The sequence below is a fragment of the Consotaella aegiceratis genome, assembly GCF_036541425.1.
Taxonomy (GTDB): Bacteria; Pseudomonadota; Alphaproteobacteria; order Rhizobiales; family Rhizobiaceae; genus Consotaella; species Consotaella aegiceratis.
On record NZ_JAZHFT010000005.1, the window covers coordinates 1 to 57671 of the forward strand.

A 57671-nucleotide genomic window follows, 5' to 3' on the forward strand; every position below is an offset into this window, starting at 1 on the left:
AGTGCAGCATCACCGACGAATCCTTGCCGATCGAATACAGCATCACCGGGTTGCGGAACTCCGCCGCAACCTCCCGCATGATGTGGATCGCCTCCGCCTCCAATCGATCAAGGTGCGTCGTCGAACCCGAAGCGCTCCCCAAATCCATAACCCGATCAATCAAAACGCAGCCCTTCAATTCCTGTCGCGTCCGGCGCGGCCCATGACGTGCCGGCCCAGCGGCCGAAGATCGCGATCGTCGGCCGAGCGACTCTGCAAATCCGCAGCCGATCGAGTCATCCAGCGGAAGCACGCGACGCCGCTCTCAAGTTGTCGGCCATCGTAATGGCGAGAGCGGTTGCCTGCCGAGACCCGCGCCTGCTGCGGGAAAGAGATGGCTGAAATATCTTTCTCTTTCGCCCGGCGGCAGCGGCACAAAAATCTGCATGCCGCTACCCGCGGATTTGAAGCCGGCAGCGAAGCGTATGGCAATGGCGGGACCGGAAGCATCACGAGCATGAGGGGAGGCGCGCCTCCCCTCATGGCAAGCGCGAACGCTACGCCCGGTAGATCTCCGGTCCGCCCTGCCCGCCGGCGCCGCCGTTGGCGACGTCGAGATAGGTCAGGCTGGGTGGCTGCAGGAAGTGGAGGTCGCGATTTTCGGGGGCAGCGATCGTTTGCAGCAGAATCTCGCCGAGCTTCTGCCCGGCCTCGGTCAGATCCTCGTAGATCGTGTCGACGCGCGGCCGGACCTCGTCGAAGACAACCGACGTTTGTTTGACGACCAGATGGACGTCGGTCCCGACATCGCGTCCCGCATCCGTCACGCCCGCCATCACCGCGAGACCGGACACTTCGCCGCCGCAGACGAAGCCGTCCACGGGATCGGGCTGGCGGGAGGCCGCATAGGCATAGGCGTGAATCTTTTCGACCGGACTGTCGAGGTCGAGGTCGTCGGGAATCTCGTAGGCGACCCCCGACTCGCGGATGGCGGTCATGAAGCCGTGCCGCATGTGCTGGCAGAACGAGAACTGACGCGACGGCGCGATCATCGCGACATGACGGCACCCCTTGGCGATCAACCGGCGCGCGGCCTCCAGCGCGAAGGCGTTGTTGTCGAAATCGACGTAGGCATGCGGAAACGAGAACTCGCTGCGGCCGTGGCTGACGAAGGGCACGCCATGCTCCGTCAGGATCCGGATCCTCTCGTCGAACGGCTCGGTGTGGGTGAAGATGATGCCGTCGGCCATCTTGTTGCGGATCAGATGACGAACCGGATCGAGCGGCGGCTCTCCCTGGAAATGCGGCGTCACGATCAGATGGTAGGGCGTGCCGCGCAGCGCCCAGGTCAGGCCGCGGATCAAAGAATTGCCGAAACTCAGGATCTCGTCGTGAGGATCGAGCACGACGCTGACCACATAGGTCCGCCCGGTGCGCAGATGAAGCGCCGCCCGGTCCGGCAGATAGCCGACCTCGGCCGCCAGTTCCTTGACGCGCACGCGCGTCTTCATCGCGATGCCCGGATCGTCGTGCAGGGCACGCGAGACCGTCGTCACCGCCAAGCCCGCGAGATTGGCTATGGTGCGTAGCGTCGGCCTTTCCGACGATCCCTCCCTGCCCGTTATCCGCCCTTCCGGCGGCCGGCTTCGTTGAGCCACGGCAGTCCTCCCCCATTCGTTGGGTCAGCCTGTTCGAAAACGTTGCATTAATCAAGCAGAGTCTGGCGCTCGAATCGATTGATGAGCGTTGAGGGCAAGAACATCAGCGTGGGCACCGAATTGGTCGCAGAAAGAAACCACCGATCCTGGGTTGACAGAAACCAAATTTGTATCGTTGTAATAGTGAGCGATGGCCTGGAGGGGCCGTCGAAAACTGGGAGGAATTCATGTTTCGTCGCATTGGAACGGCGCTCGCCGCGAGCGCCGCTGTCGCTACGCTTATCCTCGGGCCGGCCCATGCCCAGAGCTCCGACGGTGAGAGCGTGGAAGTGCTGCACTGGTGGACGGCCGGCAGCGAGGCGGCCGCGCTCAACGTGCTCAAGGAAAATCTCGAGACGGAAGGCGTGACGTGGAAGGACATGCCGGTCGCCGGCGGCGCCGGAACCGAAGCCATGACCGTGTTGAGGGCCCGCGTCACCTCGGGCAATGCGCCCACGGCGGTGCAGCTTCTCGGCTTCGACGTAACGGACTGGGCCGAGCAGGACGTTCTCGCCAATCTGGACCCGGTGGCCGAGGAAGAGGGCTGGGGGGACGTTATTCCCGCCGCGCTCCAGGATTTCGCCAAATATGACGACCACTGGGTGGCTGCGCCGGTCAACATCCACTCGACCAACTGGATCTGGCTGAACAAGGCGGCCTTCGACAAGGCCGGCGGCCAGGAGCCGACGACGTGGGACGAATTCATCGCCCTTCTCGACAAGTTCAAGGAGCAGGGCATCACGCCGCTCGCCTATGGCGGCCAGGCCTGGCAGGACACCACGGTGTTCGAGAACGTGGTGCTGTCCACCGGGGGTCCCGACTTCTACAAGAAGGCGATCCTCGACCTCGACTCGGAAGCGCTCGGATCAGATACCATGAAGACGGTGTTCGACCGCATGACGCAGCTTCACGACTATGTCGACGAGAATTTCTCGGGCCGCGACTGGAACCTCGCCACCGCAATGGTCATCGACGGCTCGGCCGGCGTGCAGGTGATGGGCGACTGGGCCAAGGGCGAATTCAAGAACGCCGGCCAGGAGGCCGACAAGGACTTCGTCTGCTTCCGCTTCCCCGGCACGCAGGGCAACGTGACCTTCAACTCCGACATGTTCGCCATGTTCGAGCAGGAGGGGAACCAGGACGCCCAGTTCAAGCTGGCCTCGGCCATCGAAGACCCCTCGTTCCAGGTGGCCTTCAATACGGTCAAGGGGTCGGTCCCGGCCCGCACCGACGTCTCGGACGAGGAATTCGGTCCGTGCGGCAAGAAGGGCATCAAGGACGTCAAGGAAGCCAGCACCAACGGCACGCTGATGGGCTCGCTGGCCCACGGGTACGCAGCGCCGGCGGGCGTCAAGAACGCCTTCTTCGACGTCGTGACGGCGCAGTTCAACGGCCAGTACGATTCCGAGGAAGCCGTCGAGCAGCTCGTCAACGCGGTGGCCGGCGCCCAGTGAGCGGCCTCCGCTGAAGAACTCAGCGCAAACGGGTCTCCGGCCGCCAGTGCCGCCGGAGACCGGATTCCGGCCAGCGCCGCCAAGCGACCGCCAGCGAACCGACGGGCCAGACAATGACCACCATCGCGGAAGCAAGCATCAGACCGAGCCGCGCACGCGACGTCAGGACGCGACTGCAGGGCTGGCTGCCCCGCCTCGTGCTGGCGCCGAGCTTTGCGGCCGTGCTGCTCTTCGTCTACGGCTTCATCCTGTTCACGGCTTTTCTGTCGTTCACCAATTCGACGATCCTGCCGCGCTACGGGTGGGTCGGCCTGGCGAATTACGAGCGGCTGTGGGGCCTGCCGAACTGGTGGATCGCGGTCAAGAACCTGGTGATCTTCGGTGGCCTCTATATCGTGATCTGCGTGGTGATCGGCCTGTTTCTGGCGATTCTGCTCGACCAGAAGATCCGCGGCGAAGGCGTGCTGCGGCCGATCTATCTCTATCCGATGGCGCTGTCCTTCATCGTCACCGGCACCGCCTGGAAATGGTTCCTCGATCCGGGCATCGGCCTGGAACAGGTGGTCCACCACTGGGGCTGGGCGTCGTTCAGCTTCGACTGGATCAAGGACACCGACATGGCGATCTACTGCGTCGTCATCGCCGCGGTCTGGCAATCGTCCGGCTTCGTCATGGCAATGTTCCTGGCGGGCCTGCGCGGCATCGATGCCGAGATCCTGCGCGCCGCCCAGATCGACGGGGCATCGAGCGTCCAGATCTATCGCCGGATCATCATCCCGCAGCTTCGGCCCGCCTTCCTGTCGGCCTTCGTGGTGCTGGCGCATCTGGCGATCAAGTCCTACGACCTGGTCATCGCGCTGACCAACGCTGGGCCCGGACGGGCGACGGAGTTGCCTGCGACCTTCATGTATTCCTACACCTTCGCGCGCAATTCCATGGGCGTCGGCGCGGCCTCGGCGGTGATCATGCTGATCATGATCGCCTCGGTGATCGTGCCCTACGTCTATGCCGAGATCGGGGGCTCCGATGAGCGCTGACACAGCCACCACCGCGGCGCGGCCGAACCGCATGGGGCGGGCGCTGCTTTATGCGCTGCTCCTGTTCTTCGCCGTCTACTATCTGCTGCCGCTGTTCGTCATGGTGGTGAACTCGGTGAAGCCGCTCAGCGAAATTCGCGGCGGCAACATGCTCGCCCTGCCTCAGAACACGACGTTCGCGCCCTGGAAAAGCGCCTGGAACGAGGCGCAAATCGGCGTTTCGGCCACGGGGCTCGCGCCCTATTTCATCAATTCGATCCTGATGGTGGTGCCGGCCGTGGCGATCTCGCTGATCCTCGGCGCGATCAATGGCTACGTGCTGACGAAATGGCGCTTTCCCGGCGCCAACGTCGTCTTCTCGCTGATGCTGCTCTCGTGCTTCATCCCGTTCCAGATCGTGTTGATCCCGATGGCGCGCATCCTCGGCATGATCGGCCTTGCCGGGACGATCAGCGGGCTGGTGCTCGTCCACGTGGTCTATGGCCTGGGCTTCACCACCCTGTTCTTCCGCAACTATTACGAGGCGTTTCCGACCGAACTGATCCGGTCGGCGCAGATCGACGGGGCGGGGTTCTGGCGGATCTTCAGCCGCATCCTCCTGCCGAGTTCGGGGCCGATTATCGTCGTCACCATCATCTGGCAATTCACCAATGTGTGGAACGACTTCCTGTTCGGCGCCTCGTTCTCCGGCTTCGATTCCATGCCGATGACGGTGGCGCTCAACAACCTGGTCCAGTCGTCGACCGGCGTGAAGGAATACAACGTCCACTTCGCAGGCGCGATTATCGCGGCGCTGCCGACGCTCATCGTCTACATCGTCTCCGGCCGATATTTCGTCCGCGGCCTGATGGCCGGCGCGGTCAAGGGATAGAGCCCCATGCCATTTCTCGAAATCTCCCATCTCGACAAGGCGTTCGGTGCCACCAAGGTTCTGAAGGACATCAACCTGGCTGTCGAAGAAGGCGACTTCCTGGTGCTGGTCGGCCCGTCAGGCTGCGGCAAGTCCACGCTGCTCAACACGATCGCCGGCCTGGAGCCGATCACCGGCGGCGAAATCAGGATCGGCGGACGCGTGGTCAACGACCTGGCGCCCGCCAAGCGCGACATCGCCATGGTGTTCCAGTCCTACGCGCTCTATCCCAACATGACAGTGGCGGGAAACATTGCCTTCGGCATGGAAATGCGCGGCATCCCCAAGGCGGAGCGCGATCAGAAGGTCGACGAGGTCGCCAGGATGCTGCAGATCGACCATCTGCTGAAACGCCGCCCGTCCCACCTGTCGGGCGGCCAGCGCCAGCGCGTCGCCATGGGCCGGGCGCTGGTGCGCGAGCCGCAGGTGTTCCTGTTCGACGAGCCGCTGTCCAACCTCGACGCCAAGTTGCGCGTCGAGATGCGCACCGAGATCAAGCGCCTGCACTCCTCGATGGGCACCACCATCGTCTACGTCACGCACGACCAGGTCGAGGCGATGACGCTGGCGAGCCAGATCGCCGTCTTGAAGGACGGCGTTCTGCAGCAGTTCGGCACGCCCGAAGAGGTCTACAACGATCCGGCCAATCTCTTCGTGGCCGACTTCATGGGCTCGCCGGCGATGAACCTGATCCCGGCGAAGGTCGAGGCCGGGGGCAACGGCACCGTCCTGGTGCTCGACCGGCATGAGGGCGAGCCCTTGCGCATGCCGCTCAACGGGGTGAGCGGGCGCCTGTCGGCTTCGGCCGGGAAGGATATCATCTTCGGCATCCGGCCCGAGGCGCTGACCGATCCGGACAGCGCCGACCGCAACGCCCAGCATGTCGCCCAGGGCGACTGCCTGATCGAAGTGGTGGAGCCGACCGGCTCGGATACGTTCGCGGTCACCAAACTGGGCGGCAAGGAGGTGGTGGCCCGGCTGCGCGCCGACGCCCGGGTCAAGCCCGGCGCCGCCATGCGGCTCGCCTTCAACCTCGACAAGACGGTGTTCTTCGACGCCCAGAGCCAGCAGCGCATCGGGTAACGGCCGGAAGGCCTCTGTCGTGGCTGGCGGACCGCTCGGCGACGACGCGGTCCATGGCGCAGGACTAAGGCGTCAGGCGTTCGCCAGTTCGGCGTCGATGGCAGCGGTCACGCGGGGATCGTCGGCGGTGACGTCGGGCGCGAAGCGGGCCACGACCTCACCCTGGCGACTCACCAGGAATTTTTCGAAGTTCCAGAGGACCTCCGGCGCGCTCGATATCGCGTTGCCCTTGCTTTCCAGGCGCTCGCGGAACGGCCCCTCTCCGGTCGCCGCCGGCTGCGCCGCCGTCAGTGCCTGATAAAGCGGGTGCTTGTCCTCGCCGACCACCGAGATCTTGGAGAACATCGGAAAGCGAACGCCGTAAACGGAGGTGCAGAACTCGCTGATCTCGGCCTCGCTGCCCGGCTCCTGGCCCTTGAAGTTGTTGGCCGGAAAGCCGAGCACCTCAAGTCCTTCGCCCTTCCTGGCCTCGTAGAGCTTTTCCAGCGCCTCGTATTGCGGCGTCAGCCCGCACTTGGAGGCGACGTTGACGACAAGCAGCACCTTGCCGCGATAGTCGGCCAGGCTGGCTGGCGTGCCGTCGATCCGCGTCAAGGCAATGTCGTAGAGCGTGTCCATGGTCTTCATCCGTCCTTCTGGTTCGGCGGGTCATTTAGGCCGAAGCAGCGTAGATAGGCACGCAGTCACCGGTTGAAACCGTACGTCGTACGGCCATGTCTGGCGTTTTTGCGCTGGCCGGGACCGTGATCGATCCGCCCCGTCAGCGTGGCACCGGCACCGGCGCCGCGATCCGGCCCTCGCCAGCCTCCACCAGCCCGACGCCCGGGCCGGGCGCGCAGGGGAAGAGCGTCGGCAGGATGCCGGTCGCCTGATGATAGCCGCTGCTGATCGTATCGAAGAAGGTGGCGAGCGTGCTCGCCTCGACCAGATTGACGGTGCAGCCGCCGAAACCACCACCCGTCAGTCGCGCCCCGTAGACGCCGGGGATCTTGAGCGCGAGATCGACCATCGTGTCGAGCTCGGGGCAACTGATGCCGAAATCGTCGCGGCTGCTTCGGTGCGATTCGACCATCAGCCGGCCGCAGAGGAGAAAATCGCCCCGCTTCAGGGCGTCGGCCGCGGCCCGCACCCGGGCGTTTTCCGTCACCACATGCCGGCACAGGCGAAAAGTCTGTTCCGGCATGATCGTGCGATGGCGCTCGAGATCCTCCATCCGCACGTCCCGCAGGCTCGATACGCCCGGAATGGCCGCCGACAGGAGGACGACGCCGCGCTCGCATTCGCGGCGCAATTCGTTGTAGGCGCTGCGTGGCAATTCGTGGCGCACCATGGTGTTGCAGACAACGAGGCGCAGATGGTCCGGGATCGGCACCGGCTCGGCGCTCAGATCGCGGCAGTCGAGCAGCAGCGCCTGGCCTTCGACCCCAAGGCACGAGGCATACTGGTCCATGATGCCGCAACGCATGCCGACGAAATCGTTCTCCGCCCGCTGGCAGCATTGGGCGAGACGCAGCGGGTCGACGGCGATCTGCGAATTGGCAAGCAGCGCATAGCCGACGGCAACCTCCAGCGCCGCCGACGAGCCGAGACCGCCGCCCATGGGCACGTTGCCGCGCAGCATGAGATTGGCGCCGGTCAGCCAGTAACCGGAGCGCTCCAGCGTCAGCGCAACCCCGCGCACATAGTCGGTCCAGTCCTGGCGCGGCTGCGGATCGTGTTCGTCGAGGGTGAACTCGACCGCCATCGCGTCGAGGTCGGTGCGAACGACAACGCGGCGGTCGCTGCGCGGCGCCACCGCAGCCCACACGCCCTGTTCCAGGGCGAAGGGAAGCGCCAGCCCGTCATTGTAGTCGGTGTGCTCGCCGATCAGGTTCACTCGGCCGGGAGCCCGCACGATGCAGGGGCTCGCATCGTAGAGCGTGCGGAAGTCGCGGCGCAGGGCGGCGACGTCGACCGTCGTGCCGCCGGCCGCCAAAGGCGAGACCAAGCCGGTGATCCGGCCGGGCCAACGCCGCGATTTGGGATCGGCCGCCTCTTCTTCGCGCAGAATTTCGAGAAGCGAGCGCATGGCGGCGCGCGCCGTTTCGGGCTGGCGCATGCGCACGGCTTCCGCAATGCGCCGGTAGCCGTCGATCAGCCGGTTATGAGACAGGCTGAGGCTGGCGGATCGCGTCGCGCTCTCATCGAGCGCGGCCCGCACCGAATTGAGCATATGGCCCAGAAACGCGTTGTGGGTCGCGCTCACCAAGGACAGATGGAATCGGACTTGCGCTTCGCCGAAGGCCGCGAAGTCGTCCGGCAGGGCTTCGGCCATCGCATCGACTGCGGTTTCCAGTTCGGCCACTTCCCGCGCCGTCGCCTTGCCGGCCGCGGCTTCCGCGATCGGCGGCTCGACGGCGAGCCGCGCATCGATCAGCGCGCGGGAGAGTGCCGCCCCGCCCTGCGACCGGCTGAGACGCGTCAGCACCGTGGGGTCGAGGAAATTCCACCGGCTACGGTCGAGCACAACCGTTCCGACGCGTCGACGCGGCTGCACGAGACCGCGTGCCGTCAGCATGTGCAGCGCCTCGCGGACCGTCGTGCGGCTGACGCCGAACTCGCTGCACAGGTCGGCCTCGCTCGGCAGCGTTTCGCCGGCCGCCACGTCGCCGCCGATGATCCTGTCGGCCAGGGTGACGACGATCTCCTCGGAGGCACGCGGCCGGGCCGAGCGGACCGAGGCTTGAGCGGCGACGTTGGCATCCATGGATCCGGCTACCCTTTCCGCCTCGCGGCGGTGTATCGGCCGGGATCCCATGCGGACCCCGGCCGAACGAAAGCTCAGCGCGACAGGATTTCCGCCACGCCCTTGTTCATCTCCTCGATCCCTTCGTCGACCGTTTCGTTGTCGGTCATGATGGAATCGTGAGCGCGGTTCAGAACCACTTCGATATCGGCGCTCTTCGGGTGGATCGGCATTTCGAGATAGGTCTGCTCGGTCTGCAGCGCCTCGCGGCTGTTCTTATCCTGCGGAAAGCCGTCGAGCGAGGTGATCGTGTCGAGCACGGCCTCGTCGCGGATCGCCGGCAGCGTCCCCGTCTGTGCGATCACCTTGGCGCCCTCCGGCCCCGTCACGAACTTCAGGAAGTCCAGTGCGGCCTCCTGATGCTGAGATGCCGCGTTGACGCCCAGGGTCGCCAGGGTCGCCAGCGTGGTTCCGGCGGGGATGCCCTCGGGATGGGGATATTTGACGATACCCCAGTTGGTGGCCTTGGATTCACCCGACTTCACCTTGGCGATCTGCGTGCCGATGAACCAGGAGCCCATGGGCAGCATGGCGACCGTGCTGTTGTAGAAGGGCGCCGAATAGTGGGTGCTCGAGGTCTTGAGCTGAGCATAGCTCGGCACGACACCCTCTTCCTGCAGGGCGAGGATCTTCTCGTACCAGGGTTTGAGGAACCCGTAGTCGCCGTCGACCATCGTGTGCTGGCCGTCGAGGATGCCATAGAGCTGGACCGGGCTGCGCCAGATGTGGAACAGCGTGCCGTAGATCTTGTTCGGACCGAAGCCGGTGGTCAGCTTGCGGGCGAGATCGGCGAACTGGTCGAAGGTCATGTCGTTCGTCGGATAGTCGACGCCGGCATTATCGAACAGGTCCTTATTGTAGTAGACGATCCAGAAGTCCGAGCGGAACGGCAGGGCGTAGGGCTTGCCATCGATCTGGAGCTGCTCGACGATGCCGCTGTACTGGGCGGTATCGATGTTCTGGCCCTGGATGAAGGACGACAGATCGAGGAGCTGTCCGGCGTTGACCAGCGTGGCATAGCCCGGAGTGTCCTTGACGGTGATGACGTCGAGGTCCGAAGCGCCGCCGGTGAGCTGGGTGCTCAGCATCATGTTGTAGTCGGTCGAGCCGAGGTCGACATGGTCCACCGTCACATTCGGATGTTCAGCTTCATAGGCCTCGATCAGCGGCTGGTAGTAGGCGGTGGCGTCCCAGTCCCACAGGGCCCAGTGGATGGTGACCGGGGCGTCCTGTGCGGCGGCCGGCCCCGCTCCCAATCCGGCCATCAAGGCCACGGCGGCGACCGCCGCCAGAGAATGCGTCTTTTTCATTGTCACGGTCTCCCAATTGCGCGCCCCATCGGCGCTGGCTTGATCATTCCTTGGATCGCGATGGCGCGGTGCCGACGCCGTCGCGGACATGACGGCTGGACGGCCAGCCTCCTCCCGCCGAAGCGGAACCCGTTTCCCGAAACCCGATCATCCGATCCCTCCTTCGAGACCATAGCGCTTGAGCGGCGCGACGGCGCAGAAGGTCGCGACCAGCGACGAGAACGCGAAATTGAAGACCAGCGGCAGCAGCACGCTGAGCGGATAGAACAGGACATAGACGACCCAGGTCACCCCGGTGACCAGCAGCGCCAGCAGGCCGAGCGGGAAATTGGCGAAGGCCGCGATCGACGCGACGCGCAGCAGCCTGCCGACCGGCAAATCCTCGTTGAAGACGAGCAGCGGGAAGAGGTGAAAGCCGATAACGGCCAGGGCGCAGAAGGCCACACCGGCGATCGCGCAGGGAAACGCGAACACCCCGTTGAGCGGCACCAGCTGGGCATAGATGTAGGCCGCGTAGGCCGCCAGACACAGCAGCGCGACGAGCGGCCATCCGAGCGCGCTGGCGCGCCAGCCATGCCTGACGAAAGCGCTCCAGAAATCGCGCCAGAGATAGTGGTTCCTGTCCTCCACCATGGTGAGCGTCAACCGCGTCATGGCCGCATGGGCCGCCGGGATCGTCGCGATCGGCAGGCAGGCCAGCACGAACAGAAGGTTGAGCTTCAGCACCTCCCACCACTCGCGGGCAAAGATCTCGGCGAACAGCGCCAGTCCGGTCCTGGCCGGCAATCCCTTCGGAATGCCCGGCCCCGGCCGGTTGAAGCGTCGTCCCCAAAATCCCAATCCTGCCATCCCGACTCTCGACACCATCGATCTTCGTCTCGCCCCCTCCGACCGTTTCAGGCGAACAGGTTGCGCTCGGTCTCCTTGTCGAACAGATGGATCGTCTCGCAGTCGAGGCCGAGCCTCACGGTATCGCCGTCCCTCGCCTTGCAGCGCGGCGGCACCTTGGCGATCATTGGAAGGCCGTTGACGGACAGGTTGAGATGCACCTCCGAGCCCATCGGTTCGGCGAGATCGACATAGGCGTCGAACGGCTTGGTGCCTGGCGCCTGCATGTAGGACGACTGCTCGTCGTGCAGGTTTTCCGGCCGGACGCCGAGGATCACTTCGCGCCCGACATAGGGGCCGATGATCTCGGCCGTGGCCCGTTCGGGCAGCGGCAGCTCCAGATCGCCGAAGACGGCGACGAAGGCCTCGCCCCGGCGCTCGATCGTCACCGGCAGCATGTTCATCTGCGGCGAGCCGATGAAGCCGGCGACGAACATGTTGCAGGGATGGTCATAGAGCACCTGCGGCGTGTCGACCTGCTGGATGTAGCCGTCCTTCATCACGACGATACGGTCGGCCATGGTCATCGCCTCGACCTGGTCGTGGGTGACGTAGATGAAGGTGGTCTCCAGCCGTTTGTGCAGCTTGGTGATCTCGGAGCGCATGGTGTTGCGCAGCTTGGCGTCGAGGTTGGACAGGGGCTCGTCGAGCAGAAACACCGAGGGCGAGCGAACCATGGCGCGCCCAAGCGCCACACGCTGGCGCTGGCCGCCCGACAGCGCCTTGGGCTTGCGGTTCAAAAGGTGCTCGATGTCGAGGATCCTCGCCGCCTCGTGTACCTTGCGCTCGACCTCCTCGCGCGGCGCCTTCCTGAGCTCCAGGCCGAAGGCCATGTTCTTGAACACCGTCATGTGCGGGTAGAGCGCATAGTTCTGGAAGACCATGGCGATGTCGCGGTCCTTCGACTCGATGTCGTTGACCAGCGTGTCGCCGATATAGAGCTCACCGGCGGTGATCTCCTCCAGTCCCGCCAGCATGCGCAGCGTCGTCGATTTGCCGCAGCCGGACGGCCCGACGAGGATGATGAACTCCTTGTCGGCGATGTCCAGATTGATATCGTGCACGACGGTGATGTTCTCGCCGTAGGTCTTGCGAATGTCTTTGAACGTGATGCTGGCCATCGCTCAATCCCGAACTCGAACCCTGGTGTCTGCCGTCGTCGCCGGCTGTGTCTTTGCGGCTGTCATGGCACCGGTCACCGAACGAGCGCCGTGCCGATGGAGGTCTCGCCCGCCGCCCGGTCGAAGACCACGACCTCGCCGAACCCCGTGCAGCCGTCGGCCCGGAAGGTGTCGGTGGGGCTGGCATATTCCTCGTGAGCGACCACCAAAGTGTAGTGCCGCCCGCCCTTTCGGATCCCGAGCGCCTCGATCTGGCGATCCTCGAAGATGATGTCCTTGAAGTTCGACGCGACGGCGTGCTTTTCAACGACAAGCTCCTCCGCCGAGCCTGCCTTGTCGAGGCCGATCACCGTAAAGACGCTGGCAAAGCCAGTGCCCTGAAGCTCTGTCTTCAGCGCGACCGCGTCCTCGGCCTGGTTGTAGTGACGCGAGATGCGCGCCGGGATCAATGCCGAGCCGGCCAGCTCGCCCCCGACCAGCTCGAGCGTCACGTCGTTCCTGTCCGAGCGGTAGCGGAAGGCTCTCCCCTCGCCCGTCACGGCTCCGGCGTTGTTGAAGTGGAAATACTGCTGATAGGTGTGGGCGGCGTGCGCATAGAACTCGTCGCAGAGGACGACGATGTCCGGCTTGATCACCAGCACCCGGCGATTGACGAAGACGGAGCCCGTTTCGAGATCGGCATAGCCGAGATGTCCGCCTTCGGCATAGCCGTAGCCGCCTTTCGAGACGAAGCGGCGGTTGACCGCGCGGGCGAGCTTCGAACAGCCCCAGCTATCGGTGCAGACATAGAAATTGCGACCGTCCACCGTGGTCGTGTTGTGGGCGTCCGAATCCTTGAACTCGTAGCGCTCCGGCTTGTCCACATAGGTGTAGCGGCCCGGATCGATCAGGATGTCCTCGCCATGGGCGAAGAGATCGACATGGAGTTGGTCGGAATGGCCGTGGCCGGCGCCGAGCGTGCCGCAATGGAAGTGGAGGAACGTATCGGCCTCGCCCCAGCCGCTGCGGATGTAGAAATTGCCGCTGTCGCCAAGCGCGAAATCGGTCTCGGCGGGTCTGCGAAACGCCAGGGCGTCGTATTCGCCCACGGCATCGAATCCCAGGTCCCAGACGCTGTCGAAATCGAGCCGCGCATAACCGGCTGCCTTCATCTCCGGATCGGCGAACAGATAGGCGCCGCGGGTGACGATGTCGCGCAGGTCGATGTCGTCGCTGTCGCCCATGGCGACCTCGTGGCCGTCGGGCTTGGCCCAGATCGCGTCGACGCGGCACATGGCGCGGGTCTTCTCCTCGATCGGCTCAGGCAGCGCGATGCCGTTGCGCTTGGCCAGAAGCACCACGTCGAGGTAATCGTGCGCGACCTCGTTGTGGTACATCGGGCTCTGTTCCCAATGCGTGCCGTCGTCATAGACCTGGATGCGAATTTCCTGGGCGAGCCGATCGAGCGCGGTGGCGACATACTCCTGCGTGCGCGGGTTCGTCGGCAGCATGAGGCCGGCGATGAACAGGCCGTGATTGGCGAGCACGCCCCAATTGCTCATCAAATTGTAGCTGTTCCACACGCCCATGATGAACTCGGCGTGCTCGGTGACGCTGGCGATGAATTTTTCCATCACCTCCGGCGTGATCGCGGCGCTGCCCTCGAAATAGGCCATGGCCTTCAGCCAGTATTCCAGGCGCAGGCCGGCCTCGATCGAGCGCCAGGCCTTTTCGCAGCGCGGATCGTCGCGCTTGACGGTGTCGATCCAGGAGACGAGCTGCTCGGCGAAGGCGCGCGCGTATTTTTCGTCCTTCGTCACCGCATAGGCCTGGCCCAGGCAGATCCAGAAGCGCATCCGGTTGAAGGCGAAGATCCACTCCGGATCGTCGCCCGGCTGGTGCAGCCAGTCGATGGCGCCGTCGAAGACCACCGGCGTGTAGGTGCGCTCCATGTCCCAGCGCAGATTGAACAGGAAGCTCTTGTTCGCCACGTCGTCGGCGACGACGAAGATCTTCTCCAGATCCTCGGCGCAGTGCTCGCGCACATAGGCCGCGATCCGGTCGCGATCCTCGGCGCCGGCCATGAAGAAGCGCTTGTCCTGATGGAAGAAGACGTTCGGGTCCATGGCGGCTACCAGTACGGCTCCCAGCTCTTCGACAGCCGGGTCAGCGCCTCCATGTAGAAGTAGTCGCCCCAGGACACGCACTCGTCGACGCCTTCCGGCGTGCAGGTGTTGAAGGGGGACTTCTTCGAATAGGTGCCGTGGAGAACCAGGCCGTTGGAAACCGAGGAGTCGGTCACGGCATAATGGTCGGCGAGGCTCTTCAGCATCCGGCGGGCCAGCGCAACATAGCCCTCGGCCTCTGCCGGCTCGACATATTGCGCCATTTCCAGCAAGCCACAGGCAGCGATCGAGGCGCTGGAGGAATCGCGCGGCTCGTCGCTGCCGTCGGTGAAGATCAGGTCCCAATAGGGCACCAGATCCTCCGGCAGGCGCGACAGATAGTAGGCGAGCACGCGGCGGAAGGCGTCGAGATATTCGGGCCTGCGCTCATAGCGGTAGGAGAGCGCCGTGCCATAGACGCCCCACGCCTGGCCGCGGGCCCAGGAGGAGTCGTCCTTGTAGCCCTGGCAGGTCTCGCCGCGGACGGGCCCGCCGGTTTCGGGGTCCATGAAGAAGGTGTGATAGGTCGAGCCGTCGGGCCGGATCGAATGGGCGAGGCAGGTGCGCGTGTGGGTCAGCGCGATGTCGCGATAGGCCTCGTCGCCCGTCTCCTTCGTCGCCCAGTAGAGCAGCGGCAGGTTGAGCAGGCAGTCGATGATGTAGCGATAGTTCTCCGGCGCGCCCATCGCCCCCCAGGCCTGAATGAAGCCGCCAACCGGATGGAAGCGGGCGATCAGCTGGTCGGCGGCCAGGATCGCGGCGCGGCGTCCATCCTCGTCCCCAGCCAGCTTCCAGGCCGCCACGCAGGTCGGCGAATAGAGAAAGCCCATGTCGTGGTGGTCGACGTCGATCTTCCGCTCGATCCGGTGGAGGAAGCTCTGCACCTGGATCTGGGCGGCATGCTTGAACACCGGGTCGCCGCTCGCCTCGAAGGCGAGCCAGATCTCGCCGGGCCAGAACCCGCAGGTCCACTGGGTGTTGGACGTGGCGGGATAGACATTGTCCACGCTCGAATGGTTCTGCTGGACGAAGGTGAAGTCCGGCAGATTGCGCCGCACCTGCGCCACCGCGCCGTCGAGCGCGGTCCGCACCTCCGCGTCGGAGATTTGCGGCTTGTTCGGAAAGGTCATGTCGATCGGCATCGGATCTCTTTGCATCAACCCTTGAGGCCGGCCGAGGCGATGCCCTCGACGAAGAAGCGCTGCAGGGACAGGAACACGATCAGGACGGGGATCAGCACGACAACGGAGGCGGCCATGATCAGCCCGTATTCGGCGGAATATTGCGAGATGAACATCCTGAGGCCGATCTGGATCGTCTTCAGCTCGGTCTTGGTCAGGTAGATCATCGGGCCGAGGAAGTCGTTCCAGGTGTTGACGAAGGTAAAGATCGTCAGCGTCGACAGGGCCGGCTTCGACAGCGGCAGCATGATCTTCCACCAGATCTGGTACTCGCTCATGCCGTCGATGCGCGCCGCTTCGCACAGCTCGTCCGGGATCGATTGGTAGAACTGGCGCATCAGGAAGACGCCGAAGGCGGTGAAGGCCTGCAGGCAGATCAGCGCCAGATGGGTGTTGTTCAGCCCCAGGTCGCGCATCAGGATGAACTGCGGCACCATGTAGACCTGCCACGGCATGGCGATGGTGGCGATGTAGCCGAGGAACAGTGCTTCCTTGTACTTGAAGTTCAGCTTGGAAAACGCGTACGCTGCGAAGCTCGACGTCAGCAATTGCAGCACGGTGACGATCACCGTCAGCTTGGCGGTGTTGTAGATGAACAGCGCCAGCGGGATCTTGGTCCAGATGTCGACGTAGTTCTGCCAGCGCGGATGCGGCGGGATCCACACGATCGGGAAGGAAAAGACGTCCTTATTGAGCTTCAGCGAGGCCGACAGCATCCACACGAACGGGATCAGCATGGTGATCGCGGTGATGATCAGCACCGCATAGAGCAGGATGCGGCTGAGTTTGACCTTGCGTCCGGCGATTTTCATCCTGCCCTCCGTGAAGCCGCATCCGTTCTCGACGGGGTTCCCCTAGGCATCGGCATTCCGATCCAGACGGAACTGCACGATGGTGACGCCGAGCACCAGGAGGAAGAGAACCACCGCCACCATGCTGGCATAGCCGAGATCCCAGGAGATGAAGGCTTCGTTGTAGATGTGATAGACGAGAACCAGAGTCGACGTGCCGGGACCGCCCTGGGTGATCATGTAGATCTGGTCGAACACCTTGAAGCACTGGATGGTCAGCATGATCGACACGAAGAAGGTCGTGGCGCTGAGCTGCGGGATCGTCACATAGCGGAACTTCTGCCAGGCGTTGGCGCCATCGAGGCCGGCCGCCTCGTAGAGGTCCGGATTGATGCCCTGCAGACCGGCCAGATAGATGACCATGTAATAGCCCATGTTCTTCCAGACGGAGAACAGGATGACCGTCACCATGGCCCAGTGCTTGTCGGCCGCCCAGCCCGGCATGTTCGCCGGATCGAGACCCAGCGTATAGAGGAGCATGTTGAACGGCCCCATGGAGGGGTTGAAGATCATGTTCCAGACGACCGCGACCGCCACCAGCGACGCGACGTAGGGAAAGAACATCACCGTTCGGAAGAAATTCCGGCCGAACACCTTCTGGTTCAGCACCACCGCCAGGCCGAGCGCGCAGACCAGCGTCAGCGGCACCGTCGCCACGGTGTAGACGATCGTGTTCCAGAAGGCGGCGATGAAGGCGGAATCGCGAAACAGGCGCCAGAAGTTGTCGAGCCCGGCGAACTGGATCGGATTCGAGCCGTCCCAGTGCAGGAAGGCCAGAATGAAGGCGAAGATGATCGGGCCGAGGGTGAAGACGGCAAACCCGATGAAATTCGGGGCGATGAAGGAATAGGCGACCAGATTGTTGCGACGCCTGCGCTGGGCAGCCGTCCTCGGCTTAATTTGCCGGGCCTGTTCCACCGCCAGGACCGGCTTGCTTTGCACCATCGCCATTCGCGGGCCTCCACGTCTCGACACTGGGATTCTAGTCCTCTAGTGTCGCACAAAGATAGTCTCATTTGTCGGGCCAAGGCAACCGCTGCCGTTCGAATTAGCAGCCAGGTCGGTCAATTTGTCATACCTGCGGCCGTGAAAGATCGGACTTATGTGATAGCCGTCTCCTCCCGGCCAGCCGGAAGGAGAGCCCGCAAAATTGCCGCCATTGCGTTGGCGCATTGCCGCACTTCATTAGACGGTTGAGCGAATTCGTCGCACGACCGGAAGCCCCATCCAGCCCGGTTGCACCGCCTGCAACCCCTTCGTTTCATGAGGCCATGCCGATGTCCGCCGCCCCCGCGCTGTCCTGGCTCAGCGATCCGACGATCTTCGCCGTCGGCCGGCTCGACGCCGTCTCGGACCATACCGCCTATCCCAGCGTCGAGGCCGCGCGCGCCGGCAGCACCAGCCCGTGGCGCCGCAGCCTGAGCGGACGCTGGGCGTTCCACCATGCCGACCGCCCCGAGGCGCGGCCGGCCGATTTCTTCAAGGCCGGATTCGACACCTCGGATTGGGCGGCAATCGACGTTCCCGGCTATATTCAAACCCAGGGCTTCGGCCGAAACCAGTACGTCAACACACAATACCCCTGGGACGGGATCGAAGACTTACGCCCGCCCGAGGTGCCGCAGGCCAACGCGGTGGGTTCCTACGTCACTGCGTTCGAGCACGGCTCCGTGGCGAAAGGCGAGCGCGTCGTGCTCACCTTCGAAGGCGCCGAGACGGCGTTCTATGTCTGGCTCAACGGAACCTTCGTCGGCTATGGCGAGGACAGCTTCACCCCGTCCCGTTTCGACGTCACCGAGCTGTTGGTGGAAGGCGAAAACCGGCTCGCGGTCGAGGTCTATCAGCGATCGTCGGCGAGTTGGATCGAGGACCAGGACTTCTGGCGCCTGACCGGCATCTTCCGCGATGTGGTGCTGGAGACCCTGCCCCGCGCCCATATCGACGATCTCTTCGTGACGACGGATTTGTCCGACGATTTCACCGAAGCGGCTCTCCGCCTCCGTCTGAAACTTGCCGTGCCGGACGACGGCGCGACGCTGGCGATCGAGCTGCGGGACCCGACAGGGCAGACGGTGCTCACCGAGCCTCCGGTTCCGGCCGCCGGCGAGATGGATCTCGCCCTGCCGGTCCTGAAGCCGGCGCTGTGGAGCGCCGAAGCACCGCATCTCTACGAGCTGATGCTGGTTCTCGCCGACGGCTCCGGCGCGGTGATCGAGGCGGTGCCGCAAAAGGTCGGCTTCCGCCGTTTCGAGATCAGGGACAAGGTGATGCGCCTGAACGGCAAGCGCATCGTCTTCAACGGCGTCAACCGGCACGAGTTCAACGCCCGGCGCGGCCGCGCGGTCACCCGCGAGGACATGCTGTGGGACATCCGCTTCATCAAGCAGAACAACATCAACGCGGTGCGCACCAGCCACTACCCGAACCAGAGCGAGTGGTACCGGCTCTGCGACGAGTACGGCGTCTACCTGGTCGACGAGGCCAACCTGGAATCCCACGGCTCCTGGCAGAAGAACGGCGAGACCCTGCCCGAATGGGTGGTGCCGGACGGTCGGCCGGAATGGCGCGAGGCCGTCATCGACCGTGCCCGCTCCATGCTCGAGCGCGACAAGAACCATGTCTCGATCCTGATCTGGTCGTGCGGCAACGAGAGCTATGGCGGCAAGAACATCTTCGAGATGTCGGAGTTCTTCCGCCAGCGCGATCCTTCGCGTGTCGTGCACTACGAAGGAGTGACCCGCGACCGTCGTTTCGACGACACCAGCGACATCGAAAGCCACATGTACACCAAGCCGCAGGACGTCGAGGTCTACCTGCGGAGCGATCCGAAGAAGCCGTTCATCCTGTGCGAATACATGCATGCCATGGGCAATTCCTGCGGCGGCATGCACCTCTACACCGATCTCGCGGACAAGTACGAGCTGTATCAGGGCGGCTTCATCTGGGACTATATCGACCAGGCGATGGCGGTGACGGCGCCGGACGGCAGCGAGCGGCTGGCCTATGGCGGCGAATTCGGCGAGCGGCCTTCGGATTACGAGTTCTGCGGCAATGGCATCGTCACCGCGCGCCGCGAACCCACCGCCAAGGCGCAGGAGGTCAAGGCGCTTTATCAGACGGTCGAGCTGAAGCCCGATCCGAGCGGCGTCACTCTCCGCAACAAGAATCTGTTCGTCTCCACCGACGCCTGGTTCCTGCGCACCCAGCTGCTGAAGGACGGTGAAATCGTCCACACCGCCGAGATGGACGTTTCGGTGGCGCCGGGGTGCGAGGCTCGCCTCCCCCTCGATCTGCCGGCGGTCGACGCGCCCGGCGAATATGCCGTGCAGTGCTCGCTGCACCTCAAGGCGGACACGTCCTGGGCTGAACGCGGCCACGAAGTCGCCTTCGGCGAACACGTCTGGCAGATCGAGGGCAAGGCCGAGACAGAGGCGGCAGAAGCTTTGACGGTCGCGCGCGGCGACCTCAATCTCGGCGTCTCCACGTCCGGCTACGCGGCCCTGTTCTCGCGCGTCCAGGGCGGCCTGACGTCGATCAAGCTCGGCGACGAGGAACTGCTCCCGCGCCCGCCACGCCTGATCTTCTGGCGCGCCGTCACCGACAACGACCGCGGCAATCATCACGGCTTTCGGTTGGCACCGTGGCACACGGCGACGCTCTATCAGCGCGTCGTCGAGTGCCGTTTCAGCGAGGCGGCCGGCGAGCCGACCGCATCCTACCGCTTCGCCCTGCCCGGCCTGCCGATCGAGCCGACGGTGACCTACCGTACGGGGCGCGACGGACTGATCCATGTCGAGGCGAATTATCCCGGCGGCGACGGTCTGCCCGATCTGCCGCTGTTCGGCCTGCAGTTCAGCCTGGCGCCCTCGTTCGACCACTTCCGCTTCTATGGCTTGGGGCCGGACGAAAGCTATGTCGATCGCTGCCGGGGCGCGCGGCTCGGTATCTTCGAGACGACGGTGGCGGGCAACCTGTCTCCCTATCTGGTGCCGCAGGAGTGCGGCAACCGCATGGGGGTTCGCTGGGCCGACATCGTGTCTGCACAGGGGCGCGGCCTGCATTTCGCAACAGAAGGCGCGCCGTTCGAGCTGGGTGTGCTGCCCTACGACGCCTTCGAACTGCAAAGCGCGATGCGGCCCGAAGATCTGCCGCCGGTGAGCCGGACAGTGGTCAGCATCATCGCCAAGCAGATGGGTGTCGGCGGCGACGACAGCTGGGGCGCGCCGGTGCACGAGCAGTATCGGATACCCTCGTCCGAGCCGCTGTCACTGCGCTTCACCGTGGCACCTTACTCCAAGGCCTGACCCGCCGACAGGCGCTCCGCCGGACCAGCCGCGCGGAGCCCCGGCTTCCGAGGACCCCTTCATGTTCGTGGAACTGCTTGACCGTCTCCCCGCCCAACTTGCCGAGTTCGCGCCTCGCGCGCCGGCGCGCGACCGGGCGGCATGGACGGCGTTGCCAAGCACTATTGCCGCGTCGCTCGTGGCTCGCGGCGAAAGCCTGCTCGGTCAGCCCTATCCGTCGATTCCGGCAACCGACTACATGGCCTTCTGCCGGACCGGCAACCGGGTCGGCTGCGAAGAGCTCTATATGGCGCGGCGCCGAATGCTGAACGCCTTGGTCATGGCCGAATGCGTGGAGGCGGAGGGGCGCTTCATCGACGCCGTCATTGATGGCATCTTCGCGCTATGCGAGGAAAGCGGTTGGCAGCTCCCGGCCCACAACAGCTATGTCCGCGACACCCCGCAGATCATCCTGCCCGACACTGCGGCGCCGGTGATCGATCTTTTCGCCGCCGAGACCGGCGCTCAGCTGGCCATGGTGCGCCACCTCCTCGGCGCCGAGCTCGACGCGATCAGCCCGCTGATCGGCGAGCGCATCCGCCGGGAGATCCAGACTCGGATCGTCACGCCCTATCTCGACCGCCATTTCTGGTGGATGGGCAATGGCGACGAGCCGATGTGCAACTGGACGGTCTGGTGCACCCAGAACGTGCTCCTCGCCGCCTTCACCACGGGCCAAAGCCAGGAGACCAAGCGGCGCGTCGTCGAGAAGGCGGCCCATGGCATGGACGCCTTCCTCAAGGACTATGGCGAGGACGGCTGCTGCGAGGAAGGCGTGCTCTACTATCGCCATGCCGGCCTCTGCCTGTTCAACGCCATGGAGGTGCTGAACGCCGTGACCGACGGGACCTTCGCGCCGCTCTTCGGCGAGCCGAAGATCCGCAACATCGCCGAATACATCCTCCACATGCACGTCGCGGACCGACACTATTTCAACTTCGCCGACTGCTCGGCCGTCGTCGAACGCGCGGGCGTGCGCGAGTTTCTGTTCGGCCAGCGCGTGGACAGCGCGGCGCTCGCCTCGTTCGCCGCCGCCGACTGGCAACGAGACGAAAACCACGACCTGCCCGACGAACTCAACCTGTTCTACCGATTGCAGGCGGCGTTCACCGCCCGGGAGATCGTGGCCTATCCCGCCGGGCAGGAGGACAAGCGCGAAATCTACTATCCGAGCAACGGCGTCTTCGTCGCCCGCGACGCCGTCTTCGATCTCGCGGTCAAGGCCGGCGACAACGGCGACAGCCACAATCACAACGACACGGGCAGCCTGACGCTCTACAAAAACGGCAAGCCATTGCTGATCGACGTCGGCGTCGAAAGCTATACGGCCAAGACCTTCTCGCCACGACGTTACGAAATCTGGACGATGCAATCGGCCTATCACAATCTGCCGACCTTCGGCGGCGTCATGCAGGAAGCCGGCGCCGCGTTTGCCGCGCGTGATGTCGAGGTCTCTTTCGGCCCCGGCGACAGCCGGATCGCGATGGAGATTGCCGGCGCCTATCCGCCGGAGGCCGACGTCGCCTGCTATCGGCGCGAGGTGCGGCTGGTCAAAGGGGAGGCCGTTGTCGTCGAGGATCGATACGAGGGCGAAAGGCCGGCCGAGCTCAGCCTGATGTTCGTCGAGCATCCCGAAATTTCAGACGGTCTCATTCGGGTCGGCGATCTCGGCACGATCCACCTCGACGGCGCCGGCACCATGCGTCTGGAGGAAATCCCGATCACCGATGTGCGCCTGCGCTGGGCCTGGCCGGACCGCCTCTACCGCGTGCTCGTGCCGATGGGCTCGCATCTCATGCTCACCGTCATTTGATCCCAGGGAGTTGAACCATGCCCCTCGTCCTCAGCGTCGTCAGCGCCGCCGGGCGCATCCTGTCGGAGCGCCGCGGCGAAGACGAAACCTGGCTCGTGCATCGTCCGACCTATGAGGACGGCGACAGCCTGGTGATCGAGAGCAGCGAGACGAACCAGTTCGTCCTCATTCAGATGGACGACGCCATGGAGCCCGCGCTCTTGTTCCTCAAGGACAAACGGTTCGAGCTGCCGATCCCCTTTGACGGGAGGCGCGCCGCCCATTCGCCGCGTGCCTTTGCCGGCGAGATGCACCGGCTTCATGCGCGCAAGGCGCTGCCGGCGGAGATTGCGGCCCGACGCAACCTCGCCTTCAATCCCTACGACCACCACGACAATACGAGCCTGTTTCCGCATGCCGAGGCCAATGTCGAGACGCGCGGCGAGGCCGGCTTTGCGGCGCGCAACGCCATCGACGGGCAGAAAGCCAACGACGATCACGGCTCCTGGCCCTATACGAGCTGGGGCATCAACCAGGACCCCGATGCCGAACTGACCCTGCGCTTCGGCCGTCCGGTGGCGATCGACGAGGTCGTGCTCTACCTTCGCGCCGATTTTCCGCATGACGCCTGGTGGAGACGGGCGACGCTCGGCTTTTCCGACGGCAGCGACCTGGGTGCCGACCTGTCGAAGACCGGCGAGGCACAGCGGATCGCCTTTTCGCCGAAGACCGTGGAATGGCTGAGCCTCGGCAAGCTGATCAAGGCGGACGATCCCTCGCCCTTTCCTGCGCTGACGCAGATCGAGTGCTGGGGACGCGAAGCGGCTTGACGACGCCGATGCGCTCCGGGAGAGACCGGTCGGCGAGCGGTTTTACGACGGTTTCGACTGCAGTCCGGCGATCAGGATATCGGTGAGCCGAACGGCGCTCTCCCTCCAGTCGGGGGCAGATGTGGTGGCCGCCACCCCCATCATGACCGCCATGATGTCCGCCGTCTTGACGTCCGGCCGCACGTCGCCCGCCGCGATGGCCGCAGCCAGCAGGGTCTCGATGCTCTCGGCGAGCAGATTGCCCGAAAACTCGTAGAGCGCGGACGGGTTGCCGACGGCCGCCGTGAACGCCGCCGCAATGACCTTCTTGGTCGCCATATAGTCGATGGACAGACGCAGCCACTGGCGCATGGCTTCAGCCGGCGGGAGTTCTCGAAGAAGACGGTCCGCCGCCGCCCCAAGCTGCTCGATCTCGCGCCGATAGACCGCTTCCAGGATCGCCTGCCGGTTCGGAAAGTGGCGATAGAGCGTGCCGATGCCGACCTCGGCACGGCGAGCGATCTCCTCCAGGCTGACGTCCGGCCCTTGTTCCGTGAAGGCCGTCTTGGCCTCCTCCATCAGCCGCTCGCGATTGCGCAGAGCGTCGGCGCGCAGATGCCTGCCTGTGCGATCAGTTTTTGTCATTCGGTCTCTCTTGATAAACGGAGGAAACCTCCGCATATAATCGGAGCAAGCCTCCGCTTGTATCGTATTCGGCCCGGTATCGCAAAGAAATGCGCCGTGTCGAACTCCGACATCCTTAGACTATGAGGGCTATCATGGCTTCGAAATTCGGCTTCGAGTCGACCACCGACGAAGTTCTCGACGGCGTCGATCTGAGCGGCAAGCGCGCGCTCGTCACCGGTGTGTCGTCCGGCCTCGGCGTGGAGACCGCCCGCGTGCTGGCGGCCCATGGCGCGACGGTGATCGGCGCGGCGCGCGATCTCGACAAGGCACGGGCGGCCGTTGACAAGGCCCAAGCCGAGGCGGGCACCTCCGGCACCATCGAACTGATCGAGTTGAACCTCGCGTCGCTGGCCAGTGTCCGTGGCTGCGCCGATGGCCTGATCGAGGACGGCAAGCCGTTCGATCTGGTGATCGCCAACGCCGGTGTCATGGCCTGTCCCCAGGGAACCACGGCGGACGGCTTCGAAACGCAGTTCGGCACCAATCATCTCGGGCACTTCGTCTTCGTCAACCGGATCGAATCCCTGTTGAAGCCCGGCGCGCGCGTCGTCATGCTGTCGTCGTCCGGACACCAGTTTTCCGACGTCGATCTCGACGACCCCAATTTCGAGCATACGCCGTACGAGCCCTTTGTCGCCTATGGGCGTTCGAAGACCGCCAACGCGCTGTTTGCCGCCGAATTCGACCGCCGCCACAAGGACCGCGGCATTCGTGGCGTCGCCGTCCATCCCGGCGGCATCCAGACCGACCTCGGCCGCCATATGACGCCGGAAGCCATCGAGGAACTGATCGACAGCATCAATGCCGCCCAAGCCGAAGGCGCGCCGGCGTTTCAGTGGAAAACGATCCCTCAGGGGGCCGCGACCTCGGTCTGGGCGGGCGTCGCCGCGGACGCCGAGGAAGTCGGCGGCCAATACTGCGAAGATTGCCATGTGGCGGAGCCGATCGAAGGCGGGCCCGAGATCGGCATCACCGGCGGAGTGCGACCCTATGCACTCGATCCCGACCACGCCAAGGCCTTGTGGACCAAAAGCGAGGAAATGGTGAACGAGCGCTTCTGAGGTTCGCGGTCCCGCTCCGAACGGGAAATCCGCTCCCGGCTCTTCGCAAACCGGGAACGGTCCTCCCCTGCGGCCAACGGCCTCCGGGATGGCTCGGTCTTTGAAACCTCAAGTGGCAAGATCGGCCAACGCCTGGGCGCTGTCGTGTTCGGGCACGTCGCCGATCTCGGCCATCTTGGCGTCGAGCTTGGCCAGCATGTCGCGGAAGACCGCGGCATGGCCCGGATCGTTCGCCAGGTTCATCATCTCGTAGGGATCCTCGGCGCAGTCGAACAGCTCCCATTCCGGCGGCGCGTCATTGGGGCGGGCGCCGGGCTGGTCGAGGTCCTTGTTGTACCAGTAGATCAGCTTGTAGCGGGCGTCGCGCACGCCGTAATGCGCCCAGGCCTCGTGGATCTCGTCATTGTGCATCCAGTAGCGGTGATAGGCGAGATCCTCCCAGTCGTCCGGGCGCCACCCCTCCAGCACGCCCCGCATCGAGCGCCCCTGCATGTAGGAGGGCACCGGCAGGCCGGCATAGTCGAGGAAGGTCGGCGCGAAGTCGACATTGCAGGCGATGTCGCGACCGACCGAGCCCGGCTGGATGCCGGCCGGATAGCGCACGAGGAACGGCATCTGCAGCGACTCCTCGTACATGAAGCGCTTGTCGAACCAGCCGTGCTCGCCCAGGAAAAAGCCCTGGTCGGAGGTGTAGATCACCAGCGTGTTGTCGGCGAGGCCCTTTTCGTCGAGCTTGTCCAGCAGGCGACCGACATTGTCGTCGATCGACTGGATGGTTCTCAGATAGCGCTTCATGTAGCGCTGATACTTGAACTCCGCGAGCCTGTTCGGATCGTCGAAGGTGAAGGTTTCGCCCGTCTCGGCACAGATCAGCGAGATTGTCTCGCCGGTCTTGATCTCGGGAATCTTGCGCGCCCAGTGCAGGCGAAACATCAGCTCGCCCACCTCTGAGCCGCCCTCGGGCTGGACGAGGCCGAGGTCCTCGTAGGTCATGTCCGAGCGGATGCGCATCTTGGCGGCCTTGGCCGCGGCTGCACGGTTGGCGTAGTCGTCGTAGAAGGTCTCGGGCAGCGGCAGATCCTCGTCGCGCCACATGTCGCGATGCTTGGGATGCGGCAGGAAGCTCCGGTGCGGCGCCTTGTGGTGGCACATCAGGAAGAACGGCTGGTCGCCATCCATCCGATCGAGGAAATCGAGGCTCATGTCGGTGATGACGTCGGTGGCGTAGCCGGGGCGTCGACGGGCGCCGTCTCGATCGATCATCACCGGGTCGAAATACTCGCCCTGCCCCGGCAGCACGCACCACTCGTCGAAGCCGGTCGGCTCGTGCTCGTGGCCCTCGCCCAGATGCCACTTGCCGAAGATCGCGGTGCGGTAGCCGCCATGCCTCAGATGCTTGGCGACGTTGGGCAGACGATTGTCGATGTGGGTGTTGAGCGTGGTGACGCAGTTCACGTGATTGTAGGTGCCGGTGAGGATCGCGGCACGGCTCGGCGTGCAGATCGAGTTGGTCACGTAAGTCGCGTCGTGACGCATGCCCTCGGCGGCCAGGCGGTCGAGATTGGGGGTGTGGTTCAGCCCCGCCCCGTATGCGCTGATGGCGCGCGCGGCGTGGTCGTCGGACATGATGAAGATAATGTTGGGGCGCATCGTCGTACGATCTCGGATTGTGACATTCACTCAGGACGCGACGGCGGCCGGCACCGCCGTCGCGGACCGGATGCCCTCGATGGCGAGGCCGGCCTCGTCGAAGAAATGCAGGCGCCCCTTGAAGTCGAGCGCGATCGGGCTGCCGACCTTGACCGCGACGTCGCCGTCGAAGCGGGCGATGATCTCCTTGTCGCCGGCGCCGGCCACATAGACGAACTCGGCATCGCCGAGGCGTTCTACCACGCTGACCGTGCCGGTGATGGGAGCCGTGCCGGCATCGCCCAGCGCCAACTGGTCTGCTCGCACGCCGAGGGTCGCGGCGGTGTCGGCGCGGACGCCATCATCGACCGCCAGCTCCACGGTGGTCCCGTTGTGCAGGCGGCACCACGCCCGGCGTCCGTTCTGCTCGACATCGACGGGGAAGAAATTCATCTTCGGCGAGCCGATGAAGCCCGCGACGAAGAGGTTCGCCGGCCGATGGTAGAGTTCCATGGGCGAGCCGATCTGCTCGACCCGCCCAGCGCGCAGCACGACGATCTTGCTGGCCAGCGTCATCGCCTCGACCTGATCGTGGGTGACGTAGATCATCGTGGCGCCGTCGAGCCGACTGTGCAGCTTGGCGATTTCCACCCGCGTGGCGACGCGCAGTTCCGCGTCGAGGTTGGACAGCGGCTCGTCGAACAGGAAGACGTCCGGATCGCGCACGATCGCCCGGCCGATGGCGACGCGCTGGCGCTGCCCGCCGGACAGCTGCTTCGGCTTGCGCGCCAGCAACTCGCCGATCTGCAGGATGCCGGCCGCCTTGGCGACGCGCGCCGCGACCTCGGCCTTCGGCATACCGTTCATGCGCAGGCCGAAGCCCATGTTCTGCTCGGCCGTCATGTGCGGATAGAGGGCATAGGTCTGGAACACCATGGCGACCCCGCGGCGCGAGGGATCGACCTCGTTGACGCGCCGCCCGCCGATGGTGATCTCGCCCTCGGTGATCTGCTCCAGCCCGGCGATCATCCGCAGCAGCGTGGACTTGCCGCAGCCCGACGGGCCGACGAAGACGCAGAACTCACCGGGCTCGACGGAGAGGTCGACGCCGTGGATCACCTCCACCGAGCCGAAGCGCTTCTTGACGTTGTGCAAACTCAGTCCGGACATAGGCCTCCCTCATGCGGCACGCAGTCGCCCCGGCGAATCGCCCTCATCCCTTCACCGCGCCGGCCAGGCCGTTGATGAAGTAACGCTGCAGGGCCAGGAACAGGAGGACGATGGGCAGGATGGTGATGGTGGATGCGGCGGTCATGCCGCCCCAGTCGACGAAGTTCTCGCCCTTGAACGCGTAGACGCCCACCGACAGCGTGCGGATCGCCGGATTGGCCAGGGTGACGACCAAGGGCAGCAGGAAGTCGTTCCAGGCATAGAGCGTCTGCATGACGATCACCGTGACGATGATCGGTCGCGACAGGGGCAACATGATGTAGAGAAAGGTCTGCACGAAGCCGACGCCGTCCATCTTGGCGGCTTCTTCCAGCTCGTTCGGCATCTGGCTGAAATAACCGGCGAACAGGAGCACGAAGATCACGTAGGAGCCGCCGCAGGTAGCCAGCACCAGCCCCCAGAGAGACTGCGACAGACCGAGCTTGGACAGCAGCTCGAACACCGGGATGATGGTGTAGCCCTGAGGCACGAACAGCGTGAAGACGAGCAGGCCGAAGAGGATCGGCCGGCCGGGAAAGGCGCGGCGTCCGAGCACGTAGCCCATCATCGCCGTGGAAATGGTGACCAGGATGACCGAGCCGGCGGTCACGAACAGCGTGTTGAAGAAGTAGCTGCCAACATGCGCCTGATTCCAGGCGTTCACATAGTTCGCGAAGGTGGGGTTCTGCGGGATCAGACCCTGGTTGGCGAAGATCTCGGCATTGCTCTTGAGCGAGGCGCAGACCATCCAGACCAGTGGATAGATCCAGACGCAGCAGAGCGCTGCCAGGAGGATGCTGATCAGCCAGGCACGGCGGGGTGCCGTCAGCGCGAGGCGGTCGCGGAGGCTGCCGCCGCGATCGAGGGCCTGGACGCTCATCGTGTCGCCCTCGTGCTACTGCGCATGTAGCGCACCGCGAAGAGCTGGAAGATGGTCAGCACCATGATCGACAACCCGAAGAAGACCCCGGCCGCACTGGCATAGCCGAGCCGCGGGACGGAACCGCCGACGCTCGCGAAGGCGTTGCGGAAGATGTAGACCTCCATGACTTCGGACGCGAAGTACGGGCCGCCCTGGGTCATCGACTGGATCAGCGGGAAGACGTTGAGGGCGCCGATCGCCGAGATCAGCGCGATGACGATGGCAAACGGCATGATCATCGGCAGCACGACGAAAACCGTCATCTGCCAACTCTTGACCCCTTCCAGCTGCGAGGCCTCGTAGAGCTCGTCGGGCACGGTCTGCAGCGCGGCCAGCCAGTAGACCATGGTCACCCCCAGCCATTTCCACACGTAGATGACCATCAGGGTCGGCATGACCCGGTTGGGATCGCCCAGAAAATCCTGGGGCCGCGGCACCAGACCGAACTGCATCAGGAACGAGTTCACCGGCCCGTTGAACGGGCTCAGCATGATCGTCATGACGATGCCGATGACGGCGACCGGCGTCACCACCGGCAGAAAGATCACCGTGCGGAAGAACGACGACAGGCGCATCAGCTTGTTGTTGAGGATGATCGCCACGATCAGCGACAGCACCATCTGCGCCGGCACGGTGCCGACCATGAAGATGAAGGAACGCCAGAACGCCGACCAGAAGAAGCTGTCGGCCAACAGTTCGCGATAATTCTGCAGGCCGATGAAGACGCGATCCGCATCGAAACCCGACCAGCGCAGGAGCGAGAAATACTCCGACGCGACCAGCGGATAGCCGATCAGCATGCCGAAGATCAGCAGGCCGGGGACCAGAAACAGATAGTCGAAGCGGTGCTCCCAGATGCGGGAACCCAGGCTCGGGCACGGTGTGACGGCGGTTTCAACGGTCATGACGAACGAGAACTCGACGAGGGCGCCGTGCGGGGCGGATCGGCCTGCCACGGCTGCGATGAGGGGCGCGTTCGAAATCGGCCGCGCCCCGGCCAAAGCGGTGTGGCGTCGCCCATGCCGCAAAGCGGCGGGGCGGCGCCGTGCACGACCTCACAATGCGTCGTAATCGGCCTGTGTGTAGTCCTTGGTCGGCTCCCAATTCGGGAAAACGAGATCGTCGCGGCTGACTTCCGCCCCGGCCTCCTGCGCCAGCTTGAACGCAGCGTCGATCGCCTTGTCGGTGTTCGACTTCAGGAGCTGCATATTCTTCTTGACGTCGGTGATCTGCCCGGTGAACAGACCCTGCACCGTCTGCGCGAAGCTCGGCGTCGGCTCCTGATAGACCTTGGTGACCTCCGACAGCGCGGGATTGCGCACGAACGGGTTGGGGCCGACGCGGATGATCTCGTTGGCCATGGTCAGGATGGCCTTCGAGCGCTCCGACATGCTCGCCTTTTCGATGGCCGAGGGCATGATCGGAGGATCCGCCGGGCCATCCAGGCTGCCCCAGGCGATCTGCCCGTCCTCGGTGCCGAGATAGCGGAACACGTCGGCGGCGATCATCGGGTTCTTCGCCTTGGCATAAATGAACATGATGTTGGCGACGGACGGCACCGCCTCGGCGATGATCGGCAGCGGATCCTTGTCGTCCGGCAGCGGCGGCTTGGCGACGCCAAAGTCGAAGTCGGGATTCTCGCGCTCCCATTGCGGCACGTTCCACGGTCCCTGCAGGATCATGCCGGCGACGCCCTGGGGCATGAAGGCGCGGGCTTGCGGCGCTGTCATGCCCATGGAGCCGGGAAACACGCTGCCGTCCGAATTCATCGCCAGCAGCAACTCGACCGCGCCGACATATTCGTCGGTATCGTAGAGCAGCTCGCCGGTGCGGAAATTGAGGTCCGAATAGAACGCATGCGAGCCGCCGGAAGCGCCGGCCATCTGCGCGATGGCGCGCGTCGTGTCCTGCCAGCGGTTGATCTGCGCGCCGCCGATGATGAAGCCATAGGCGGAGCCGCTGCTGGCCTCCGTGATCTTCTTGGCTGCGTCGCGGAAGCCCGACCAGGTGAACGAGGTGGCCTGCGGATCCAGCCCGGCAGCCTCCATCAGCTTACGGTTGAAGAGGATATGGGCCGACGACACCCGCCCGGAGGTATAGGGCAATCCATAGGCCTTGCCGTCGAAGACGTTAAGACCCTCAAGGAACGAACCGGCCGGAAAATTCGCCTTCCAGGCTTCGAAATCGGGGATCAGATCGTCGAAAGGCTGAACCCAGCCCTGGGCGACCGCATAGCCGGGCGACACGTTCAACGGCAGGCAGAAGGCATCCTGCGCCGTCCCGTTGCGAATGCCGAGCGGCAGCACGGTGGAAATCTCCTGCCAGGGCAGGCCGTCATAGACCGTTTCGACACCCCGCGCAGCCTCGTAGGCCGGAAAGAACTCCTTGAAGAACACGCCCTTCTGATCGCCGCTGTCGATCCATCGGAACGGCCCGTCGGCCTTCAGGTCGCCGATCGGCTCCGGAATCTTGAAATCGACCTCGGAGGCGGCCAAGGCCCGGCGGCCACCGCTCAAGGCAAGCACGCCGACGGCGGCGCTGCCGGCGATGAAATGCCGGCGGGTTACCCCTGATAGAGTCATCCTATTCCTCCCAAAACTCCTCCCACGCTGCCGCTCCTCCAGCAACGCGGGAAACCAGCGCTAGCAGTTGAAGCAATAAGAGACAAATACTATCATTGCGCTCAGCGATAAGGGATTTTTATCACTATGTTGGATAAATCGGGCCTGCTCTTTCGATTTCAGGCCATCGCCGGAGCCGGCAGTCTGCGGAAGGCGGCCGAGTCGCTCCACATCACGCAGCCGGCCCTGTCGCGATCTTTGCACCAGTTGGAACGCTATTACGGGCAGCGTCTGGTCGAGCGCCATGCGCGAGGCGTACGCCCCACACCGTTCGGCAACAGGCTATTGGGGATGATTTCGCGGCTCGGGCGTGATTGGGAACTGGCCGAACAGGAACTGCGGAGCGAACCGGCAACCATGGCCGGCGTGCTGAGGATCAGTTGCGGGCCGTTATGGATTGCGGTCGTGATGCCGATCCTTGCAGCCCAGTTGCAACGGATGTTTCCGAATCTGTCGCTGGAAATCGGATATGTGACGGCGGATTCGGCCTTCGACACCTTGCTTGACGGAACGTTCGACATCGTGCTCGGCGGATTGCCGGCAGATGCCCAGCGGCATTCGAGCGTTCTCGTTCGGCCGTTCTCGACGGTCCGGGACAAGATCGTCACGCGCGCCGGCCACCCGCTTCAGGATTGTCGAGCGGACGATTATGCCGCCGTGCTCGCCTACCCGTGGATCGCGTTCGAGGCCGACCAAATCTACGAGACGGAAACCTTGCATGCGGTTCTCGAACGGACTGGTGTCATGCCCAACATTCGGGTGCGCTCCACGTCGCTGCTCTTCATCATCCGACTGCTCCAGGAGGGAGACTACCTGTGCATGCTGCCCGATGCTTTCGTAACTGGCTTGACCGAGATGGGACTGAAGCTGGCGCCGATCGACCTCGGTCGGCGGATCTCACCGACCGGAGCGATGTTTCGTAAGAGCGCCGCGGACTACCTCCCCCTGCAGGCTTTCCTTTCGCTTTGCGACGATTTTTTCCCGAATAGGGAAGATGCAGCCGGGCCAAGCCTTTAGCGGCTCGCCCTCGGCCTGCCGTTACCCGACCTCGTACGAATCACACCTCGGCTCGGACGCCGGCCGACGCCGGACCGCTGGTTTTGCGATAAAGAAAAGGCATCGCTATTACTAGATTTGATACTTCTCATGCATCGCGAATTTGATCAAATGCGTTCGCTGGTTCCTGGTGACCTCAGGGAGCGGAGCCGGGATTGTCGGACGTCGCTAAGGAAATTGCGAGAAGGAGGGGCGAGTAGCGCTTGAGTTTCGGGCAACGCCGCTCCGCGCTGAAGTTAAACGTGATGGCCAAGCCACTGAACATCCTACTCATCACCACCGACCAACAACATTACACCGCAATCGGCGCGTGCGACCCCGCGCTCAAGACGCCCAATCTCGACCGGCTGTGCCGGGAAGGCACGCGGTTCGACCGGGCCTACTGCTGCAATCCTGTGTGCACGCCGTCACGAGCCAGCATGATCACCGGCCTCTATCCCTCGCACCACGGCGCCTGGACGATCGGCGTCAAGCTGCCCGAGGACGTGCCGACGCTGGGAGGCCACCTGATCGAGGCCGGATACGACACGGCGCTGATCGGCAAGGCGCATTTCCAGCCGCTGGCATCGCGGCCGGACGAGCCGTCGCTCGAAGCCCAGCCGACGCTGCGCGACCTGGATTTCTGGCGCGGCTTCAATCGCACCTGGTACGGCTTCGAGCATGTGGAACTCGCCCGCAACCATGCCGACGAGAGCCATGTCGGCCAGCACTACGCGTTATGGATGGAGGAGCAGGGCTTTTCGGAGTGGCGCGAGTATTTCCAGCCTTTGCCGGGCGATACCGCCGAACACGCGCCGCGCCGCAGCCCGGCCGGCAAGTACTGGGCGCGCTCCGACCGGGCGTGGGGGCTGCCGGAAGACCTGCACTACACCCATTGGACCGGCGAACGGTCGCTCGCCTATCTCGACGCGCATGGTCGGGGCGAAAAGCCGTTCCTCCTCTGGACGAGCTTCCACGATCCGCATCCGCCCTACACGGTGAGCGAGCCCTGGGCCTCCATGTACGATCCCGATGACATGGAGGTCGGCCACGTGGTGCCCGGCGAGCACGATCGCAACCCACCGCATTTCGCCAAGACGCAGGAGAAAAATCCGGATTACGGCACCTGGCATAAGCCCTACGAGGCACATGGCTGCGACAGCCATCTCTATCCGGAAGAGGAATTGAAGAAGGACAAGGCCGTCTACTACGGCATGATCAGCTTCATCGACCAGGAGGTCGGCCGGCTGCTCGACACGCTCGACGGGCTCGGCATCGCCGATAATACGCTGGTGATTTTCACCACCGATCACGGCCATTTCCTCGGCCAGCACGGGCTCGTCGCCAAGGGGCCGTTCCACTACGAGGACATGCTGCGCGTGCCGATGATCGTGCGCTGGCCGGGCGTCGTGCCGGCCGGCCAGGTGTCGGATGCGCTGCAGAGCCTCGTCGACTTCGCGCCGACGATCCTCGATGCCGCCGGCTTGCCCGTTCCCGGTGCGATGCAGGGCGTCTCGCAGATGCCCTGCTGGCGAGGCGACGTCGCCAGCGTGCGCGACTTCGCGCTGTGCGAAAACCGGCACAATCCCGACATGCCGCATGTCATGAGCTACATCACAGAGCGCTACAAGCTGACCGTCTACCGGCGCGGCGAATGGGGCGAACTCTTCGATCTCGTCGCGGATTCCGGCGAGCTTCACAATCTCTGGGCCGAACCCGAACACCAGGCGCTCAAGCAGGAGCTTCTGCTCGGCATGGTGCAGGCGATCATGCGTTCGGAGCCGACGCGGATGGAGCGCGTTGCGCAGGCTTAGCGGTCTCGCAGCGAGCGGCTTTTCTTTCCGCGCGGCGGAGCGGCACTCCAATCGACCTTATCCGCCGACGGCTTCATCCGACGGTTGTCGACAATTGCTTGTCGGCCGTTTTTTTGCGAGAGCCAGAACCATGACCGCCAACCGTTCTTGTTGCACGCCGAGCCGACCGGAAACGGAACCGGCTCGTACGCAAACCATCGCGCCGGGCGGCAAGCGCACCGGCGGACGCATGGTCCACATCCCAGCCGGCCCGTTTCGCATGGGAAGCGACGACCCGATCGTCTTTGCCGGCGATGGCGAGGGGCCTGTGCGGGAGGTCGCGCTCGATGCCTACCTCATCGACGAAACGGCGGTAACGAACGCCGCCTTCGCGACCTTTTGCGACGAGACGGGCTATGAAACGGAGGCCGAGCTCTTCGGCTGGTCCTTCGTCTTCTATGCCGCCCTGCATCCCGGCGCCCGCGACCATGTGATCGAGCAGCGGGTGCCTGGCGCCCCCTGGTGGCTGGGGGTGCGACAGGCGAGCTGGCGATGCCCCGACGGACCGGGCTCGCGCTGGCAGGAGCGGCGCCATCATCCGGTGGTCCACGTCTCGTGGAACGATGCGGCCGCCTATGCGGCCTGGGCGGGCAAGCGGCTTCCCACCGAGGCCGAGTGGGAGAAGGCCGCTCGCGGCGGCCTCGACCAGGCCACCTATCCCTGGGGCGATGAGTTGCAGCCCGGCGGGCGGCACCGCTGCAACATCTGGCAAGGACGGTTTCCCAACGAGAACACCGGCGAGGACGGCTATCTGTCGACCGCACCGGTTCGCGCCTTTCCGGCCAATGGCTACGGCCTCTACGAGACCTCCGGAAACGTCTGGGAATGGTGCGCCGACACTTTCAGCGCCGACTGGCATCGACCGGCATCGCCGGAGACCCGCATCAATCCCAAGGGACCGGGCGCCGGCCCCGCCAAGGTGACCAAGGGGGGCTCCTATCTTTGCCACGCCTCCTACTGCAACCGCTACCGGGTGGCGGCGCGCACGTCGAACACGCCCGATTCCAGCACGGGCCACATGGGGTTCCGCTGTGCCGCCGACGCGGAGCCAGAGCCGGAGCCGCCCAGCGCATGAGCGCCGCCCCGTCCATTTGTGCCGCGCCGGCCGCGTGACCCGAGGCACGACCGCGCTGGGGCTATCGATCAAGGGTCGATGAGAGGGAAAGAGCTGATGACCGACGTCTCGTCCGACCGTTCCGATTTTTTGTCCGAAGCCTTCGGATTGCGGGATTGCCACGTTCTCGTTACCGGATCGAGCGCCGGGATCGGCTTCGCCTTGGCGCGCGGCTTCGCCGCGGCAGGGGCGCGGGTGGTGCTCAACGGACGCACGGCGGAGCGGATCGACGGGGCCTGCCGCGCCCTGGCGAACCTCGGCTTCGAGGCCACGGGCGCGGTCTTCGACGTCACCGACAGCGCAGCCGTGGAAACCGCCGTCGCGACGATCGTCGACGAGCAGGGGCCGATCGACATCCTCGTCAACAATGCCGGCATCCAGCATCGCGCGCCGCTGCACGAGTTTCCCGAGGACGCGTTTCAGCGCCTCATCGAAACCAATCTGACCAGCGCGTTCCGAGTCGGCAAGGCGGTCGCGAAGGGCATGATCGAACGCCGCCGCGGCTCCATCATCAATGTCTGCTCGGTCCAGAGCGAACTGGCCCGTCCCTCGATCGCGCCCTATGCCGCCTCGAAGGGTGGCCTGAAGATGCTGACCAAGGGCATGGCGCTCGACTGGGGACCCTACGGCATCCGGGTCAACGGACTGGCGCCCGGCTATTTCAAGACAGAACTCAATCGGGCGCTGGTCGCCGACTCCGGCTTTTCCGATTGGCTGGTCGGCCGCACGCCGCTCAAGCGCTGGGGCGAGGTCGACGAACTGGCGGGCGCCGCGATCTTCCTGGCCTCGGACGCCGCGAGCTTCGTAACGGGCCATATCCTCTACGTGGATGGCGGCGTCACCGGCTGCCTGTGAACCCGGACGGCGGAATCGGTAGACCGCGTCGACGATGCAGGGCCGGCCGTCTGCGAGCCCGAGACATAGGAAAGAAGATCCCGATGAAGATCACCAAGCTCACCACCTATGTCGTGCCGCCGCGCTGGCTGTTCCTGAAGATCGAGACGGACGAGGGCGTGACCGGCTGGGGCGAGCCGGTGGTGGAGGGCCGCGCGCTGACGGTCGAGGCGGCCGTTCACGAGCTCTCCGACTACCTGGTCGGCAAGGACCCGATGCTGATCGAGGATCACTGGCAGGTGCTCTATCGCGGCGGCTTCTATCGCGGCGGTGCCATTCACATGAGCGCGCTGGCCGGCATCGACCAGGCGCTGTGGGACATCAAGGGCAAATGGCTCGGCCAGCCGGTCCATGCGTTGCTCGGCGGACAAGTGCGCGACCGCATCAAGGTCTATTCCTGGATCGGCGGCGACCGCCCCGCCGATGTCGCGCGCCATGCCCAGGAGGTTGTCGCGCTCGGCTTCACCGCGATCAAGCTCAACGGCTCGGAAGAGATGCAGATCGTCGACAGCAACGCGAAGGTCACGCGGGCAGTCGAAACCATCGCGGCGATCCGCGAGGCGGTGGGTCCCGACATCGGCATCGGCGTCGACTTCCATGGCCGCGTGCACAAGCCGATGGCCAAGGTGCTGGCGCGCGAACTCGAACCCTTCAAGCTGATGTTCATCGAAGAACCCGTGCTCTCGGAGAACCGCGAGACGCTGAAGGAGATCGCCAACCATTGCTCGACGCCCATCGCGCTGGGCGAACGGCTCTATTCGCGCTGGGACTTCAAGTCGGTGCTGGCCGACGGCTATGTCGACATCATCCAGCCCGATCTCAGCCATGCCGGTGGCATTACCGAATGCCGCAAGATCGCGACGATGGCCGAAGCCTACGACGTGGCACTGGCGCCGCACTGCCCGCTCGGCCCGATCGCGCTGGCCGCCTGCCTGCAGGTCGACGCGGTGTCCTACAACGCCTTCATCCAGGAACAGAGCCTCGGCATTCATTACAACCAGGGCAACGACATTCTGGACTACATCGCCAACAAGGAGGTGTTCCACTATGCCGACGGCTTCGTCTCGATCCCGCAGGGCCCCGGCCTCGGCATCGAGGTCGACGAGACCTATGTCGTCGAGCGGGCCAAGGAGGGGCATCGCTGGCGCAATCCCGTGTGGCGCCATCCCGACGGCAGTGTCGCGGAGTGGTAGGCGCGACCGAGGGGCGCCGAGCGCGCTGCCCGGCGGACCGATTTCAGGCGGCGGCCCCCGCCCGCGCGATCCGGGTATCCCTGGCCGGGGGCAGGCCGAACATCCGGCCGTATTCGCGGGTGAACTGCGGTACGCTCTCGTAGCCCACCGCGAACGCCGCACTGCTGGCGCTCAGGCCCTCCGCCTGCATCATCCGGCGCGCCTCGATCAGTCGCAGCTGCTTCTGGAACTGCCGGGGCGACAGCGAGGTCACGGCACGAAAGTGCTGATGGAACGACGACAGACTCATGCCGGCGACGTCGGCCAGATGCTCGACCGGCAACGGCTCGGCGAATCGAGCGCGCAGCACCGCCACCGCGCGCGCCACCCGCCCGGCATGGCTCGTCGGCCACCCCAGCCGCCGGATCGCCGCCCCGTGCGGGCCGGCCAGAAGCCAATAGTGCATTTCGCGCACCAGCGGATCGCGCAGCACCGGCAAGGCCTTCGGACGATCGAGCAAATTCATCAGCCGCAGCGCCGCATCGACGACCTCGCCGTCGCTCGGTTCGACCCGTATGGGCGCGCCCACGGCCTCGGGGTCCGGATCCATTTCCGCCGTCAGTTCCGAGATGACGGCCGGGTCGAGATCGAGGACCAGTGAGAGATAGGGAGCGACGACGCTTGCGCGCGTGATCTGGCTCGCGGTGGGCACATCGGCCGAGATCAAAAGCGACTGACCGGCCTTCAGGGCATAGCGTCCCGCCCCGAGCGCGACCTCCTTGCCTCCCTGCAGAACGAGGGCGACGAGTGGCCGCGAGATGGCATAGTCGAGGCCGCTGGGGGCGACGGCGCGCACGATCGTCAGGCCCGGAATCGGCGTGCGCGCGATGCCGGAGGCGTCGGAATGGTTCTCGGCGTAGCGGCGAGCGGCGTCGACCAGTGTGTCTGTCATGGTCGCAAGGATAGCCGCCTCTCCCGACGCCGTAAATCCATCCTGGAGAATTAGGCAAGGAATGCCGAGCTTCCGGCAACATCGACACGCCGGATCGGTCGATCATGCGGGCATCCCAACCACAGGAGATACGCCATGACCAAGATCGCACTCGTGACCGGCGCCGGCCGAGGGCTCGGCCGAAATACCGCTCTCGCCATCGCGCGCTCCGGCAGCGACGTCGTCATCACCTATCGCAGCAGCGAGGAAGAGGCTCGGGCGGTGGGCGCCGAGATCGCCGCCATGAACCGCAAGGCGGTGGCGCTGAAGCTCGACAGCGGCGCCATCGCCGACTTCGCGCCGTTCGTCGGACGGCTGCGCGCCGTGCTCGGAGAAACCTGGCAGCGCCAGACCTTCGACCATCTGGTCAACAATGCGGGCCATGGCGAATACGCCATGTTCGACCAGACCAGTGAGGCGCAGTTCGACGGCCTCGTCGATGTCCACCTCAAGGGCGTGTTCTTTCTGACCCAGGCGCTGCTGCCTCTGCTGGCCGACGGCGGCCGCATCGTGAATATCTCCAGCGGCCTGACGCGGATTTCCTATCCCGGCTTTTCCGCCTATTCGGCGGTCAAGGCCGCGGTCGAGGTTTTGTCGGTCTACATGGCCAAGGAACTCGGTCCGCGCGGCATCGCGGTCAACACCGTGGCGCCCGGCGCGATCGAGAACGATTTCGGCGGCGGACTGGTGCGCGACAATCCCGACGTCAACAAGGAGTTCGCCGGCATGACGGCGCTGGGTCGGGTCGGCGTTCCCGATGACATCGGACCGATGATCGCCAGCCTGCTTACCGAACACAACCGCTGGATCAACGCCCAGCGGATCGAAGTCTCGGGAGGCCAGGTGATCTAAGCGCTTGAATATCCAATGAGGCAGGGTGACCGAGGCTGCCCTGCCATCGGTACGTCTGCCTCCATCGCGATCGCTGGAAAGGGGGGACATTTTCGAATCCGATCCCGATTGATGCATCCGGCACTCGGTCGGGCAACGCCCTGACACGCTCGCTGCATCGCCTCACCAAAGACGCACTCGGGTCCGCGAAGTGCCGAGGATTTGATCATTTGGTCGCATTGCCAATGAACTAGGCGTGCGCGCCTTGACAGGCACTGGTTCAACATGTCTGATGTCTGATAGCAATCGACGTTCGGAGTGCGAGACGCTTGTTGAATGGCCTTTCCCGGTTGCCGCAATCCGATCGCACCGGCGCTGCCGTGAAGGCTCTCGCGGACTTCATCGACCGTTCCACGCTTCAGCCGGGGGACCAGCTGCCGTCCGAGCGCGAGATCATGGATGCGCTCGGCGTCGGGCGGTCCACGGCGCGCGAGGCGGTGCGCACACTGCAGGCCTTGGGCGTGGTGGAGACCCGCAAGGGCCTCGGCACTTTTCTTCTGACGCGCATTTCGTCCTCGACCATCCACGTGCCGCTGCACATCGATGCCACGCATCTGCGCGACGCGCTGCTCCAGACTCTCGAGGTGCGGCGTGGGCTGGAGGCCGAGGCCAGCGCGGTGGCGGCCCGCCGCGCAGAGCCGGCGGATCTAGACCGCATGCGCGAAAAGCTGGAGGTCATGGAAGCTGTGCATCTGGAAAAGGGCACGGCCGGCCGCGAGGACCTCGCCTTTCACCTCTCGATCTACGAGGCCACGCACAACCCGTTGTTCGGCCAGATCCTCGAACAGATGCGCGCGGCCTTCGAGCACTTTTTCGAAAAGCCGTTCGACCGGCCGGACTTCGCCCGCCGATCCTTCCCCTTCCACCGCGAACTCTACGACGCGATCGCCGCCGGCGACGCCGACAGGGCGCGGGAAAAGACCATCGCCATCCTCGACATCGTCGAGGAGGATATCAAGGACATGTCCCGTTGAATTCCATCGAGGATGCGGCCTCGCTGATCGCCGCCCATGACGAAGCCAACCCGTACGACGCGGTGGTGCCGCCGATCGTCCAGACCTCGCTCTTCACCTTTTCCTCCTTCGACGAGATGGAGGCGACCTATCGCGGCCTCAAGATCCGGCCGACCTATTCGCGCGGGCTGAACCCGACCACGCGCATCTTCGAGGAAAAGCTTGCCGAGCTCGAAGGCGGCGAGGATGCGCTGGGCTTCGCCAGCGGCATGGCGGCGATCTCGTCGACCGTGCTGACCTTCGTCTCGCCTGGCGACCGCATCGTCTGCGTCCGCCACGTCTATCCGGACGCCTACCGCCTGTTCGAGACGCTGCTGAAGCGCCTCAACATCGCGGTCACCTATGTCGACGGACGCGACAAGGAGGCGGTGGCCAAGGCGCTGCCGGGCGCCAAGCTCTTCTATATGGAAAGCCCGACGAGCTGGGTGATGGACGTCCACGACGTCAAGGCGCTCGCCAAGCTGGCTCGCGACGCCGGGGTGCTGACCGTCATCGACAACTCCTGGGCTTCGCCGATCTTTCAGAAACCGCTGACGCTCGGCGTCGACCTCGTCCTGCACTCCGCCTCGAAATATTTGGGCGGTCACAGCGACGTGGTGGCCGGCGCCGTGACGGGGCCGAAGGATCTCGTCGGACGCATCCGCTCGGAGGCGCTGCCCTATCTCGGCGGCAAGCTGTCGCCCTTCGACGGCTGGCTTCTGGTGCGCGGGCTGCGCACCTTGCCGCTGCGGATGAAGGCGCATGAGGAGAGCGCGCTCGCCATCGCGCGCCGGCTGGCCGCGCACGAGGCCGTGGCGTCCGTTCAGCATCCCGGCCTTGCAAATCGTTTGCCGGAAGGGCTGACCGGCACGTCCGGACTGTTCTCCTTCATCTTCAAGGACGGCGTCGACATCCGCAATTTCGTCGACGCGCTGAAGCTGTTTCGCCTCGGCGTGAGCTGGGGCGGCCACGAGAGTCTCGCCGTGCCCGGGAAGGTGGTGCGGGCTCAGGCCGCCCAGCCCAATTCGGCGATGGATTTCGGCATCGACGAGAATTCGGTGCGCCTTCACGTCGGCCTGGAGGGCACCGAAGCCCTTTGGGCCGACCTCGAAGGGGCCATCGCCCAGGCCGTCCGGTGACGGACGAAGCAGACAGATGCGCAACACGAACCCAGACCGATGACGACAGGAGGAAGGCCATGAAGACAATGCTGATGGCGGCGACGATGCTCGCCGGCCTTGCCGCGGTTCCGGCCACGGCGCAGACGACGCTGAAGCTGACCGAGGTGATCACCAGTCCGGAACGCACCGAGACGTTGAAGAGCCTGGTGGCGAAGTTCGAGGAAGCCAACCCCGACGTCACCGTCGAGATCACCTCGCTGCCCTGGGGCGAAGCGTTCGAGAAGTTCGCCACGACGGTCTCGGCCGGCGAGACGCCGGACGTCGTGGAGATGCCCGACACCTGGCTGGCGCTCTACGGCAAGAACGGCGCGCTCGAGAACCTCGAGCCCTATCTGGCCGACTGGGAGTACACCAGCGGGCTCAACGACCGCGCGATCGAGTTCGGCCGCAGCGTCGACGACACCGCCTATACGCTGCCCTACGGCTTCTATCTGCGGGCGATGTTCTACAACAAGAAGCTCCTGGAGGAGGCCAGCGTCGAGGCGCCGCCCGCAACGTTGGACGAGTTCACCGTGGCGGCCGAAAAGATCGCCAAGCTGCCCGGCAAGTCCGCCTACTGCCTGCGCGGCGGGCCTGGCGGCCTCAACGGCTGGGTGATGTTCGGCGCCACCATGGCCGGCGACAACGCCTTCTTCAAAGAGGACGGAACCTCCACCTTCGCCGATCCGGGCTGGGTGAAGGGCCTCACCTATCTGATCGACCTCTACAAGAAGGGCTATGCCCCGAAGGATTCCGTCAACTGGGGCTTCAACGAGATCGTCGCCGGCTTCTATTCCGGCACCTGCGCGCTTCTCGATCAGGATCCCGACGCGTTGATCGCCATCGACGATCACATGTCGGAAGACGAATACGGCGTGGCACCGATGCCGAAGGGGCCCGACGGCAAGGCGTTTCCGACCATCGGCTTCGCCGGCTGGTCGATGTTCGCCAATAGCGAGCACAAGGATCTCGCCTGGAAGCTGATCGAGACGCTGGAAGGCCCGGAGGGCAACATCGCCTGGAACAAGCGCACCGGCGCCCTGCCGGTTCACAAGTCGGCCGAGGAAGACCCGTTCTACGCCCAGGACAAGTTCAAGGGCTGGTTCGAGGAGTTGAACGATCCCGACGTCATGCCGACGATGATGCCGACGGATCTCGAAGAATTTGCCTTCTTCAAGGATTCGCTCGTCATCAAGACCAGCCAGCAGGCGCTGCTCGGCGACATCTCGCCCGAGGAGCTGGGCCAGCAGTGGGCCGACTACCTGACCGCGGCCAAGCAGAAGGCCATGGGCCAGTAAGACCCGAAAGGGGCGCGGCCTCGACACGCCGCGCCCACCCTGTCGTCATCGCTTCGATGGCGAGCGCACGAAGTTTGACATGACGGCGATCAGTTCCATCCAACCGAATCCCACGCGTCCGCCCCTGAGACGGCGGCTGGCTGGAAAGGCAGAACCCTATCTCTATTCGGCGCCGGCGATCGTCCTGATCGTCACGGTGATGCTGGTTCCGCTCGTCATCGGGCTCACCTACGCCTTCCGCGACGTGCGCCTGCTCAATCCGTTCAGCGGCGGCTTCGTCGGGCTGGCCAATTTCCGCCAGTTGATCGGCGACGCCAATTTCTGGCTGGCGCTCAAGAACACCGTGTTCTGGACCGCCTCCTCGGTCGTCTTCCAGTTCACCCTCGGGCTGATCCTGGCGCTGCTCCTCAACCGGCCGTTCGCCGGGCGTGGGCTCGTTCAGGCACTGGTTTTCCTGCCATGGGCCGTGCCGAGCTTCCTGTCAGGCCTCGACTGGGCGTGGCTGTTCAACCCGGTCGTGGGCCCGATCCCGCACTGGCTTTTCGCGCTCGGGCTGATGAGCGAACCGGGCAACATCCTCGCCGATCCCGACCTTGCCATGTGGGGGCCGATCGTCGCCAATGTCTGGTGGGGCATTCCGTTTTTCGCGATCACGCTGCTGGCGGCGCTTCAGTCGATCCCCGCCGACATCTACGAGGCGGCGGCAATCGACGGTGCCGGGCCGTTCCAGCGCTTTCGCGACATCACCCTGCCCTTCCTGGCACCGACCATCGCCATTGCGGTGCTACTGCGCACGGTGTGGATCGCCAACTTCGCCGATCTGATCATCGTCATGACCAATGGCGGACCGGCCGATCGCACGCAAATCGTCGCCAGCTACATCTTCACCACCGCCTTCCGCCGGCTCGATTTCGGCTACGCCTCGGCCATCGCCATGGTGCTGCTGGTGCTTCTGATGATCTATTCGCTGCTGCTCGTCATCCTGCGGCAGACGCTTCTGGCGAGGTCGTAGCCATGGCCGCCCCCGCCCGCCGCATCGCGCTCACCCTCGCCCATCGCACCGCGATCCTTCTCTACGTCGCGGTCGCGCTGTTTCCTCTGTTCTGGCTGTTCAAAGTCTCGGTGACGCCCAATCGGCTGCTCTACAGCGAAGGGGTGCGCCTCTGGCCGTCCTCCGTCACCTGGGAGCACTATGCCTTCGTGCTGGAGCACAGCGACTTTCCGCTGTTCTTCAAGAACAGCCTCATCGTGTCGCTGTCGACCTCGGTGATCGTCACGCTGGTGGCGGCCGGCGCCGGCTATGCCATGTCGCGCTTCGCCTTCCGGGGAAAGCTATGGCTCGTCGGGCTGCTGCTCATCACCCAGATGTTTCCGCTGGTGATGCTGATCGCGCCGATCTTCCGCATGCTGGCGAGCATCGGCCTGACCAACAGCCTGACCGGGCTGATCCTGGTCTACACGGCCTTCAACGTGCCGTTCGCGGTGTTCCTGATGCAGTCCTTCTTTGACTCCATCCCGAAGGATCTCGAAGAAGCCGCGATGATCGACGGCGCGACGCGCTTCATGGCGTTCCGCCAGATCATCGTGCCGCTGACGCTGCCCGGCATGGCCGCGACGCTCGGCTTCGTCTTCACCGCGGCTTGGAGCGAGTTGCTCTTCGCGCTGATGCTGATCTCCAAGACGGGCACCAGCACTTTTCCGGTCGGGCTTCTGTCCTTCGTCTCCAAGTTCGGCGTCGACTTCGGACAGATGATGGCAGCCGGCGTCCTCGCCCTGATCCCCGCCGTGCTGTTCTTCCTCCTCATCCAGCGATACCTCGTGCAGGGCCTGACGGCCGGCGCGGTGAAAGGCTGAAGCCCCCATGCCCGAAATCGACATCCGCTCGGTCCAGAAGAGCTTTCACCATGTCGAGGTCCTGCACTCGGTGGATCTCTCCATCGAAAAAGGCGAGTTCATCGTGCTCGTCGGCCCGTCAGGATGCGGCAAGTCCACGCTGCTCAGGATGATCGCCGGCCTGGAGGAGGTGACGGGCGGCGACATCATGATCGCCGGGCGCCGGGTCAACGACCTGCCGCCGCGCGACCGCGACCTCGCCATGGTGTTCCAATCCTATGCGCTGTACCCGCATATGACGGTCGAAAAGAACCTCAGCTATTCGCTGCGTCTCAGGAAGACGCCGGCCGAGGCGATCCGCACCGCGGTCTCGGGCGCCGCCGATATCCTCGGCCTTGCGCCCTACACGGAGCGGCGGCCCCGCGCGCTGTCGGGCGGCCAGCGCCAGCGCGTCGCCATGGGCCGCGCCATCGTGCGCGAGCCGCGCGCCTTCCTCTTCGACGAGCCTTTGTCAAACCTCGACGCGCGGCTGCGCGAACAGATGCGGGTGGAGATCAAGAAGCTGCACCGCCGGCTGGACACCACATCGATCTACGTGACCCACGACCAGATCGAGGCGATGACGCTGGCCGACCGCATCGTCGCCATGGAGGACGGCAGGATCCGGCAGATCGGCTCGCCGACAGAGCTCTACGAAAAGCCTGCCAACCGGTTTGTCGCCGGTTTCATCGGCTCTCCGGCGATGAATTTCTGCACCGCGCAGGTGACGAACGACGCGGATCGGCTCGGCCTTTCGCTCGCCGAAGGCTGCGTCGTCGATCTGCCCGCAACGGCGCGCCTGCCCGAGAGCGCCGAGGTCGTGGTGGGAATTCGGCCCGAGCATATCCTGTTGGGGGAGGCTGCGGCTGAAAGTCCCCACACGGCGACGGTCGACCTGGTGGAGCCGACGGGCATGGGCGCCATCGTCCATGTCCAGTTCGGACCGGTGGCGCTCAAGGCCTACCATCTCGGCCGTGTCCACTGGGTTCCGGGCGAGGTCATACCCATCGCCCTGCCGGCCGACGCCCTCCATCTTTTCGCGCCGGACGAGGCCGGTGCGCGGCTTGGTTGAATGACGCCAATCCAGCGGGCTGCTAGGTTCGAACGCCCGCTGCTTCGGCGGGGATGCCAATCATGAGAGGTAGAGAGTGAGCGAAGCCATCGTGTTGGGGGCGGGCATGGTGGGAGTGGCGAGCGCGCTCGCCCTCCAGGCCCGAGGCCACCATGTCGTTCTGGTCGACCGGCGGGAGCCGGGCCGCGAGACGAGCTACGGCAATGCCGGCATCATCCAGGCCGAAGCGATGGAACCCTATGCCATGCCGCTGGGCCTGGCGAACCTCTTCGCCATCGCCGCGCGACGAACCAACGACGTCAACTGGCACCTCGGCGCCCTGCCGGGCCTGGCGCGGCCGCTCCTCGCCTATTTCTCCCATTCCTTTCCGGCACGCCACCGGATTGCATCGGCCGCCTACAGCCAGATGATCCGGCGGGCGACGAGCGACCATGCGCCGCTGATCGCGGCCGCCGGCGCCGATCACCTCGTCGCCAGGGATGGGTTCCGGCAGGCCTATCGCACGGCGCCCAGGATGGAAGCCGCGATCACGGAGGCGGAATATCTCAAGACCGAATACGGCGTGGGCATGCGCGTACTGTCGCCGGACCTCCTGAGCGCCGAAGAGCCGTCGCTCAAGCGCAGGATGCAGGGCGGCATCCATTGGACCGAGGCCTGGACGTGCACCGACCCGGGCGGTCTCGTGGCGGCCTATGCCGGCCTGTTCGAAGCGCGCGGCGGCACGATCGTGCACGGCGACGCGATGAGCCTCGCCCAGCAGGGCACCGCCTGGAGTGTCGCCAGCGAAAGCGGCCGGATCGAAGCGGAGACGGCCGTGGTCGCCCTTGGACCGTGGTCGCCCCAGATGCTCGCCCGCTTCGGCTATCGGGTGCCGATGCTGCGCAAGCGCGGCTATCATCGCCACTACCGTCAGACGTCCGCACTGCGCCAGCCCTTCATGGACGCCGAAAGCGGCGCGGTGTGCTCGCCCATGCGCCTGGGATTGAGGATCGCTACGGGAGCCGAACTCGCCGCCTTCGATGCACCGGCGACGCCACGCCAGCTGTTCCACGCCGAAAAGCGGGTCGGCGAGCTGTTCGATCTCGGCGAGCCGGTCGAAGCCGAGCCCTGGCTCGGCAACCGCCCCTGCATGCCGGACATGCTGCCGGTCGTCGGCCGGGCTCCGGACCATCCCGGCCTCTGGCTTCATTTCGGCCACGGCCATCAGGGCTTCACACTGGGGCCGACCACGGCGAACATGCTGGCCGATCAGATCACCGATGGCGCCGAGACCGCGCTTACGGCGGCTCTCGCCTATCGATTCTGACGCCGGACGCAGTCCACGGCCGGCTCCTGTTCTCCTCGTCAGCCGTCTTTCCCGCTTTCGGATACCAACGGCGGATCGCTCTCACCCTCTACCAGTTCGAGCGGCCAGACCAGCTCGCGCGGCGCCTCCGGGTAGAGATGGCGATAGGCGGGAATCGTCGACAACAGGGTTTCGCCGAGCTGTAGGCCGAGGTCGTGCACGGCGACGCGAAAACAGGTCAGCCGCGGCAGCAAGAAGCGGCCGACTGGGCTTTCGCGCTCGGCGATGATCGCGAGGTCTCGGCCCGGCCGAAGCCCGGCTTCCCCAAGTCGACGGTACAAGCCCACCGACATGAGCTCGGCGATCAACAGGATCGCCGTCGGGCGGTTTTCGAGTTGGAGAAGGCGATCACCCGCCGCATATCCGCCTTCCTCGCTGGTTTCGGCTCTAAAGACGATGTCCGGATCGAAAGGCAAGCCGTGGCTTTGCAGCCCCGCCTCGTAGCCGCGCATGAAAAGGCGGCCCAGATTGACGTCAGATGTTGGGGTTGCCACGGCAATGCGCCGATGCCCGCGAGCAACCAGCCTCGTCACCGATTCCCTTGCGATGCCTTCGAAGTCGAGGTCGATCCAAGCACAGCCGGCGCCGGAGCTGCTGCGGCCGAGCGCGACGAAGGGCAGGCCGGCCTTCTGCAGAAAGTCGAGCCGGGGGTCCACCGTGCGTGTCGCCGTGACCACCAGGGCATCGACCAGCCGACGGGCGACCATACGCCGCATATAGTCTTCCGGATCCTCTTCGCTGGAGCACAGGAGGATCACCAGGTCGAGGTTATGACGCGCCAGCGCCGCCTGCAGGCCGCCGATGACACCGGGAAAGAAATTGTCGTTGTGGGCGCCGAGATTGACCCCGTTCGTCATGATCAGGCCGACGGTGTTTGTCGTCCCCTTGCGCAAGCTGCGCCCCGACTGGTTCGGCACGTATCCGAGTTCCGCCGCGGCCTCCAGGACGCGCCGACGCGTCTCGTCATTGACATCGGCCTTGCCATTGAGAGCACGCGAGACCGTACCGGTCGAAATCTGCAGATGCTGCGCCAGCTGGCGGATGCCCGTCATACGGCTCTCCCTCTTGCTGGCCCACTATTGACATACGTACCTCAGCAAGCCTAGTGTCGTAAACGTTTACGGCACGCCTTTGCAGGGGTTTCGAGGAGTTTACCCTGCGGCGTCGTTCGCCCTCGAAAATCCGAAGCGATGGCTGGTCAGGCCGTCACGGCGGTATCGAGCGAGAATCGTATCGTCGGTCTCGCCTCACGACCGGCGGCCGGCGTGCCCCGACAGAGGCAACCATAGGGAGGGAGTCCTATGCGATATCTCAAGGATATTCTGTTCGCATCTGCGGTCCTTGCCGGGCTTGGTCTGACCATGCCCGCTCAGGCCGAGGAGCCTGTCACCATCACCATCTGGACCGTCGACAAGGTCGGCCAGCCCACTCCGGCCCTGGCCAAGGAATTCGACGAGAAGGAGCCCGACATCAACGTCGTCTACCGCGAGATTCCGTTCGCGGATTTGATGAGCGAGGCCATGCGCGCCTATTCGGTGGGCAAGGCGCCGGACATCTTCGCGGTCGACAACCCCGACCAGGCGCTGCTGTCTTCGCACGGCGTGTTGCTCGACCTGACCGACATGATCGCCGGGTCCGACGTGATCAAGGTCGAGAACTATTTTCCCGGCCCGATGAATTCGGCCAAATGGGATGGACGGGTCTACGGTGTGCCGAAGGCCACCAACACCATTGCGCTCTTCTACAACAAGGACATGTTCCGGGCGAAGGGTCTCGATCCCGACAAGCCGCCACAGACCTGGGACGAGATGCTGGACTATGCGCGCAAGCTGACCGATCCGGCGAAAAACGTCTACGGCATCGCCTTCTCCGCCAAGGCTAGCGAGGAAGGCACGTTCCAATTCCTTCCCTTTGCTCAGATGGAAGGCGCCACCTATGAAACCCTCGATTCCGAGGGCGCGGTGAAGGCGCTGAGCTTCTGGAAGCAACTGGTCGACGAAAAGCTCGCTTCCCCCGATGTGCTCACCAATTCCCAGTGGTCCAACACGGCGAGTTTCAACTCCGGCAACGTGGCGATGGACATATCCGGCCCGTGGGAGTTGGATCGGATGGTGTCCGACGCCAAGTTCGATTGGGGGGTGGCCCTGCTGCCGGTGCCGGAAGCAGGCGCACAGCGCTCGTCGGCCATGGGCGACTACAACTGGGTGATCTTCAAGAGCACCAAGCACCCCGAGGCGGCGTTCAAGGCGCTCGAGTATTTTGCCTCGCAGGACAAGACCATGTTTGAGCGCTTCGGCCAGTTGCCGGCGCAAAACAACATAACCATTGCGCCCACTGGCAACGACCAGAAGGACGCGGCGCTCAAGGTCTTCCTCGAGCAGATGAAATACGCCAAGCCGCGCGGCCCGCATCCGGAGTGGCCGAAGATCTCCAAGGCCATCCAGGATGCCATCCAGGCCGCCCTTTCGGGGGCCGCGACACCAAAGGATGCGCTGGACCGCGCCGCCGAGACCATTCGGGGCATCACCGGCTAGGCGCTCTTACGCTTCGTGCGCTTCGCGCCGGCCCGCCGGCGCGAAGATCGAGCCTCATCCTGCGCGGCGTTCTGCCCGTCGCAACAAACTCGAATGACCATGCGCAATCCGCTATCCACTTTTTGGGACGGGCGCGGCTTCGACTTTCTCCTGGTCGGTATCCCGCTGCTCTTTCTTCTCGCCATTTCCGGCGCGGCGCTCCTCTACAACGTGCTGATGAGCTTTCAGCAGGTCGACATCTTCAGTCTGGGAGCGTTCATCCGACCGTGGGCTGGCCTCGCCAACTATCGCGCGATCCTGTCCGACCCGAACTTTTGGCTGATCGTGAAGAACACGGCGATCTTCGTCGTCGGATCGATCGCGGGACAATTCGCCATCGGCTTCGGCCTCGCCCTGTTCTTTCAGCTGCGCTTTGCCGGATCGAGCTATCTGCGCGGCCTGTTTCTGGTGTCCTGGGTGATGCCGGCGCTGGTCACCGGCGCGATATGGAACTGGCTGCTGGCGGGCGATTTCGGCGTCGTGAACTACGTGCTCAATGCCTTGGGCATCGTCGATCACAACATCTTCTGGCGCTCCGATCCGACCTATGCCCTTTGGTCGGTGGTCATCGCCAATATCTGGTTCGGCACCTCCTTCAACATGATCCTGTTGTCGGTCGGCCTCGCCTCCATTCCCGCAGACCTCTACGAGGCCGCAGCCCTCGATGGAGCCAGCCCCTTGCGGCGCTTCTTCACCATAACCCTGCCGATGATGCGTTCGACGATCGGCGCGCTGATCTCGCTTGGCCTGATCTTTACCTTGCAGCAGTTCGATCTCTTCGCCGCCCTCACCGACGGCGGACCGAGCAACGCCTCGAACGTCACCCAATACTGGGCCTGGCAGCTCTCCTTCCGGGAATACGACTTCTCTCGCGGCGCCACGGTCTCGGTGTTGATGATCCTGGTCGTCATCGTCGCCTCCATCGTCTATGTGCGCTCGACACGTCATGAGGTGCGCGGATGACCAACAGATTGCGCGACACCCTTCTCGTTCTCGTCGCACTCGGGCTCGCGGCGCTCTACCTGTTCCCGCTTTACTGGATGTACGTGACTGCGGTGAAGAGCGGCTCGGCGATGTTCGCCAACCCGCCGATCTTCATCCCCGACGACCCGCAATGGCAGATCTTCGGCGACGTCTGGGTGCAGCGGCAGATGGGCCGCTATATCTGGAACTCGCTGGTGATCGCCGCCAGCGCGGTCTCTCTGATCGTCGCCCTTGGGGTCGGATGCGCCTATGTGCTGGCGCGCTATCGCAACGTCTGGATCGACGTGGGCCTGTTCCTGATCCTGATGTTGCAGGTGCTGCCGCCGTCTTTGATGGTGACGCCGATCTTCGTCGGGTTCTCCCAGGTCGGGCTGCTCGACTATCCGCGCTTATCGGTGATCCTGGCGATCACCGCCAAGAGCATGCCGTTCTTCGTCGTTCTGGTGCGAGCCACCTTCATGGCGGTGCCGATGGAGCTCGAGGAAGCCGCCTTGGTCGACGGCAATTCGCGGGTCGGCGCCTTTTTCCATATCGTTCTGCCGCTGGCCCGCAACGGCATTCTGGTCAGCGCCATCCTCATCTTCATGCAGGCCTTCGGCGAGTTCGTCTATTCCAAGTCCATCATTCAGGACGTCGAGCTTCAGCCGGCCAGCGTCGGCCTCAACACCTTCATGGGACCGAATTCGGTGAACTGGAACGAGATCATGGCCTACGCCTCGATCTATGTGACGCCCATTCTCGGCGCCTTCGTCCTGCTTCAGCGCCGGATCGTGTCCGGACTGACTTCGGGAGCCCTCAAATGACCGCACAAATCGAATTCGACAGGGTCGAGAAGTATTATGGCCGCTTCCACGCCCTAAAGGATATCGAACTGACGGTCGAAAAGGGCTCGTTCGTGGCCCTGGTCGGCCCGTCCGGCTGCGGCAAGACCACCTTGCTGCGGTCCCTGGCCGGGCTCGAGAAGATCTCCGGCGGCGAAATCCGCATCGTCGGCGAGCGGATGAACGAAGTACCGCCGCGCAAGCGCGACATCGCCATGGTCTTCCAGTCCTACGCGCTCTATCCCCACATGACGGTGGAGGAAAACCTCACCTACAGCCTGCGGGTTCGCGGCACCAGCCGGAAGGACGCCCGCAAGGCGGCGCAAGAGGTGGCGGCGACGACCGAGCTGTCGCATCTGCTGAAGCGCTATCCGCGCGAATTGTCGGGCGGCCAGCGCCAGCGCGTGGCCATGAGCCGCGCCATCATCCGCGACCCCAAGGCCTTTCTGTTCGACGAACCGCTGTCCAACCTCGACGCGGCCCTTCGAGTCCACATGCGCAAGGAGATCCGCTCGCTCCACGAGCGGCTCGGCGCGACCTCGGTCTATGTCACGCACGATCAGATCGAGGCGATGACCATGGCCGATCGGGTTGTGCTGATGAAGGACGGTCGGATCGAACAGGTCGGCGCGCCGCTCGAACTCTACGACCGGCCTGTCAACCGCTTCGTCGCCGGCTTCATCGGTTCGCCGGCCATGAACTTCGTTCCGGCGGTCGTCGGAGAGGACGGCCGGAGCCTGGTGCTAGGCTTTGCCGAACCGCAGACGATCGCCTATGGCGGGCGGCTCGATCCCGGTCGATCGGTGATCGTTGGACTGCGGCCGGAGCACCTGACGCTCGTCGGCCGGCCGGAGGCCTCCATCCTTCTGCTACTGCGCACCAGCGAGGCGACGGGCGCCACGACCTTCCTGTTCACCGACAGCACGCCGGAAATCGCGGTCGTACTGAACGGACGCACGGACCTTCAAGCCGGCGACACGATCGGTCTGCGGATCGATCCCGACCGGATTCACATCTTCGACGAAACCAGCGGCGAGCGCATCTAGCGCCGCCTTTTTCATGCTCAGCCGATCCAGCGCGTTCCCGCGCGGCTCCCGCTTGCGCCCGCGCGCACCGCATCGGCACCATCAAGACCGAGGACGACAATCATGAAATTCAGCGACGGCAACTGGTCGATACCCACGAACCTCTCCGTCATGCATCCCGTGCAGGTGTTCGACACGCAGGTCGACGGCAACGAACTGGTGATCTACGCACCCAGTTGGGACGCGTGCGAACGCGGCGCCCAAATCAACACCAAGCTGTTCACGATCCGGCTGTTCTCTCCGCTGGAAGGCATCATCGGCGTTCGCATCGAGCACTTTCAAGGTGTCATCGACAAGGGACCGAATTTCGAACTGTTTCCCGACGCCGGCTTCAGGCCGGTCATCGAGGACGGAACGGATTATGCCAGCCTGACGAGCGGCTCCTTGACCGCACGGGTCGCCAAGGACGGTTCCTGGCGGCTGGAATTTCTGAGAGACGGCAAGCCGCTGACCGAAAGCGGCTACAAATCCGGCGGCTACGCCGTCGACAGCGACGACGGCGGACAGCCCTATCTGTTCGAGCGCCTGGACCTGGGCGTCGGCGGCCTCGTCTACGGTCTCGGCGAGCGCTTCACCGGCTTCGTCAAGAACGGCCAGAGCGTCGAGATCTGGAACCGCGACGGGGGCGCCAACACCGAACAGGCCTACAAGAACATCCCGTTCTTCCTGACCAATCGCGGCTGGGGCCTGTTCGTCAACAATCCCGGCAGGGTCGAGTTCGAGATCGGCTCCGAAAAGGTCTCCAAGGCGCAGTTCAGCGTGCCGGGTGAAGCGCTGGAATACTATGTCATCGACGGGCCGGAGCCGAAGGGGGTGCTCGACCGTTACACCCGACTGACCGGGCGCCCCGCCCTGCCCGCCCCCTGGTCGTTCGGGCTGTGGCTGACCACCTCGTTCACCACCGACTACGACGAGGCGACCGTCACCGGCTTTCTCGACGGTATGGCCGAGCGCGACATCCCGCTGCACGTCTTCCATTTCGACTGCTTCTGGATGCGGGGTCTGCACTGGTGCGACTTCGAGTGGGACCCGGAGATGTTCCCCGACCCTGAGGCCATGCTCAAGCGCTACAAGGAGCGCGGCCTGAAGATCTGCGTCTGGATCAACTCCTACATCGCCCAGCGGTCAAAGCTGTTCAAGGACGGCAAGGAGAACGGCTATCTGATCAAGCGGGCGGACGGCTCCGTCTGGCAATGGGACCGCTGGCAACCCGGCCAGGCGGTGGTCGACTTCACCAATCCGGAGGCCTGCGAGTGGTATGCCGGCCATCTGAAGCGGCTGGTCGCGATGGGCGTCGACTGCTTCAAGACGGATTTCGGCGAACGCATTCCCACCGACGTGGTTTACCACGACGGCTCCGACCCGCAGAAAATGCACAACTACTACACCCAACTCTACAACAAGGTGACCTACGGAGCGCTGGAAAGCGCGAAGGGCAAGGGCCAGGCGGTGCTGTTCGCGCGCTCGGCGACCACCGGCGGCCAACAGTTCCCGGTGCACTGGGGCGGCGACTGTTACTCCGACTTCAATGCGATGGCCGAATCCCTGCGCGGCGGCCTGTCGCTCGGCCTGTCGGGCTTCGGCTTCTGGAGCCACGACATCGGCGGCTTCGAGTACACGGCGGAAGCCGACGTCTACAAGCGTTGGTGCGCCTTCGGCCTGCTCTCCAGCCACAGCCGGCTGCACGGCTCGAAGTCCTACCGCGTACCGTGGCTCTATGACGACGAAGCCGTCGACGTTCTGCGCTTCTTCACCAAACTCAAGTGCCGGCTGATGCCGTATATCTTTTCGGCCGCCTGCGAGGCACCGCAGACCGGTCTGCCGGTGATGCGGGCGATGCTCCTGGAGTTCCCGGACGCTCCGGGCTGCGAAACGCTCGACCGGCAGTACATGCTTGGCCCGTCGCTGCTCGTGGCGCCCGTGCTCGCCCCGTCGGGCGAGGTCACGGTCTACCTGCCGGAAGGCCGCTGGACCCATCTGCTCACCGGCGAGGTCGTGGATGGTCGCGGCTGGCGGCGCGAGACGCACGATTTCATGAGCCTGCCCGTCTATGTCCGGCCGAACACGCTGCTCGCCTGGGGCGCCAACGACAGAAAGCCGGACTACGACTATGCCGAGGATACGGTTTTCGCGCTTTACCAGCTGAGCGACGGGTGTAGCGCGGAGGCGGGCGTGCATGCCGCCGACGGCAGTTTGATCCAGAGGCTGACGGTCACCCGCAAGGGCGGCAACCTTTCTGTCGAGGCCTCGGATGTCGATCGCGCCTGGACGCTGCGGCTGCAGGGCGTCGAGGGCGTTGCTTCGATTTCCGATGGCGTATCACGCGAAACGACGCCGGAAGGCTTGGTTCTGAAGGGCCGTGGCGCAGCTACGATCACGCTCTGATCGGAATCGCTGGCGGGTCGCAGCGTTGTCATCTGCGGGGCATAGGGTGGTCGAATACCCACCCCATTCCTTCAGTCCTCATGACCGTGCCCGTCCTCTCGCCCGCTCCGCAAAGACCCGCCGACAGAACTCTCGCACTCGAACTCGGCGCCGACGACAAGGCTGAAAACCCTTACCGGCTCGTCCCCTTCGACGTGCCGTCCGGCGTAACGCGACTGGAGGTGCGCTTCTTCTATCCGAAGGCCGAAAACTGCGTCATCGACCTCGGTCTCGGGGATCCTGCCCTCGGGCCCTATCCGTCGAAATGTGGTCTTCGTGGCTGGAGCGGCGGCGCGCGCGAGCGCATCGTCGTGGGGCGCGATGCGGCGACGCCGGGCTACGAGGCCGGCGACATCATGCCCGGCCGATGGCAGGTCATTCTGGGGCTCTACCGTCTGCCGGAGCATCCGGTCGAAGTCAGGCTGGACATCCGCTTTTCCTTCGAGCCGCGTACGATCGTGGCCGCCTCTGCGATCCCCGATCCGGTCCGCCGAACGGCCGGCTGGTACAAGGGCGACCTGCAATCGCACTGCTTTCATTCCGACGCCTATGGCGCGCCGGAACATCTGCATGCAACGGCGCTGCGCGAAGGCCTCGATTTCCTGGCCGTGACGGATCACAACACCACCGCCCAGCAGCGCGCCTATTTCGACCGCGCGTCCAGCGAAGACCTCATCTTCATCCCGGCCTACGAATTCACCACCGAATGGGGCCACGCCAACGTCTTCGGGGCGCGCCGGGTGCATGATTTTCGCGCGACCTCCGACCAAGACGTGATCGACATGGTCCGGCGCATTCGCGATTCCGGCGCGCTGTTTTCGATCAACCACGACAAGCCAACCATTCCCTGGCGCTGGGCCGTGCCGGACGCCGACTGCATGGAAGTCTGGCAGAGCCATTGGCTGGCGGGCAATCACATCTCGCTGGCCCGCTATCAGTCGCGGCTCTCCGAAGGCCGCAGGATGACGGCCGTCGGCGGCTCCGACTTTCATCAGCCGGCGACGGAGCCGCCGGGCAATCCGTTCACCCTGGCGCGCCCCTGCACCTATCTCTGGCTGGAAGAGCTCTCGCTGAGCGCCATCCTCGACGCACTGCGTCATGGCCGAAGCTTCGTGACCGAGGCGCCGGATGGCCCGATGCTCGCCATTTCGGCGGATGGCTGCGGGATGGGCGGGCACCTGCCGGCCGGTCCGACAACGCTCGAGGTCGACGTCAGCGGCGGTGCCGGCGATATGGTCCAGATCTGGGACGCGAGCGGTCCGATCGCCTCGCGCCCGGTCGCCTCCGAGCGCGAAACGCTGGTCTTTGTCCTGCCGAATCCGCAGAAGTTCGTCCGTGCCGAACTCGTCGCGCGGGCGACCCACGATGCGATCCGCGACAATCTCTTTGCCTTCCTGGGCGCCGAGCGGCCGGGGCATTCGCAGTGGGACGACGGCGTGGGCCAGCCCATCCGCCGCGCCCTGACGAGCCCGATCTACATCGCATAAGGCCACGCGCGGCTTTGGGCGCGGCGTTTTTCCACAGCCCCCCGATCGACGTCGGTGCACGACGAGGCCGGTCAGGCGACCGTCCCCAAAACCCTTCGAAAGCCGTCGTTTCGAACGCATCCTGTGAAGGACGGACGCGGCTTGCGCGACCGAAGTCGTTCGATTGTCGGGCTGAGTGTCATCCAGCCGACATGTGCTGCGCTTATGCGCCGGGTCTGCGGCGTACGCTCTTCCTTCCAACGCTGCATCTCAATGCCGACCGCATCTATGGCAACGAAAGGAAGCCAAATGAATCCCAAGTGGAATCGCGCGGCAGCCCTTGCCGGCAGCGTGGTGTTCGTCACGTTTGCCGGCTCCGCACTAGCCCAAACCTGCTCCACCTATCACGAAGCCCCGATACTGGCGGACCAAGTCGCCTCCGGGGCTCTACCGCCCGTTGCCGATCGACTTCCCGACGAGCCGCTGGTCGTCGAGCCTGCCGAGCAGACCGGCGTCTACGGCGGCGAGATGGTCGACACGACCAGCGGTAGCCGCATCGCCGAATTTCGTCACTACGGTTACGAGCCGCTGGTTCGCTGGTCGGTGGACGGCAGCGAGATCGTGCCCAATATCGCCAAGAGCTGGGACGTCTCGGAGGACGCCACGACCTACACGTTCCACTTGCGCAAAGGGATGAAGTGGTCCGACGGCGAACCGTTCACCGCCCACGACATCGTCTTCTGGTGGGAGCACGTCGAGACCAACACCGACCTCAACCCGACGCCGCGGGGCTTTTTCCTGGTGGACGGCGAGCCGGCGACGGTCGAGGCGCTCGACGACGAAACCGTCCGCTTTTCCTGGTCCAAGCCGAACGGGCTGTTCCTGCTGAACCTGGCAACCTCCTACGGTCAGCGCGTCGTCCAGTTCGCCGAACATTATCTGAAGGACTTCGATCGCGATCTGAACCCGGACGCCGTCGCCGAAAAGATGAAGCAGGCCGGCGAGACCGATTACAACAAGTGGTGGTGGGCCACCGTCGGCTCCTACGGCTCCCAGGCGGAATACAACGATCCCAACCGCCCACAGATCCAGGCCTGGATCGCCGCCGAGCCCTTC

Annotated in this window: 46 protein-coding genes and 1 pseudogene (1 of these 47 running past the window's edge); 28 read left to right on the forward strand and 19 right to left on the reverse strand. The window is 64.7% G+C overall.

The features are described 5' to 3' along the window. A pseudogene (locus SMD10_RS05380) lies at positions 1-292 on the reverse strand (hypothetical protein); the annotation flags it as partial. Positions 293-536: 244 nt separating this feature from the next. After that, on the reverse strand, positions 537-1637 hold the full coding sequence (locus SMD10_RS05385; RefSeq protein ID WP_331684634.1) for a LacI family transcriptional regulator: 1101 nt from the start codon (positions 1635-1637) through the stop codon (positions 537-539). A 227-nt stretch (positions 1638-1864) separates the two neighbouring features. Here SMD10_RS05385 and SMD10_RS05390 point away from each other — a divergent pair, with 227 nt between their 5' ends. The 4 genes from SMD10_RS05390 to SMD10_RS05405 all read left to right on the forward strand — a co-directional run bounded on the left by SMD10_RS05390 (position 1865) and on the right by SMD10_RS05405 (position 6160). Continuing rightward, positions 1865-3130 (forward strand): ABC transporter substrate-binding protein, encoded by a 1266-nt coding sequence (locus SMD10_RS05390; protein ID WP_331684635.1) that lies wholly within the window; start codon positions 1865-1867, stop codon positions 3128-3130. A gap of 113 nt (positions 3131-3243) precedes the next feature. Continuing rightward, on the forward strand, positions 3244-4167 hold the full coding sequence (locus SMD10_RS05395; RefSeq protein ID WP_331684636.1) for a carbohydrate ABC transporter permease: 924 nt from the start codon (positions 3244-3246) through the stop codon (positions 4165-4167). After that, positions 4157-5038, forward strand: a complete 882-nt coding sequence (locus SMD10_RS05400) for a carbohydrate ABC transporter permease (protein WP_331684637.1) — start codon at positions 4157-4159, stop codon at positions 5036-5038. Before SMD10_RS05395 ends, SMD10_RS05400 begins: the two co-directional genes overlap by 11 nt. Positions 5039-5044: 6 nt before the next feature. Continuing rightward, on the forward strand, positions 5045-6160 hold the full coding sequence (locus SMD10_RS05405) for an ABC transporter ATP-binding protein (RefSeq protein ID WP_331684638.1): 1116 nt from the start codon (positions 5045-5047) through the stop codon (positions 6158-6160). Positions 6161-6232: 72 nt separating this feature from the next. Here SMD10_RS05405 and SMD10_RS05410 read toward each other — a convergent pair whose 3' ends face one another. The 9 genes from SMD10_RS05410 to SMD10_RS05450 all read right to left on the reverse strand — a co-directional run bounded on the left by SMD10_RS05410 (position 6233) and on the right by SMD10_RS05450 (position 17385). Beyond that, a complete protein-coding gene (locus SMD10_RS05410) occupies positions 6233-6778 on the reverse strand; it encodes a glutathione peroxidase (RefSeq protein ID WP_331684764.1) in 546 nt (181 codons plus the stop codon). Between the two features lie 142 nt (positions 6779-6920). After that, entirely contained in the window at positions 6921-8906 is a 1986-nt protein-coding gene (gene galK / locus SMD10_RS05415; RefSeq protein WP_331684639.1) for a galactokinase, read from the reverse strand. A gap of 74 nt (positions 8907-8980) precedes the next feature. After that, complete coding sequence (locus SMD10_RS05420) at positions 8981-10255, reverse strand: ABC transporter substrate-binding protein (RefSeq protein ID WP_432757190.1); 1275 nt, start codon at positions 10253-10255, stop codon at positions 8981-8983. A 147-nt stretch (positions 10256-10402) separates the two neighbouring features. Continuing rightward, the gene (locus SMD10_RS05425) at positions 10403-11122 is read right to left on the reverse strand and encodes a YesL family protein (protein WP_331684640.1); all 720 of its coding nucleotides are present in this window, start codon (positions 11120-11122) and stop codon (positions 10403-10405) included. Between the two features lie 29 nt (positions 11123-11151). Next, the gene (locus SMD10_RS05430; protein WP_331684641.1) at positions 11152-12264 is read right to left on the reverse strand and encodes an ABC transporter ATP-binding protein; all 1113 of its coding nucleotides are present in this window, start codon (positions 12262-12264) and stop codon (positions 11152-11154) included. 74 nt (positions 12265-12338) lie between these two features. Then, the gene (locus SMD10_RS05435; protein WP_331684642.1) at positions 12339-14369 is read right to left on the reverse strand and encodes an alginate lyase family protein; all 2031 of its coding nucleotides are present in this window, start codon (positions 14367-14369) and stop codon (positions 12339-12341) included. Positions 14370-14374: 5 nt separating this feature from the next. Further along, the gene (locus SMD10_RS05440; RefSeq protein WP_331684643.1) at positions 14375-15550 is read right to left on the reverse strand and encodes a glycoside hydrolase family 88 protein; all 1176 of its coding nucleotides are present in this window, start codon (positions 15548-15550) and stop codon (positions 14375-14377) included. A 14-nt stretch (positions 15551-15564) separates the two neighbouring features. Continuing rightward, the gene (locus SMD10_RS05445) at positions 15565-16401 is read right to left on the reverse strand and encodes a carbohydrate ABC transporter permease (RefSeq protein WP_331684644.1); all 837 of its coding nucleotides are present in this window, start codon (positions 16399-16401) and stop codon (positions 15565-15567) included. A 42-nt stretch (positions 16402-16443) separates the two neighbouring features. After that, the gene (locus tag SMD10_RS05450) at positions 16444-17385 is read right to left on the reverse strand and encodes a carbohydrate ABC transporter permease (RefSeq protein WP_331684766.1); all 942 of its coding nucleotides are present in this window, start codon (positions 17383-17385) and stop codon (positions 16444-16446) included. A gap of 332 nt (positions 17386-17717) precedes the next feature. On the opposite strand from SMD10_RS05450, the gene lacZ reads away from it, so the two are divergent. The 3 genes from lacZ to SMD10_RS05465 all read left to right on the forward strand — a co-directional run bounded on the left by lacZ (position 17718) and on the right by SMD10_RS05465 (position 23405). Then, positions 17718-20744 carry a beta-galactosidase, LacZ type gene (gene lacZ / locus SMD10_RS05455; protein ID WP_331684645.1) on the forward strand — a complete coding sequence of 1009 codons (3027 nt, stop codon included), beginning with the start codon at positions 17718-17720 and terminating at the stop codon, positions 20742-20744. Positions 20745-20805: 61 nt separating this feature from the next. Further along, on the forward strand, positions 20806-22596 hold the full coding sequence (locus SMD10_RS05460; protein WP_331684646.1) for a heparinase II/III domain-containing protein: 1791 nt from the start codon (positions 20806-20808) through the stop codon (positions 22594-22596). 17 nt (positions 22597-22613) lie between these two features. Then, positions 22614-23405 (forward strand): DUF7402 domain-containing protein, encoded by a 792-nt coding sequence (locus SMD10_RS05465; protein ID WP_331684647.1) that lies wholly within the window; start codon positions 22614-22616, stop codon positions 23403-23405. 42 nt (positions 23406-23447) lie between these two features. Here SMD10_RS05465 and SMD10_RS05470 read toward each other — a convergent pair whose 3' ends face one another. Continuing rightward, positions 23448-24029: a TetR/AcrR family transcriptional regulator gene (locus SMD10_RS05470; protein WP_331684648.1), complete on the reverse strand. Its 582-nt coding sequence runs from the start codon at positions 24027-24029 to the stop codon at positions 23448-23450. A 134-nt stretch (positions 24030-24163) separates the two neighbouring features. Here SMD10_RS05470 and SMD10_RS05475 point away from each other — a divergent pair, with 134 nt between their 5' ends. Beyond that, positions 24164-25132, forward strand: coding sequence for an SDR family NAD(P)-dependent oxidoreductase (locus SMD10_RS05475; protein WP_331684649.1), 969 nt, complete (start codon positions 24164-24166; stop codon positions 25130-25132). A gap of 108 nt (positions 25133-25240) precedes the next feature. On the opposite strand, the gene SMD10_RS05480 is transcribed toward SMD10_RS05475, so the two are convergent. The 5 genes from SMD10_RS05480 to SMD10_RS05500 all read right to left on the reverse strand — a co-directional run bounded on the left by SMD10_RS05480 (position 25241) and on the right by SMD10_RS05500 (position 31474). Further along, the gene (locus tag SMD10_RS05480; RefSeq protein ID WP_331684650.1) at positions 25241-26782 is read right to left on the reverse strand and encodes a sulfatase family protein; all 1542 of its coding nucleotides are present in this window, start codon (positions 26780-26782) and stop codon (positions 25241-25243) included. A 30-nt stretch (positions 26783-26812) separates the two neighbouring features. Beyond that, on the reverse strand, positions 26813-27931 hold the full coding sequence (locus tag SMD10_RS05485; RefSeq protein ID WP_331684651.1) for an ABC transporter ATP-binding protein: 1119 nt from the start codon (positions 27929-27931) through the stop codon (positions 26813-26815). Between the two features lie 43 nt (positions 27932-27974). Further along, positions 27975-28850, reverse strand: a complete 876-nt coding sequence (locus SMD10_RS05490; RefSeq protein WP_331684652.1) for a carbohydrate ABC transporter permease — start codon at positions 28848-28850, stop codon at positions 27975-27977. After that, the gene (locus SMD10_RS05495; RefSeq protein WP_331684653.1) at positions 28847-29797 is read right to left on the reverse strand and encodes a carbohydrate ABC transporter permease; all 951 of its coding nucleotides are present in this window, start codon (positions 29795-29797) and stop codon (positions 28847-28849) included. Before SMD10_RS05495 ends, SMD10_RS05490 begins: the two co-directional genes overlap by 4 nt. A gap of 150 nt (positions 29798-29947) precedes the next feature. Next, positions 29948-31474 carry an ABC transporter substrate-binding protein gene (locus SMD10_RS05500; RefSeq protein WP_331684654.1) on the reverse strand — a complete coding sequence of 509 codons (1527 nt, stop codon included), beginning with the start codon at positions 31472-31474 and terminating at the stop codon, positions 29948-29950. A 126-nt stretch (positions 31475-31600) separates the two neighbouring features. Here SMD10_RS05500 and SMD10_RS05505 point away from each other — a divergent pair, with 126 nt between their 5' ends. The 5 genes from SMD10_RS05505 to dgoD all read left to right on the forward strand — a co-directional run bounded on the left by SMD10_RS05505 (position 31601) and on the right by dgoD (position 37602). Next, complete coding sequence (locus tag SMD10_RS05505) at positions 31601-32530, forward strand: LysR family transcriptional regulator (RefSeq protein WP_331684655.1); 930 nt, start codon at positions 31601-31603, stop codon at positions 32528-32530. Between the two features lie 284 nt (positions 32531-32814). Further along, positions 32815-34362, forward strand: coding sequence for a sulfatase family protein (locus tag SMD10_RS05510; protein ID WP_331684656.1), 1548 nt, complete (start codon positions 32815-32817; stop codon positions 34360-34362). 130 nt (positions 34363-34492) lie between these two features. Beyond that, positions 34493-35476: a formylglycine-generating enzyme family protein gene (locus SMD10_RS05515; protein ID WP_490338289.1), complete on the forward strand. Its 984-nt coding sequence runs from the start codon at positions 34493-34495 to the stop codon at positions 35474-35476. 96 nt (positions 35477-35572) lie between these two features. Continuing rightward, entirely contained in the window at positions 35573-36370 is a 798-nt protein-coding gene (locus SMD10_RS05520; RefSeq protein ID WP_331684658.1) for a glucose 1-dehydrogenase, read from the forward strand. An 83-nt stretch (positions 36371-36453) separates the two neighbouring features. Beyond that, entirely contained in the window at positions 36454-37602 is a 1149-nt protein-coding gene (gene dgoD / locus SMD10_RS05525; RefSeq protein ID WP_331684659.1) for a galactonate dehydratase, read from the forward strand. A 43-nt stretch (positions 37603-37645) separates the two neighbouring features. Here the strand turns inward: dgoD and SMD10_RS05530 are convergent, their stop codons facing one another. Continuing rightward, on the reverse strand, positions 37646-38533 hold the full coding sequence (locus tag SMD10_RS05530) for an AraC family transcriptional regulator (RefSeq protein ID WP_331684660.1): 888 nt from the start codon (positions 38531-38533) through the stop codon (positions 37646-37648). A 135-nt stretch (positions 38534-38668) separates the two neighbouring features. Here SMD10_RS05530 and SMD10_RS05535 point away from each other — a divergent pair, with 135 nt between their 5' ends. From SMD10_RS05535 to SMD10_RS05570, 8 genes are all read left to right on the forward strand, one after another. After that, positions 38669-39424, forward strand: a complete 756-nt coding sequence (locus SMD10_RS05535; RefSeq protein ID WP_331684661.1) for an SDR family NAD(P)-dependent oxidoreductase — start codon at positions 38669-38671, stop codon at positions 39422-39424. A gap of 308 nt (positions 39425-39732) precedes the next feature. After that, positions 39733-40437, forward strand: coding sequence for a FadR/GntR family transcriptional regulator (locus tag SMD10_RS05540; RefSeq protein ID WP_331684662.1), 705 nt, complete (start codon positions 39733-39735; stop codon positions 40435-40437). Then, positions 40434-41594 (forward strand): PLP-dependent transferase, encoded by a 1161-nt coding sequence (locus SMD10_RS05545; RefSeq protein WP_331684663.1) that lies wholly within the window; start codon positions 40434-40436, stop codon positions 41592-41594. Before SMD10_RS05540 ends, SMD10_RS05545 begins: the two co-directional genes overlap by 4 nt. A gap of 59 nt (positions 41595-41653) precedes the next feature. Further along, entirely contained in the window at positions 41654-42913 is a 1260-nt protein-coding gene (locus tag SMD10_RS05550; protein ID WP_331684664.1) for an ABC transporter substrate-binding protein, read from the forward strand. Between the two features lie 79 nt (positions 42914-42992). Further along, positions 42993-43925 carry a carbohydrate ABC transporter permease gene (locus SMD10_RS05555; protein WP_331684665.1) on the forward strand — a complete coding sequence of 311 codons (933 nt, stop codon included), beginning with the start codon at positions 42993-42995 and terminating at the stop codon, positions 43923-43925. A gap of 2 nt (positions 43926-43927) precedes the next feature. After that, positions 43928-44767, forward strand: a complete 840-nt coding sequence (locus SMD10_RS05560; protein WP_331684666.1) for a carbohydrate ABC transporter permease — start codon at positions 43928-43930, stop codon at positions 44765-44767. Between the two features lie 7 nt (positions 44768-44774). Continuing rightward, on the forward strand, positions 44775-45857 hold the full coding sequence (locus SMD10_RS05565) for an ABC transporter ATP-binding protein (protein ID WP_331684667.1): 1083 nt from the start codon (positions 44775-44777) through the stop codon (positions 45855-45857). Between the two features lie 76 nt (positions 45858-45933). After that, a complete protein-coding gene (locus SMD10_RS05570; RefSeq protein ID WP_331684668.1) occupies positions 45934-47163 on the forward strand; it encodes an NAD(P)/FAD-dependent oxidoreductase in 1230 nt (409 codons plus the stop codon). Positions 47164-47201: 38 nt separating this feature from the next. Here SMD10_RS05570 and SMD10_RS05575 read toward each other — a convergent pair whose 3' ends face one another. Beyond that, positions 47202-48254 carry a LacI family DNA-binding transcriptional regulator gene (locus SMD10_RS05575; RefSeq protein ID WP_331684669.1) on the reverse strand — a complete coding sequence of 351 codons (1053 nt, stop codon included), beginning with the start codon at positions 48252-48254 and terminating at the stop codon, positions 47202-47204. A 249-nt stretch (positions 48255-48503) separates the two neighbouring features. Here SMD10_RS05575 and SMD10_RS05580 point away from each other — a divergent pair, with 249 nt between their 5' ends. The 7 genes from SMD10_RS05580 to SMD10_RS05610 all read left to right on the forward strand — a co-directional run. Next, positions 48504-49736, forward strand: coding sequence for an ABC transporter substrate-binding protein (locus SMD10_RS05580; RefSeq protein WP_432757191.1), 1233 nt, complete (start codon positions 48504-48506; stop codon positions 49734-49736). A 99-nt stretch (positions 49737-49835) separates the two neighbouring features. Beyond that, positions 49836-50738 carry a carbohydrate ABC transporter permease gene (locus tag SMD10_RS05585; RefSeq protein WP_331684768.1) on the forward strand — a complete coding sequence of 301 codons (903 nt, stop codon included), beginning with the start codon at positions 49836-49838 and terminating at the stop codon, positions 50736-50738. Next, entirely contained in the window at positions 50735-51562 is an 828-nt protein-coding gene (locus SMD10_RS05590) for a carbohydrate ABC transporter permease (protein WP_331684670.1), read from the forward strand. Before SMD10_RS05585 ends, SMD10_RS05590 begins: the two co-directional genes overlap by 4 nt. Continuing rightward, complete coding sequence (locus SMD10_RS05595) at positions 51559-52626, forward strand: ABC transporter ATP-binding protein (protein WP_331684671.1); 1068 nt, start codon at positions 51559-51561, stop codon at positions 52624-52626. Before SMD10_RS05590 ends, SMD10_RS05595 begins: the two co-directional genes overlap by 4 nt. 102 nt (positions 52627-52728) lie before the next feature. After that, complete coding sequence (gene yicI, locus SMD10_RS05600) at positions 52729-55050, forward strand: alpha-xylosidase (RefSeq protein ID WP_331684672.1); 2322 nt, start codon at positions 52729-52731, stop codon at positions 55048-55050. Between the two features lie 80 nt (positions 55051-55130). Beyond that, the gene (locus SMD10_RS05605) at positions 55131-56576 is read left to right on the forward strand and encodes a CehA/McbA family metallohydrolase (protein ID WP_331684673.1); all 1446 of its coding nucleotides are present in this window, start codon (positions 55131-55133) and stop codon (positions 56574-56576) included. A gap of 288 nt (positions 56577-56864) precedes the next feature. Further along, positions 56865-57671 carry the start of an ABC transporter substrate-binding protein gene (locus tag SMD10_RS05610; RefSeq protein WP_331684674.1) on the forward strand. 1164 nt of this gene lie beyond the right edge of the window, so only the first 807 of its 1971 coding nucleotides appear in the window; it begins with the start codon at positions 56865-56867; the stop codon falls past the right edge of the window.

Bases quoted from the DNA above. Each gene is read 5' to 3' on its own strand.
- SMD10_RS05390 (WP_331684635.1), top strand. From the start codon at position 1,865: ATGTTTCGTCGCATTGGAACGGCGCTCGCCGCGAGCGCCGCTGTCGCT.
- SMD10_RS05395 (WP_331684636.1), top strand. From the start codon at position 3,244: ATGACCACCATCGCGGAAGCAAGCATCAGACCGAGCCGCGCACGCGAC.
- SMD10_RS05400 (WP_331684637.1), top strand. From the start codon at position 4,157: ATGAGCGCTGACACAGCCACCACCGCGGCGCGGCCGAACCGCATGGGG.
- SMD10_RS05405 (WP_331684638.1), top strand. From the start codon at position 5,045: ATGCCATTTCTCGAAATCTCCCATCTCGACAAGGCGTTCGGTGCCACC.
- SMD10_RS05410 (WP_331684764.1), bottom strand. From the start codon at position 6,778: ATGGACACGCTCTACGACATTGCCTTGACGCGGATCGACGGCACGCCA.
- galK (WP_331684639.1), bottom strand. From the start codon at position 8,906: ATGGATGCCAACGTCGCCGCTCAAGCCTCGGTCCGCTCGGCCCGGCCG.
- SMD10_RS05420 (WP_432757190.1), bottom strand. From the start codon at position 10,255: ATGAAAAAGACGCATTCTCTGGCGGCGGTCGCCGCCGTGGCCTTGATG.
- SMD10_RS05425 (WP_331684640.1), bottom strand. From the start codon at position 11,122: ATGGTGTCGAGAGTCGGGATGGCAGGATTGGGATTTTGGGGACGACGC.
- SMD10_RS05430 (WP_331684641.1), bottom strand. From the start codon at position 12,264: ATGGCCAGCATCACGTTCAAAGACATTCGCAAGACCTACGGCGAGAAC.
- SMD10_RS05435 (WP_331684642.1), bottom strand. From the start codon at position 14,369: ATGGACCCGAACGTCTTCTTCCATCAGGACAAGCGCTTCTTCATGGCC.
- SMD10_RS05440 (WP_331684643.1), bottom strand. From the start codon at position 15,550: ATGCCGATCGACATGACCTTTCCGAACAAGCCGCAAATCTCCGACGCG.
- SMD10_RS05445 (WP_331684644.1), bottom strand. From the start codon at position 16,401: ATGAAAATCGCCGGACGCAAGGTCAAACTCAGCCGCATCCTGCTCTAT.
- SMD10_RS05450 (WP_331684766.1), bottom strand. From the start codon at position 17,385: ATGGTGCAAAGCAAGCCGGTCCTGGCGGTGGAACAGGCCCGGCAAATT.
- lacZ (WP_331684645.1), top strand. From the start codon at position 17,718: ATGTCCGCCGCCCCCGCGCTGTCCTGGCTCAGCGATCCGACGATCTTC.
- SMD10_RS05460 (WP_331684646.1), top strand. From the start codon at position 20,806: ATGTTCGTGGAACTGCTTGACCGTCTCCCCGCCCAACTTGCCGAGTTC.
- SMD10_RS05465 (WP_331684647.1), top strand. From the start codon at position 22,614: ATGCCCCTCGTCCTCAGCGTCGTCAGCGCCGCCGGGCGCATCCTGTCG.
- SMD10_RS05470 (WP_331684648.1), bottom strand. From the start codon at position 24,029: ATGACAAAAACTGATCGCACAGGCAGGCATCTGCGCGCCGACGCTCTG.
- SMD10_RS05475 (WP_331684649.1), top strand. From the start codon at position 24,164: ATGGCTTCGAAATTCGGCTTCGAGTCGACCACCGACGAAGTTCTCGAC.
- SMD10_RS05480 (WP_331684650.1), bottom strand. From the start codon at position 26,782: ATGCGCCCCAACATTATCTTCATCATGTCCGACGACCACGCCGCGCGC.
- SMD10_RS05485 (WP_331684651.1), bottom strand. From the start codon at position 27,931: ATGTCCGGACTGAGTTTGCACAACGTCAAGAAGCGCTTCGGCTCGGTG.
- SMD10_RS05490 (WP_331684652.1), bottom strand. From the start codon at position 28,850: ATGAGCGTCCAGGCCCTCGATCGCGGCGGCAGCCTCCGCGACCGCCTC.
- SMD10_RS05495 (WP_331684653.1), bottom strand. From the start codon at position 29,797: ATGACCGTTGAAACCGCCGTCACACCGTGCCCGAGCCTGGGTTCCCGC.
- SMD10_RS05500 (WP_331684654.1), bottom strand. From the start codon at position 31,474: ATGACTCTATCAGGGGTAACCCGCCGGCATTTCATCGCCGGCAGCGCC.
- SMD10_RS05505 (WP_331684655.1), top strand. From the start codon at position 31,601: ATGTTGGATAAATCGGGCCTGCTCTTTCGATTTCAGGCCATCGCCGGA.
- SMD10_RS05510 (WP_331684656.1), top strand. From the start codon at position 32,815: ATGGCCAAGCCACTGAACATCCTACTCATCACCACCGACCAACAACAT.
- SMD10_RS05515 (WP_490338289.1), top strand. From the start codon at position 34,493: ATGACCGCCAACCGTTCTTGTTGCACGCCGAGCCGACCGGAAACGGAA.
- SMD10_RS05520 (WP_331684658.1), top strand. From the start codon at position 35,573: ATGACCGACGTCTCGTCCGACCGTTCCGATTTTTTGTCCGAAGCCTTC.
- dgoD (WP_331684659.1), top strand. From the start codon at position 36,454: ATGAAGATCACCAAGCTCACCACCTATGTCGTGCCGCCGCGCTGGCTG.
- SMD10_RS05530 (WP_331684660.1), bottom strand. From the start codon at position 38,533: ATGACAGACACACTGGTCGACGCCGCTCGCCGCTACGCCGAGAACCAT.
- SMD10_RS05535 (WP_331684661.1), top strand. From the start codon at position 38,669: ATGACCAAGATCGCACTCGTGACCGGCGCCGGCCGAGGGCTCGGCCGA.
- SMD10_RS05550 (WP_331684664.1), top strand. From the start codon at position 41,654: ATGAAGACAATGCTGATGGCGGCGACGATGCTCGCCGGCCTTGCCGCG.
- SMD10_RS05555 (WP_331684665.1), top strand. From the start codon at position 42,993: ATGACGGCGATCAGTTCCATCCAACCGAATCCCACGCGTCCGCCCCTG.
- SMD10_RS05560 (WP_331684666.1), top strand. From the start codon at position 43,928: ATGGCCGCCCCCGCCCGCCGCATCGCGCTCACCCTCGCCCATCGCACC.
- SMD10_RS05565 (WP_331684667.1), top strand. From the start codon at position 44,775: ATGCCCGAAATCGACATCCGCTCGGTCCAGAAGAGCTTTCACCATGTC.
- SMD10_RS05575 (WP_331684669.1), bottom strand. From the start codon at position 48,254: ATGACGGGCATCCGCCAGCTGGCGCAGCATCTGCAGATTTCGACCGGT.
- SMD10_RS05580 (WP_432757191.1), top strand. From the start codon at position 48,504: ATGCGATATCTCAAGGATATTCTGTTCGCATCTGCGGTCCTTGCCGGG.
- SMD10_RS05585 (WP_331684768.1), top strand. From the start codon at position 49,836: ATGCGCAATCCGCTATCCACTTTTTGGGACGGGCGCGGCTTCGACTTT.
- SMD10_RS05590 (WP_331684670.1), top strand. From the start codon at position 50,735: ATGACCAACAGATTGCGCGACACCCTTCTCGTTCTCGTCGCACTCGGG.
- SMD10_RS05595 (WP_331684671.1), top strand. From the start codon at position 51,559: ATGACCGCACAAATCGAATTCGACAGGGTCGAGAAGTATTATGGCCGC.
- yicI (WP_331684672.1), top strand. From the start codon at position 52,729: ATGAAATTCAGCGACGGCAACTGGTCGATACCCACGAACCTCTCCGTC.
- SMD10_RS05605 (WP_331684673.1), top strand. From the start codon at position 55,131: ATGACCGTGCCCGTCCTCTCGCCCGCTCCGCAAAGACCCGCCGACAGA.